Annotated in this window: 49 protein-coding genes (1 of these 49 running past the window's edge); 30 read left to right on the top strand and 19 right to left on the bottom strand. The window is 63.7% G+C overall.

What is annotated here, in order from left to right; all coding sequences use genetic code 11:
- The 3 genes in view from AWB68_RS11030 to AWB68_RS11020 are tightly spaced (at most 5 nt apart) and all read right to left on the bottom strand, a layout consistent with a single transcriptional unit that may run on beyond the window.
- Positions 1-555: the 5' portion of an ABC transporter permease gene (locus AWB68_RS11030; RefSeq protein WP_087644378.1), read on the bottom strand. 486 nt of this gene lie to the left of the window's left edge; 555 of the gene's 1041 nt are visible here — the first part of the coding sequence; its start codon is at positions 553-555; its stop codon lies beyond the left edge, outside the window.
- Positions 545-2053 (bottom strand): sugar ABC transporter ATP-binding protein, encoded by a 1509-nt coding sequence (locus AWB68_RS11025; protein WP_087644377.1) that lies wholly within the window; start codon positions 2051-2053, stop codon positions 545-547. Before AWB68_RS11025 ends, AWB68_RS11030 begins: the two co-directional genes overlap by 11 nt.
- 5 nt (positions 2054-2058) lie before the next feature.
- Positions 2059-3093: a sugar ABC transporter substrate-binding protein gene (locus AWB68_RS11020; RefSeq protein WP_087644376.1), complete on the bottom strand. Its 1035-nt coding sequence runs from the start codon at positions 3091-3093 to the stop codon at positions 2059-2061.
- 244 nt (positions 3094-3337) lie between these two features.
- On the opposite strand from AWB68_RS11020, the gene AWB68_RS11015 reads away from it, so the two are divergent.
- Both AWB68_RS11015 and AWB68_RS11010 read left to right on the top strand, forming a co-directional pair.
- Complete coding sequence (locus tag AWB68_RS11015) at positions 3338-4138, top strand: IclR family transcriptional regulator (protein ID WP_087644375.1); 801 nt, start codon at positions 3338-3340, stop codon at positions 4136-4138.
- A 102-nt stretch (positions 4139-4240) separates the two neighbouring features.
- Complete coding sequence (locus tag AWB68_RS11010) at positions 4241-4786, top strand: hypothetical protein (protein ID WP_087644374.1); 546 nt, start codon at positions 4241-4243, stop codon at positions 4784-4786.
- 16 nt (positions 4787-4802) lie between these two features.
- Here the strand turns inward: AWB68_RS11010 and AWB68_RS11005 are convergent, their stop codons facing one another.
- The 4 genes from AWB68_RS11005 to AWB68_RS10990 all read right to left on the bottom strand — a co-directional run bounded on the left by AWB68_RS11005 (position 4803) and on the right by AWB68_RS10990 (position 11854).
- Positions 4803-7226 carry a GNAT family N-acetyltransferase gene (locus AWB68_RS11005; protein WP_087644373.1) on the bottom strand — a complete coding sequence of 808 codons (2424 nt, stop codon included), beginning with the start codon at positions 7224-7226 and terminating at the stop codon, positions 4803-4805.
- Between the two features lie 406 nt (positions 7227-7632).
- Positions 7633-10296: a fimbria/pilus outer membrane usher protein gene (locus tag AWB68_RS11000; RefSeq protein ID WP_087644372.1), complete on the bottom strand. Its 2664-nt coding sequence runs from the start codon at positions 10294-10296 to the stop codon at positions 7633-7635.
- 164 nt (positions 10297-10460) lie between these two features.
- Positions 10461-11204 (bottom strand): fimbrial biogenesis chaperone, encoded by a 744-nt coding sequence (locus tag AWB68_RS10995; RefSeq protein WP_087644371.1) that lies wholly within the window; start codon positions 11202-11204, stop codon positions 10461-10463.
- An 80-nt stretch (positions 11205-11284) separates the two neighbouring features.
- On the bottom strand, positions 11285-11854 hold the full coding sequence (locus AWB68_RS10990) for a fimbrial protein (protein ID WP_087644370.1): 570 nt from the start codon (positions 11852-11854) through the stop codon (positions 11285-11287).
- An 895-nt stretch (positions 11855-12749) separates the two neighbouring features.
- Between AWB68_RS10990 and parA the strand changes: the two genes are divergently transcribed.
- Positions 12750-13412 (top strand): ParA family partition ATPase, encoded by a 663-nt coding sequence (parA, locus tag AWB68_RS10985; RefSeq protein ID WP_087644369.1) that lies wholly within the window; start codon positions 12750-12752, stop codon positions 13410-13412.
- 24 nt (positions 13413-13436) lie between these two features.
- Positions 13437-14501 (top strand): ParB/RepB/Spo0J family partition protein, encoded by a 1065-nt coding sequence (locus AWB68_RS10980; protein WP_087644368.1) that lies wholly within the window; start codon positions 13437-13439, stop codon positions 14499-14501.
- Between the two features lie 27 nt (positions 14502-14528).
- Here AWB68_RS10980 and AWB68_RS10975 read toward each other — a convergent pair whose 3' ends face one another.
- The gene (locus AWB68_RS10975; RefSeq protein ID WP_087644367.1) at positions 14529-15881 is read right to left on the bottom strand and encodes a replication initiation protein; all 1353 of its coding nucleotides are present in this window, start codon (positions 15879-15881) and stop codon (positions 14529-14531) included.
- A 1731-nt stretch (positions 15882-17612) separates the two neighbouring features.
- Between AWB68_RS10975 and AWB68_RS10970 the strand changes: the two genes are divergently transcribed.
- Positions 17613-18812: a DNA-binding protein gene (locus AWB68_RS10970; protein ID WP_087644366.1), complete on the top strand. Its 1200-nt coding sequence runs from the start codon at positions 17613-17615 to the stop codon at positions 18810-18812.
- 41 nt (positions 18813-18853) lie between these two features.
- Here the strand turns inward: AWB68_RS10970 and AWB68_RS10965 are convergent, their stop codons facing one another.
- Positions 18854-19855 carry a tyrosine-type recombinase/integrase gene (locus AWB68_RS10965; RefSeq protein WP_087644365.1) on the bottom strand — a complete coding sequence of 334 codons (1002 nt, stop codon included), beginning with the start codon at positions 19853-19855 and terminating at the stop codon, positions 18854-18856.
- Between the two features lie 178 nt (positions 19856-20033).
- Here AWB68_RS10965 and AWB68_RS10960 point away from each other — a divergent pair, with 178 nt between their 5' ends.
- Positions 20034-21464 (top strand): DUF2252 domain-containing protein, encoded by a 1431-nt coding sequence (locus AWB68_RS10960; RefSeq protein ID WP_087644364.1) that lies wholly within the window; start codon positions 20034-20036, stop codon positions 21462-21464.
- Between the two features lie 55 nt (positions 21465-21519).
- Here AWB68_RS10960 and AWB68_RS10955 read toward each other — a convergent pair whose 3' ends face one another.
- Positions 21520-21879 (bottom strand): DUF2471 family protein, encoded by a 360-nt coding sequence (locus AWB68_RS10955; RefSeq protein ID WP_087644363.1) that lies wholly within the window; start codon positions 21877-21879, stop codon positions 21520-21522.
- A 254-nt stretch (positions 21880-22133) separates the two neighbouring features.
- Here AWB68_RS10955 and AWB68_RS10950 point away from each other — a divergent pair, with 254 nt between their 5' ends.
- Positions 22134-22322, top strand: coding sequence for a CsbD family protein (locus AWB68_RS10950; protein WP_087644362.1), 189 nt, complete (start codon positions 22134-22136; stop codon positions 22320-22322).
- Positions 22323-22470: 148 nt separating this feature from the next.
- Here AWB68_RS10950 and AWB68_RS10945 read toward each other — a convergent pair whose 3' ends face one another.
- Positions 22471-23088, bottom strand: coding sequence for a helix-turn-helix domain-containing protein (locus AWB68_RS10945; RefSeq protein ID WP_087644361.1), 618 nt, complete (start codon positions 23086-23088; stop codon positions 22471-22473).
- A gap of 162 nt (positions 23089-23250) precedes the next feature.
- On the opposite strand from AWB68_RS10945, the gene AWB68_RS10940 reads away from it, so the two are divergent.
- The gene (locus AWB68_RS10940) at positions 23251-24450 is read left to right on the top strand and encodes a glycine C-acetyltransferase (RefSeq protein ID WP_087644360.1); all 1200 of its coding nucleotides are present in this window, start codon (positions 23251-23253) and stop codon (positions 24448-24450) included.
- A 191-nt stretch (positions 24451-24641) separates the two neighbouring features.
- Positions 24642-25673, top strand: a complete 1032-nt coding sequence (gene tdh / locus AWB68_RS10935) for an L-threonine 3-dehydrogenase (RefSeq protein WP_087644359.1) — start codon at positions 24642-24644, stop codon at positions 25671-25673.
- Positions 25674-25697: 24 nt separating this feature from the next.
- Here the strand turns inward: tdh and AWB68_RS10930 are convergent, their stop codons facing one another.
- On the bottom strand, positions 25698-26354 hold the full coding sequence (locus AWB68_RS10930) for a YceI family protein (protein ID WP_087644358.1): 657 nt from the start codon (positions 26352-26354) through the stop codon (positions 25698-25700).
- A gap of 140 nt (positions 26355-26494) precedes the next feature.
- On the opposite strand from AWB68_RS10930, the gene AWB68_RS10925 reads away from it, so the two are divergent.
- From AWB68_RS10925 to AWB68_RS10905, 5 genes are all read left to right on the top strand, one after another.
- Positions 26495-27016 carry a hypothetical protein gene (locus tag AWB68_RS10925; RefSeq protein ID WP_235028277.1) on the top strand — a complete coding sequence of 174 codons (522 nt, stop codon included), beginning with the start codon at positions 26495-26497 and terminating at the stop codon, positions 27014-27016.
- A gap of 147 nt (positions 27017-27163) precedes the next feature.
- On the top strand, positions 27164-27565 hold the full coding sequence (locus tag AWB68_RS10920) for a DUF302 domain-containing protein (RefSeq protein WP_087644357.1): 402 nt from the start codon (positions 27164-27166) through the stop codon (positions 27563-27565).
- A 147-nt stretch (positions 27566-27712) separates the two neighbouring features.
- Positions 27713-28786: a fatty acid desaturase family protein gene (locus AWB68_RS10915; RefSeq protein WP_235028278.1), complete on the top strand. Its 1074-nt coding sequence runs from the start codon at positions 27713-27715 to the stop codon at positions 28784-28786.
- A 37-nt stretch (positions 28787-28823) separates the two neighbouring features.
- Positions 28824-29132, top strand: coding sequence for a non-heme iron oxygenase ferredoxin subunit (locus AWB68_RS10910; protein WP_087644355.1), 309 nt, complete (start codon positions 28824-28826; stop codon positions 29130-29132).
- 121 nt (positions 29133-29253) lie between these two features.
- Positions 29254-30150: a LysR family transcriptional regulator gene (locus AWB68_RS10905; RefSeq protein ID WP_087644354.1), complete on the top strand. Its 897-nt coding sequence runs from the start codon at positions 29254-29256 to the stop codon at positions 30148-30150.
- Positions 30151-30254: 104 nt separating this feature from the next.
- Here the strand turns inward: AWB68_RS10905 and AWB68_RS10900 are convergent, their stop codons facing one another.
- Entirely contained in the window at positions 30255-31088 is an 834-nt protein-coding gene (locus tag AWB68_RS10900) for an NAD-dependent epimerase/dehydratase family protein (RefSeq protein WP_087644353.1), read from the bottom strand.
- Positions 31089-31269: 181 nt separating this feature from the next.
- Here AWB68_RS10900 and AWB68_RS10895 point away from each other — a divergent pair, with 181 nt between their 5' ends.
- The gene (locus AWB68_RS10895) at positions 31270-32262 is read left to right on the top strand and encodes a LacI family DNA-binding transcriptional regulator (protein ID WP_087644352.1); all 993 of its coding nucleotides are present in this window, start codon (positions 31270-31272) and stop codon (positions 32260-32262) included.
- Positions 32263-32308: 46 nt separating this feature from the next.
- Here AWB68_RS10895 and AWB68_RS10890 read toward each other — a convergent pair whose 3' ends face one another.
- The gene (locus AWB68_RS10890) at positions 32309-33598 is read right to left on the bottom strand and encodes an MFS transporter (protein ID WP_087644351.1); all 1290 of its coding nucleotides are present in this window, start codon (positions 33596-33598) and stop codon (positions 32309-32311) included.
- A gap of 660 nt (positions 33599-34258) precedes the next feature.
- Between AWB68_RS10890 and AWB68_RS10885 the strand changes: the two genes are divergently transcribed.
- Entirely contained in the window at positions 34259-35413 is a 1155-nt protein-coding gene (locus AWB68_RS10885; RefSeq protein WP_087644350.1) for a hypothetical protein, read from the top strand.
- A 44-nt stretch (positions 35414-35457) separates the two neighbouring features.
- Here AWB68_RS10885 and AWB68_RS10880 read toward each other — a convergent pair whose 3' ends face one another.
- Positions 35458-36165 carry a FadR/GntR family transcriptional regulator gene (locus AWB68_RS10880; protein ID WP_087644349.1) on the bottom strand — a complete coding sequence of 236 codons (708 nt, stop codon included), beginning with the start codon at positions 36163-36165 and terminating at the stop codon, positions 35458-35460.
- 251 nt (positions 36166-36416) lie between these two features.
- The gene (locus tag AWB68_RS10875) at positions 36417-38000 is read right to left on the bottom strand and encodes an aldehyde dehydrogenase (NADP(+)) (RefSeq protein ID WP_087644348.1); all 1584 of its coding nucleotides are present in this window, start codon (positions 37998-38000) and stop codon (positions 36417-36419) included.
- Between the two features lie 448 nt (positions 38001-38448).
- On the opposite strand from AWB68_RS10875, the gene AWB68_RS10870 reads away from it, so the two are divergent.
- Both AWB68_RS10870 and gudD read left to right on the top strand, forming a co-directional pair.
- A complete protein-coding gene (locus tag AWB68_RS10870; protein WP_087644347.1) occupies positions 38449-39552 on the top strand; it encodes a lactonase family protein in 1104 nt (367 codons plus the stop codon).
- Positions 39553-39620: 68 nt separating this feature from the next.
- Positions 39621-40970, top strand: a complete 1350-nt coding sequence (gudD, locus tag AWB68_RS10865) for a glucarate dehydratase (protein ID WP_087644346.1) — start codon at positions 39621-39623, stop codon at positions 40968-40970.
- Positions 40971-41016: 46 nt separating this feature from the next.
- Here gudD and AWB68_RS10860 read toward each other — a convergent pair whose 3' ends face one another.
- On the bottom strand, positions 41017-41706 hold the full coding sequence (locus AWB68_RS10860; RefSeq protein ID WP_087644345.1) for an HD domain-containing protein: 690 nt from the start codon (positions 41704-41706) through the stop codon (positions 41017-41019).
- Positions 41707-41923: 217 nt separating this feature from the next.
- On the opposite strand from AWB68_RS10860, the gene AWB68_RS10855 reads away from it, so the two are divergent.
- From AWB68_RS10855 to AWB68_RS10825, 7 genes are all read left to right on the top strand, one after another.
- Entirely contained in the window at positions 41924-42883 is a 960-nt protein-coding gene (locus AWB68_RS10855; protein ID WP_087644344.1) for a GlxA family transcriptional regulator, read from the top strand.
- 389 nt (positions 42884-43272) lie between these two features.
- The gene (locus tag AWB68_RS10850; protein ID WP_087644417.1) at positions 43273-44748 is read left to right on the top strand and encodes a carbohydrate porin; all 1476 of its coding nucleotides are present in this window, start codon (positions 43273-43275) and stop codon (positions 44746-44748) included.
- Positions 44749-44785: 37 nt separating this feature from the next.
- A complete protein-coding gene (locus AWB68_RS10845) occupies positions 44786-45922 on the top strand; it encodes an NHL repeat-containing protein (RefSeq protein WP_087644343.1) in 1137 nt (378 codons plus the stop codon).
- A gap of 20 nt (positions 45923-45942) precedes the next feature.
- The gene (gene efeB, locus AWB68_RS10840) at positions 45943-47205 is read left to right on the top strand and encodes an iron uptake transporter deferrochelatase/peroxidase subunit (RefSeq protein ID WP_087644416.1); all 1263 of its coding nucleotides are present in this window, start codon (positions 45943-45945) and stop codon (positions 47203-47205) included.
- 67 nt (positions 47206-47272) lie between these two features.
- Positions 47273-48292 carry an iron ABC transporter substrate-binding protein gene (locus tag AWB68_RS10835; protein WP_087644342.1) on the top strand — a complete coding sequence of 340 codons (1020 nt, stop codon included), beginning with the start codon at positions 47273-47275 and terminating at the stop codon, positions 48290-48292.
- Positions 48292-49902, top strand: a complete 1611-nt coding sequence (locus AWB68_RS10830) for an ABC transporter permease (protein ID WP_087644341.1) — start codon at positions 48292-48294, stop codon at positions 49900-49902. The genes AWB68_RS10835 and AWB68_RS10830 overlap by 1 nt, the downstream gene beginning before the upstream one ends.
- The gene (locus AWB68_RS10825) at positions 49899-50945 is read left to right on the top strand and encodes an ABC transporter ATP-binding protein (protein ID WP_087644340.1); all 1047 of its coding nucleotides are present in this window, start codon (positions 49899-49901) and stop codon (positions 50943-50945) included. Before AWB68_RS10830 ends, AWB68_RS10825 begins: the two co-directional genes overlap by 4 nt.
- Here AWB68_RS10825 and AWB68_RS10820 read toward each other — a convergent pair whose 3' ends face one another.
- Positions 50946-51866 (bottom strand): LysR substrate-binding domain-containing protein, encoded by a 921-nt coding sequence (locus tag AWB68_RS10820; RefSeq protein WP_087644339.1) that lies wholly within the window; start codon positions 51864-51866, stop codon positions 50946-50948.
- Positions 51867-52023: 157 nt separating this feature from the next.
- On the opposite strand from AWB68_RS10820, the gene gbd reads away from it, so the two are divergent.
- Both gbd and AWB68_RS10810 read left to right on the top strand, forming a co-directional pair.
- On the top strand, positions 52024-53163 hold the full coding sequence (gbd, locus tag AWB68_RS10815) for a 4-hydroxybutyrate dehydrogenase (protein WP_087644338.1): 1140 nt from the start codon (positions 52024-52026) through the stop codon (positions 53161-53163).
- Positions 53164-53310: 147 nt separating this feature from the next.
- Positions 53311-54756, top strand: a complete 1446-nt coding sequence (locus AWB68_RS10810) for an NAD-dependent succinate-semialdehyde dehydrogenase (RefSeq protein ID WP_087644337.1) — start codon at positions 53311-53313, stop codon at positions 54754-54756.
- A 74-nt stretch (positions 54757-54830) separates the two neighbouring features.
- On the opposite strand, the gene AWB68_RS10805 is transcribed toward AWB68_RS10810, so the two are convergent.
- Positions 54831-55052 carry an FmdB family zinc ribbon protein gene (locus AWB68_RS10805; protein WP_087644415.1) on the bottom strand — a complete coding sequence of 74 codons (222 nt, stop codon included), beginning with the start codon at positions 55050-55052 and terminating at the stop codon, positions 54831-54833.
- A 258-nt stretch (positions 55053-55310) separates the two neighbouring features.
- Here AWB68_RS10805 and AWB68_RS10800 point away from each other — a divergent pair, with 258 nt between their 5' ends.
- The 3 genes from AWB68_RS10800 to AWB68_RS10790 form a co-directional block, all read left to right on the top strand.
- Positions 55311-55805 (top strand): CBS domain-containing protein, encoded by a 495-nt coding sequence (locus AWB68_RS10800; RefSeq protein ID WP_087644336.1) that lies wholly within the window; start codon positions 55311-55313, stop codon positions 55803-55805.
- 263 nt (positions 55806-56068) lie between these two features.
- Positions 56069-56470: a phasin family protein gene (locus tag AWB68_RS10795; protein ID WP_087644335.1), complete on the top strand. Its 402-nt coding sequence runs from the start codon at positions 56069-56071 to the stop codon at positions 56468-56470.
- Positions 56471-56625: 155 nt separating this feature from the next.
- The coding region (locus AWB68_RS10790; protein WP_125482911.1) for an alpha/beta fold hydrolase at positions 56626-57671 on the top strand (1046 nt) is incomplete at its 3' end.

Raw genomic sequence — 57671 nt, 5'->3', positions numbered from 1 at the left:
CGCGAGCGTGAAGAACGACGGCGGCATGTCGAAGAGCGTGCCGCCCTTGGTCGCGCCGACGAGCATCCCGCGCAGCACGATCAGCATCGCGAGCGTCACGATGAACGCGTTGAGCCGCAACCGGACGACAAGAAAGCCGTTGACAAACCCGACCGCCGCGCCGACCACGACGATCGCGAGCAAGCCCGCCGCCGCAGGCCATTCGAAGCCGAATCCGGCCGACGCGGCCGGCATCACGAGCATCGCACCGACTGCGGGCGCGATGCCGACGGTCGATTCCAGCGACAAGTCGAACTTGCCCGTCAGCACGATCAGCGATTCGGCGAGCACGACGAGCGCGAGCGCCGCCGATGCGCCGAGAATGCTGATCAGGTTCGCCTTCGTGAGAAAGCTCGGGCTGACGAACGCGCCGATTGCGAGCAGCAACGCGAGCGCGGGCAACAGCGCGAGATCGCGAAACCGCGCGAGTTCGATGCGCGGACGTCTCCCGCGCACGCCGATGCTCGCGCCCGGCGCAGCGCCGGCCAGCGCCGGACTCGAAACGTTATTCTTCATGGAGACTCACTCCTTCGACCGATGCAATCAGTTCATGGTCCTGCCAGCCGGCAGGAAATTCGGCGACGATCGCGCCGCGAAACATCACGAGGACGCGGTCGCAAGTGCGCAGGTCGTCGAGTTCGCCCGATACCACCAGCACCGCCTTGCCCTCGTCGCGCACGCGGTCCACGACTGCCAGCAGCGCTTCCTTCGATTTCACGTCGACGCCGGCGGTCGGATCGATCAGCACCAGTACGTCGGGATCGGTTGCGAGTGCGCGCGCCATCACGACTTTCTGCTGGTTGCCGCCCGACAAGCCGGACACTGCGTGTTCCGGCCCCTGCGTCTTGATGCCGAGCGCGTCGATCATGCGGCGCCCGAAAGCGTTCTTCTTCGCCGGCGACGCGATGCCGAAGCGCCCGAGCGTGCGCGCGATCGTCATCGATGCGTTCTCGGCCACCGATTGCGACAGCACCAGCCCCTCGCGATGCCGGTCCTTCGGCACGCAGCCGACGCCATGCGCCAAGGCGGCGGGCACGTCGCCGGGCGGGAGCGCGCGGCCATCGACGCGGATCGCGCCCGCGCGCTGCGCCTTCAATCCGGCGATTGCCTCCGCGACGCTCGTGCGCCCGCTCGACGTCGCGCCGGTCAAACCGACGACTTCACCCCGGCGCACGCTGAGCGACACGCCTTCGTAGTCGTCGCCCGCCAGCGCTTCGACTTGCAAGGCGACCGGCGTATCGGCGGGCAACGCGGGCCGCGCGCTTGCATCGGCGACGGCGAGGCCGCCCTGCTCGCCCGTCATCGCCTCGATCAGCTTCTCGCGCGGCAACGCCGACACCGGCGCGCTGACGATATGCCGCGCGTCGCGCAGCACCGTCACCGCCTGGCAGATTTCGTACACCTCCTGCAAATGGTGCGAGATGAACAGAAACGTCACGCCTTCGCGCTGCAACTCCTCGATGCGCCGGAAAAGCCGCTTGATTTCGTCTCCGTCGAGTTGCGCGGTCGGCTCGTCGAGGATGATGAAGCGCGCGCCGTACGACAACGCCCGCGCGATTTCCACGAGTTGCCGCGCTTCCACTGTGAGATCGCCGGCGCGGGCGTCCTCGCGCACGTCGATCTTCCAGTGATCGAGAAGCGCGCGGGCGTCACGCCGCATCGTGCGCCAGTCGATCACGCCGCCCTTCTGCTGCTGGCGATTGATGAACAAGTTTTCGGCAACCGACAACTCGCGGATGATCGTCGAGTGCTGATAGACGCACGCGACGCGTTCGCGCCACGCGTCGCGATCGGCGATCGGCGGCGCGGGTTCGTCGTTGAAGCGCACGTCGCCGGTGTCGGGCTTGCGCAAGCCGGTCAGCATCGACACCAGCGTCGATTTCCCCGCGCCGTTGCGCCCGACGAGCGCATGCGACTCGCCGGGCATCACGCGGATGCTCACGTCGTTCAACGCAGCCGTCGAGCCGAAGCGCTTGGTCACGCCGCGCGCCTCTACCACTGGAACGTTCGACATGGCGTTCACTTGATCGTGTTGCCCCAGAGCGACTTGTCGTCGACGTTCGCTTTCGTCACGAGCGGCGCGGGAAGCTGGTCTTCGAGGATGCCGGGCGCGCGCTGGACGATCGTGCTGCCGTGATCGGTCGGGCCGGGCTTGAAGGTCTGTCCGGCGAGCGCGGCCTTGATGTAGAAGAGGCCGTATTTCGCGTACAGGTCGGCAGGCTGGGAAATCGTAGCGTCGATTTCACCGCGGCGGATCGCGTCGTATTCCTGCGAGATGCCGTCGTTGCTCACGATGACGACGTGCTTCGGATCGCCCGCCTTGAAGAGCAGTTGCTTGCGGCGCAGCGTCTGCAGCGTCGGCGAGAGATAGACGCCGCCCGCCTGCATGTAGATCGCCTTCACGTCAGGATTCGCGGTCAGCAGGCTGTCGAGCGCGGTCGCCGCGACGTCGCCTTTCCACGCCGCCGGGATTTCGAGCAGGGAGAGGCCCGGATATTTCTTCAGGCACGCGCGGAAAGCTTCCGAGCGGTCGCGCCCGTTCACCGACGCCAAGTCGCCCATGATCTGCACGACCTTGCCCGACTTCACGTGCTCGCCGATGTAGTCGCACGCCTTCGAGCCGTATGCGCGGTTGTCGGCGCGCACGACCATCGCGACCTTGCCCTGCGTCGGCGCGACGTCGACGGCGACGACCGGCACGCTCTTCGCCGACGACGCATCCAGCGCACGGCTGATCGCGGCCGAATCCAGCGGCCCGACGACGATCCCCTTCGCGCCGAGATTCAGCAGGTTGTTCATGTCGGTGATCTGCTGCGCGGGGTCGCCGTTCGAGTTGACGGGCGCGAGGATGTCGAGGCCCATCTGCTTCGCGTAGACCGGCAGGTAGTTGTTGTACGACTGCCAGAACGGCGAAGTGAGCAGCGGCAAGCCGAGGCCGACCTTGCCGGCATCGGCGGCCTGCGCCACGCCTGCGAGGCCGGCCCCCGCGATGCTTGCCGTCACGACGGCGGCGATGATGCGGCGGGCCGTGGGCAGCCCCTTGATGAACGTCATGTGCGTGTCTCCTGATGTGCTCGTTTGACTGCGTGGGTGTGTCGGCTCTTCGAGTTCGGCCTTCGCGCTTCGGGTTTGCCTTGATGCGTTAATTCATCTATGAACGTATTATTCATATACGAACAACGCTAAGTCAAGGAAAGTGCGCTGCAGCATCGGTCGGTAGTTTCCCTAGCGTGCGGCGCGTGCCGTCGGCGCGACGGACGGCTTACACTCGGCGCGGCCCAACATGAATCGACCGGGAATGGACGTGGAAGACAACAACGATGCCGACCGATACCGCGCGCCCGCGCTGGACAAGGGGCTCGACATCCTCGAATTGCTGGCGGAACAAAAGGACGGCCTGACCCGCGCGGAAATCACGAAGCTGCTCGGGCGCAACGCGAGCGAGATGTACCGGATGCTGGAGCGATTGGTCGCGCGGCAGTACGTCGTGCGCTCGCCCGGCGGCGACCGCTATTCGCTGAGCCTCAAGCTCTATGCGCTCGCGCATCGCCATCCGCCGATGAACCGGCTGATCGCGGAGGCACTTCCGGCGATGCAGCGGTTCGCCGATGCCGCCGAGCAATCCGTGCATCTCGCCGTGTACGACCGCGGCAACCTGCTTGTGATCGCGCAGGTCGACGGACCGGGGACGTGGGGGATTTCGGTGCGGCTCGGGTCCCGCGTGGGGCTGATCGACACGGGCTCCGGGCGCGTTCTGCTCGCGTTCCAGAGCGCCGAGCAGCGCGAGCACATGCTCGCCGAGCACACCAAGGTGAAGGGGGAGATCGCGCTCGATCGGGACGTGCTGGAGGCGGCTTACCAGGAGATCCGGCAGGACGGTTTTTCGCGCAAGGACAGTCAACAGACGGTCGGCGTGACCGACGTCACGTTCCCGTTGCTCGGCCCGTCGGGCGAGGCAATCGCCGCGCTGACGTGTCCCTACATGCGGCGCATCGACGAATACGTCGCGCCGTCGATCGACACCGTGACCGAGCTATTGAAGGAGTCGGCGGCAGGGTTGTCGATGTTTCGCGATGCGCCGGGACCGGATTCGGACTGACGGCGCGGCGACGCGTTAGAATGGCGGCCCTCTTAAAAAAGCGGGCGGCTGTTTCGGCTGCCGGCCGCGCTCTGCGACCTCTCTGCGACAAAAGCAATCTCCATGGCGAAACTCCTTTCCGATCCCGAATTCCAGCGTTTTTCCGAACTTCAGCAAAAGCAGTCGAGCTTCACGATCACGGCCGAGGAAGCGGACGAACTGCGCGACATCGTCGCCCGCGCGCAGAAAAAGCGCGATGATCGCGCCGCCGCGATGCAGTCGATCGAAACCTTCATCCAGCAATTCGACATCGGCCCGGACGAACTTTTCTCGCCCGAGCAGATCGGCGATGCGGCGCGCACCTATGGCCTGATTCCGGCCGCGAAGAAGGAACGCGCGCTGCCGCCGCAATTGACGCACAACGGCAAGCCGTATCAATGGACGACGCGCGCCCTGCCCGACGACATCCGCGTGCCGCTGTTCGAGGCGTTCACGTCGGGGGCGTCGGTGAAGGGCTTCATCGCGACGCCGAAGGATTCGACGCGCTGCGCCGCGACGATCGCGCGGCTGGAACGCGAGACGGGCAGCGCGTATGCGCAGGCGTGGCTCGATGAGTTGGCGGTGTCGCGTGCGCAGGTGGACGAGGCGCTGACGAAGCTGGCGGCTTGAGGCGCGCAGCGAATCTCTACGGCGCCGTGTCGCGGACCACGTCCGGCTTCGCGTCGCAAAGCCGCATGCGGAATCCGACGACACCCGGATCTTCCGTCGTCGCTACTTGAAATCCGGCGCGGCGCGCCAGTTCGATCATCGGCGTGTTTTCCCGCAGCGCCTCGCCGATCATCCAGCGCGTGCCGCGATTGCGCGAGTAGTCGATGATCCGCGACAGCAACAGCGACCCGAGCCCTTGGCCCTTCATGTCCGAGCGCGCCGCGACCGCGAATTCAGCCGTCTCGTTATCCGGATCGGCGATCGCGCGGACCACGCCAAGCGTCTCCGTCGCGCCGCTCGGGTCCGCCCTGCACACGATCAGCGCCATCTCGCGGTCGTAGTCGATCTGCGTCATGCGCGCGAGCTGCGAGTGGTCGAAGCTGCGCACGGCACCGAAAAACCGCAATCGCAAATCCTCAGCGGTGTTCGCCGCGACGAACGCCTTGTGCGCGGCCTCGTCCTCCGGGCGGATCGGCCGCACCGTCAGGCGCATGCCGCGCCAGTCGAACGTCTCTTCGAGGTAGCGCGGATACGGCACGATCGCGAGCGGCTTGCGATGCGCGCCGAGCGTCAGGTGCGGCTCGTGCACGGCCACCGAGTCGCGCGTCACGCGCATCGTGAGCCGCAGCGCGACGATCTGCTCGACGTCGCAGACCAGTTGTGAAAGCGCGGTGAGTGCGGCCAGCAACGTCTCGGTGGGCAATTCCCGCGCGCGCGGCGAGCGCATCACGAGGTCGCGCGAGAGCACCGGATTGAGCGGCGGCAGCGCAAATTCATGCAGCGCGTCGGGCAATCCGAGCGCACCTTCCGCGCGAAATTCGAACGCGGGTCCGAACACGCGATGGTTCAGCATCCGCACTTCGACCTCGACTGCCTCATGGCTTCGCGCGCCCGCCGGCCCCGGCTTCACGACGATGCTGTAGCGCGCAAGCAAGCGCGCCGCGCGCTCGCCTTCCAGTTCCGCGATCCCGCTCTTGAGCGCTTCGCGCGCTTCGCTTTGGGCGGCTTCGATTTCGTCGGGGATGATGGCGGGAAGCCCTTCCGGCGTCTGCATCAGCAGTTCGCGGCCGAGGCGATAGTCGACGAGACGCGCGAAGCCGCGTGCGAGCCGGTGCGGGGTGGTGTGGACCGGGATGCCGTTCGCATGGAGTTCGTCGCGCGTCGCTGCATCGACGCAGCCGAAGAAGCACGCGAGCAGCCCCCGGTACGCGTGCCGCCGCGCCGCGATCAGCGTGCGGGCCACCTCGGCGACGGGCGCGCTGTGGGTCGGCGCGTGGACGACAAACGCGGTGCCGGTTTCACGATGCGCGGCGAGCGCTTCGAGCGCGACGCCGAATTCGGCAGGCACTGCGTCGTTGCCGAGCAGCAGCGGATTGCCCGCCTGCGCGCGTGGCAAGGCTGCGCTGACCGCGTCACGCGCGGGGACCGGCCACTGCGCGAGACTCGCGCCGGCTGCGGTGAACGCGTCGACGGCGAGCGCCGCCACGCCGGGATCGCTCGTGATGACAGTCGCGTGATCGCCCGCGGCGACCCGGCCGACGCCGAGCGTCTCGATTTCGTCGAGAAGGTCGTCGAGCGAATCTACCCGCACGAGGCCCGCGCGCCGGAAGGCGGCGCCGTAGAGCGCATCGAACGGGTCGTCCTGGCCGGTGCGCAGGACGAGGACCGGCTTGTTGCGCGCCGCCGCCCGCGCCGCCGACATGAACTTGCGCGCCGCCCGGACCGATTCGATCGCGAGCAGGATAGCGCGCGTGGTGGGATCGCTCGCGAGGAAATCGAGGATGTCGCCGGCGTCGACGTCGGCTTCGTCGCCGAGCGCGACCACCCGCGAGAAACCCAGGCCGCGTGCGCCCGCCCAGCCGAGCACGCCATTCGTCAGCGCGTTCGAGGCCGACACCCAAGCGACGCCGCCCGCCTTGACGCTGCACGCGGGCGCGCCGAGACACGCGCCGATGGACGGCGTCAGCACACCGACGCTCCCTGGACCGACCACGCGCAACAGGAACGGACGCGCGGCGGCAAGCGTGCGGGCGACCCAGTCGTCGCGATCGTGGCGACTCCGGCTCGCTGGCGCCTCGGCCTGCCGCGCGCCAGCCGCGCCGACGATCACCACCGCCTTCGTACCGCCTTCGCCCAGCCGCTCGACGATTTTCGGCCACGTCGGCGGCGGGGTGCATAGCACCGCGACGCTCGGCGCCTCGGGCAGGTCGCGCACATCGTAGAAGGCGGGGTGCTCGCCCAGCCGCTCGTGCTTCGGATTCACCGGCCAGAGCGGCCCGGCGAAACCGCTTTGCGACAATTGCGACCACACCATCGCGCCGATGCTGCGAGGACGCAGCGACGCGCCGACCACGGCGATCGACTGCGGGCGAAACAGAACATCGAGATTGCGAACGGTCATGGTCGCTCCGGGCGTCGGATCAGACGCGGACTGGGTGACAGGTTCGCTTAGGATAGGCGATTACGCGCGGAGGCTCCATCGGCTGGATGGGATAGGCGAAACGCACGATGCGGCGTGCCGGGATCTTTCGATGAGGCGGCGAGTGCTGCGCCTCGAGAATCGACGGGATCGATCGAAGCCGCGTGGCCTGGATCGATCGGCATCGTATGGGACGGGTGTTTCGAGCGTGAGCGCCGTTGCGGCGCTGGAAGTGCTGGTTTCGCGGAGACTTGGCGCTGGCTCCTCTACGAAAAGGAGCGCGGAGATCGTTACTGGTAGCTCATCGTGTAGACGGCTGCGGCGCGCACCGTACCGGTCACGGCGCCGGTAGCAAGCCGATAGTACTGCGCGAAAAACGGAACAGTCGTCAATTAACTTCGGCGGTTGCCTGGCCTTCAACACGCGCCTTGAGCCCCGTTGCGGCCTCAAGCTGCGCCCCGATCACACACTGCGACTCCACCGACAAATAGCCCGTCGTCTTGTCAGTCGGCTGCGGCAGCGTGTAGCTGATCCGGCACATTTCGAGCGGGCCGTCGCCCCACTTCACGCTCAACGCACCGCGGTCTTCAAGCCCGCGCGCAAAGATCCGGCTGTCCTGCCCGACCACGCCGACCGATTTGCCCGCTGCATCTTCCACGCTCGCGCCGAACGGCAACGCACCGCCGCCCAGCTTCGGCGCGCGGATCAGCGCAGCGCGTCCGGTCACCGTCTCGTACTTCAGCAACACGACCGACCCCGCACGCGGCGCGACCTGCGCGGACGTCGACTTGAATTCGACATCCGTCGACGTGCCCTTCGGGTCGATGTCCACCACATTCATGCTGTACGGCGACAGATACGGAATCACCGCATAGCCATGCGAGTCGACCTTCGTGCCCGGCGAACTCGATACGTTCGCACCTTTCGCCGCCGGCGCCTGCACGATGCCAAAGGTGTCGCCGACGGTCTGCGAGAATGTCACGCCTCCCGGATGCGCGACGATCGAGCCTTGCACGCCTGCCGAGGCTTGATACATGCCGCTTCCGCCGCTCGCCGACGCATTGACCGTTGCATACGGCGCACGGTATGTGCCGCTCACACCGGTGGTGCCCGAGTTGTGCGAGCCGCCCGTGTTGTAGTTGCCGTAACCGTTATAGGAAAACTGATTGAATTCGCCGAGCGAGCCGCTGACGTTCGCCTGCGTATTCGTACCGCTGCCGGAGTTGTGCGTGACGTTGGTCGTCAGCGTCGGCGCGTGCGCGGCGCGGCCAAGCGGCAACGTCGTGCTAAGCATGAATTCGTTCGACAAACGTCCATCCATCGTGCGCGAGCGGCCGGCCGTCACGCTGTACGTGCCGTACTTGAAGCCGTTCGTGTAGCCCGCCTGATACAGCGTGTCGGTGCCATTGCGATTCCAGTAGTTCTGCGACGAACCGTTCAGGAACACCGAGCCGCTTTCGCCGAGACGCTGGTTGACTGTCACCTGCACACGGTTGCGCTGGCGATAGATCGCATTGATGTCGCCGCCGCGGCTCGCGATGTCGCGCACCGATGCCGCGTCGTTCAGGTTCAGGAAGCCCGAAGTCGAAAAGCGATACGCGGCCACTGCGACGTTCGTGTCGGTCGGCGTAAAGAACTTGCTGTAGCCGAGCCGGAGGCTCGCGCCGTGCATCGAATCCTGATCCGGCACGTTAGTCTGCGACCCGGTCACGTCGAAGGAGAACGCGCCGACCTTCGTGTTCAGCGCCGCGCCGAGATTCACCGCGCCGTAGCCGGTCGCCGCGATCGCGCCGCCGTATGCGGTGATCGCGTTGGTCAGGCCGCGCTGCATGGTGAACTGGCCGAAAACCGGTTTGTCGTTGAGCGAATCGTTGCGAAGCTGGCCCGCGGTCGCGCTGAATCGCGTGACGCCGGGGCGCAGCAATTGCGCAACCGATGCAAACGGCACCGTGAAGGTCTTCGTCCGGCCGTCGGCTTCCGTCACGGTGACGACCAGATCGCCGCCGTAACCGGTCGAATAGAGGTCGTTGATTTCGAACGGACCGGGCGATACGTTGGTTTCGAGCAGAACCTGCCCGTTCTGGCGCACCGTCACGCGGGCGTTCGACTCGGCGGTGCCGCGCACGACCGGCGCGTAGCCGCGCAGCGATTCGGGCAGCATGCGGTCGTCGGTTGCGATCTGGGCACCACGGAAGGAGACGCTGTCGAAGACTTCGCCCGTCGTGTAGGAATCGCCGAGCGTCACCTGCGCGCGCAGCTTTTCGACATCGCGCTGCACGTAGGTGGCGATGTTGTCGAATTGCGTCGACTGTCCGGTCGCGGCCGTGACCGACGACTGATGCCGCAAATGCCACGCGCCGATATTCACGCCCGCGTTCAGGCCAAGATAGCTTTGCGTCGAGTCGAGTCCCGAACCGCCGGTGCGAAACGTGTTCGCGTTGTAGCTGAGAAAGCCGGCGTTGACGCCCTGGTCCCACTGATCCGGCGACACGTAGCCGCGCGCCGAGTTACGCATGTACGCTTGCGGCACGCTCACTTCGAGACGTTGTTCCTCGAAGTCGAAATCGACAGTCGCGCCTGGAACAATGCTGCCGATGTCGCCGCACAGTTCGGCATCAGCCGCCGGCACTGCGTTTCCCCGTCCGGCCGCCGCATCGGCCTTTCCGAAATCGACTCCCGCGCGCTGCAGCAACGCGCGACTCAGGCACGGACGCGCGGCAATCTCGCCCTTGTTCGCCACGAAGCGAACGTCCTCACGCGCGATGCGCGAGCCGTTGACGACGATCTCGACGACATACTTACCCGGCGACACCGCATTCCCGCGCGTGAAACGGTTCACGTCGATCGCTTCGCCGTTTTGCGCGCGCAGGAAGGTATCGTCGAACTGAACCTGATCCAGCGTGCCCGACTTCGTCGTATCCTTCGCGGATCCTTCGGCCATGGCTTGCGGAACGGCGGCGCATGCCATCATCGCCAACGCAATCGCAGCGATGGGCTTCAGGCGCAGCGCGAACTCGTTTTGACTCGGAACACGGGGTGCGGGGATCTTCATGATTCAAACCTGGGTAATTCGATCGTGATTCAGGCGCGAGTTTTCCCGGCGGGCTGCCTGGGAGGCAGTCCGAGACTGGAGCGCGCAAGGGAAAATCGATGTGCGCCGCGACGCGGGTCGGGCGCGTACTGCGTCGCCGCCAGCGAGGCGACGACGGTGTCGGGCTATTCGCCGAGCGGTGCTTCGTTCGGCATGGCGCCGCCGAAATCGCTGATGGCGATGTATTTCACGCGAGCGCCCGAGGGAATCGCATTGAGGTTCTTGATCGGGAACACCGTCGTGCCTTTCGGCTCGACCATGCCGCCAATCTCGTTCTTATAGGTCTGATTGCCGCTCACTACGTCGATCTCACTGAACGAGACGTGGTAGGCCGAAGGGTTCGTCGCGCTTACGGCATACCCATTCTTGTCAGCGGACGGAACGATCTTCCATGTCAACTCTTCAGCCGCTTTCTCAGGCGTTCCCGGCAGACCCTTCGGACGCGCGAATACCTTGATGCGCGTGCGAAATGCGAATTGCAGCGTGTTGACGTCCTGAGCCGCCTTCGCTTTGGGCGGCACGTCGAGCACGTTGAGCCAGAAAACAGACTCGCGATCCTGAGGCAGCGCGTCGCCCGTGTACATCATGCGCAGCGTCTGCGACTTGTGGCCGTCCATGCGAAAGATCGGCGGCGTCAACACGAAAGGCGCGCTCGATTCGTCGGGCTTAGCGTCGGCATTGCCTTTGTCGATCCACACCTGAACGAGCGATGGATCGGGCCGGTCGTTATCAAGCTTGACCGTCACTTCACGATTCTCAAGGGGATACACCACGCGCGTTCCGCCCACAGTGACGCTCGCGGCTGCGCTGCCTGCGGCCAGCAGAGCGGCAAGGCCCAAAGCGCATGCAATTCGGGTAAGCGACTTCATCATGTATCTCCGTGAAAAGCTGTCTCTAAATTTGGTCGAAGAAACAGGCGTCTGCACACGCGGACGCCTGTTGGTACTGCTTACTGGTACTGCATCGTGTATTGAACCGACGTGCTGACCGGACCAGCCGTTGCTGCGCCCGTCGCGAAGTACTGGGCGAAATACTTCAGGTTTGCTGCGTTGGTGACGATTGCCGCGCCGTTGCCGGCCAAATCGTTGTTCGCGTTGGTCACGACGTTGATTGGCTGAAGCGACGCGTTCAACAGACGAACCTGGACATTGGTGGCCGCACCCGCATCCACCGACTGGTTCTTGAGGTTACCGGTGGTTTGGTCAATGGTCGGGCCATTCTCGAAATGCGCGACGGCCTTCGTTGCACCGGCGCTGCAACCCGTCAGGGCGAACGTCAGATCGGTTGCCGCCGAGGTACCGGCGGTGGCGCCATTCGCGCCGAGCGTGCGGGTCGAAACCGTCGGCAGGGTCACAGCCTTGTCGGCAGCGCCGGAGGCGACCGTGTTGATCGAGCACGTCGTGTCCGACACTGCACCCGTGAAAGTGATCGTGCCGTCGGCAGCTTGTGCGCCCGTCGAAGCAACTGCGATTGCGCCGAGTGCGGCGATGCTGGACAGGGTCGAAATGAAGGATTTCATGGTAATTCCAAAAAAATGAACAGCGAAGTGATAAGCACTGGGGTGCGGCGTCCTGCAACATCCTTCGGAGAAGCCGCGGCGCAGTCGTGTACTTTTTCCATCGTCTGAATCACCGAAAGAGCAAGCGGGTACTCGTCTGCGTTGATCTGAATATTACGTCTCAAAATACGGGAATACCCTAGGACGAGTCCGAATGTAAGCAAATGAAACAGGTGGCGGCGGATCGTTCGATGGTGGCTTGGCAAATCGCAAGCTCGGAATCAAGGTGAGCCTTTTCGGGATTGACCAGCGAAGCGGACTTTTCAGACGCGCTAGTCGTGCGATTCCCAGGCCCAAGGGTTGGTCGACGACGGTGAAACGGCAAAGACCGTGGGCGGGGTCGCAACACGAATGGTTTTCGGCAATTCGATGATCGATGGTGAACTGGCCGTGACAGTCGAAGACCTTTGCTGTTGCAGGCGCGATCTCAATGGCTTTGGTCTCGCGCAGTGAAATCGTTGACGTGAAATCGGCTTTACCGCCGTTGATGTCGCCATTCCGCGAGCGAGCCGATTAGGCCAAGTTTCATTTGACTGGCGTACGCGCGCGCCTCGAAAGATCAAACTTTATGCGCATAAAGCGCGTCGATTGAGATCGTCGCAAACATGCGCTCTGGACGCTTATCGCATTCCAAACGAGTTCGGACCGAATGTGCTCGGCCCGGACGATCACAGCAAAGTGACAAATCGACCGTCTGCTTCCTGCTGACTGCTTGGTTGTTGCCGGCGCACAACTACTTTATGCGCATAAACCTAGCCCAAATGGCCTAAGTCAATCGTATTTTTTATCTCACGACTAAAATTTGCTAATCGTCGATGTAAAATTCCGCAGCCTTAAAAATTAGGGAGTCGATCACGTGGCAGCAGAAATCATAGCGATCACGCAGCAGAAGGGCGGGGTCGGAAAAAGCACGATAGCGATGCACCTTGGCGCAGCCTTTCACGAGAAGAAGAAGCGAGTGCTCGTAGTGGATGCAGACGGTCAGAACACGCTGATTCATTGGACGAGTGCGAGTTCGGAAAGCACAGGAGGCATTCCGTTTCCTGTCGTCAATCTCTCCGAGGCAGGTGGGCAGATTCATCGGGAAATCAAGAAGTTTGTGGCCGACTACGACATCATCGTCGTGGACTGCCCGCCGTCGATCACCGAGAAGGTCTCGGGTGTCGTCCTCCTCGCTGCAACGATCGCCGTCATTCCGACTTCGTCGTCTCCGGCTGATTACTGGTCGAGTGTCGGTCTGGTCAAGCTGATCCAACAAGCGCAAACGATGAATGAGGATCTGCGCGCGGTTTTCCTGCTGAACAAGACCGAGGAAAAGCGCATGCTGACTCGAGAGTTGAAGGTTGCTCTCGAAGAGTTGGGATTTCCGCTTCTGAAAACACAGATTCCTACTCGAGAGTGCTACAAGCAAGCAATGGCGCTCGGACAGACTGTCCTGCAGATGAGCGACCGCGGCGCCCGGCTCGCGGCAATCGAGATTCGCGCGTGTGCAGACGAAATTCTGGCCATGCTCCCCTGACTTTATGCGCATAAAGGACCTTGAATGAAACCGTCTCAGTTCGCCAAAGGCTTTAAGGCCCGCCCCGATACCACGAGCAGCGAGAAAAGAACGGCGCTTGATCGGCTAAATGCAATCGACGGAATCGTCAGCAACGACCACGCCAAGCAGCCCGCTGCGAACGGCCGCTCAAGCGCATTCACTTCTGACGACCCGCAGGAGTCGCAATCCAGCACGGAATCCGACCTCTACAAAGCGTGGCGCCGGGCAAACCGTTATGTGGCAGGGCAAATCATCGAACTGCCGTTGAAGGCCATCAAGCCAAGCCCGTTCAACCCGCGCCATTTCTACCTGAAGGCATCAATTGCCGAGTTGGCCGTGAACCTGGCGAAGCAGGGCCAGCAGCAAGCAATCCACGTCATCCCCGACTACGAAAACGACGGGACGTTCTATGTGAGCGACGGTGGGCGGCGCGTGCGGGCGTTGAAGGAGGCGAACAAGGAGACGGTGAAGGCCGTGGTCGTCGACCTTCCGATTGGAATTCAAAGCTACAAGCTCGGCTACGACCTGAATGTGCAGCGTGACTCGCAGACTGTGTTCGACAATGCTGTCGTGTGGAAGCGCTTTCTCGACGAGAAACATTTCCAGAGCCAGCGCGAACTCGCCGATCATCTCGGCCTCGACGAATCGACCATCGCAGTGGCAATGTCGATCGCGAAGCTGCCCGAGAACGTCATGCATGAAATGGTCGCGCGGTCCGATCGCTTCGGCTCGAACATGGCTTACCAAGTGACGCGCTACCAAACCGCCCGCGGCACCGATGCCACGCTGCGACTCATCAACAAAATCGTATCGGACGATCTGAGCACGCGGCAGGTCGCGGACATCGTCAAGGGACGCGCCAATACGCAGGAATCGTCGAAGGTGGCCGGACGCCAACGATACGCGCAGCGACTCGAAATCAAACTCGAGGGCGTGGCCGTCGGCGATTTGAAAACCTATGGCGACGACCGACTCGAATTGCGTCTGCGTGGTCTGTCGAAGGAAAAGCGGGACGAATTACTTCGTCAGATCGAGGAAATGCTGGGACCCGGTGCAGCAAAAGGATGAACCGTTCCGAATCAGCGCGCCCGCCAATCAGGCGGCGCGTGTTTGATTCAGCGTGAAGGCGAGCAGATCGCCATCGGTAGGTTCACCCCACGTCTTGCGCGCTAACCAGTCGAAGAACGAAGTTTCGACCAGCTTGGACTCCAGCCCGCGCTTGCGCCAGTCGTCGCGCATATGTGTCCCGAGTTCCGGTAGCACGTCCTCTTCGAAAGTCTGACGCGCGAGCTCCCGTTCCTGCTCACCTTGCTCGTCATAGAGCGCGCGGGCTTCCTTTCGGCGGTGAGCCGAAAACTCACCGAGGAGCCGGGTTTTCGGGTCGTCAGCTGGCGCGCCATTGTTGCGCGAAGCGACTGGCGCCGCCGGCGGCAGCACTTCGACGGGCGGGGCGTAACCCTTTTTCAGGGCGTCCTTGAACAAAGCGGCCGCGCTGCGCACGGGCGGCAGCGATGTGCTTCGCATGCGCTGCTCGGTCATCTGGAGCGCAGCGCGGATTCGATTTTCCTCGCTGTCCGCATAAAGCGTTTGCGCATCTTTCAACGCGATGCCGATCTTCACCATGCGATCGACGAGCGTACTATCGAACACGTTCGGGTGTTCGTCGAGCGCGAGCATCGGTTGTTTTCGCTCCGTGACCCGGAACTGGATCTCCGCGACACGCCGCCCTTCACGATGCTCGATCAATTCGACAAAAATATTCGTTACCGCATTCACCTCGGCGATCGCCGGACGCAAATAATCGCGCTTGAAGTATTTGTATTCGCGCTTTGCCTCGTCGCCGGCCTCTGTATCAGGCGTACCCGAGAGGATCGGACGCCACCACTCCCAGGTTTCGCGCATCGTCAGGTGACTTGGATTCGTCAGATATCGAACACAGATCTCGTAGAGCGCAAGTCCAGCGCTGCTGCGCAATTGGCTCTGGAATTGCAGACTCAGACGCGCATATTGCACCGGGTCGAGGAGCTTTTTCTTGATCTTCGGCGCAAACGAAAACTCGACCCAGACGCGTCGCGTCGCGGGGTCTTCCAGAATTTCCGCATCGGCGATCAGCGTTGAAATGCCCCACTTGCGGCCCGGCTTCTGACTTGAAGTGCCCGTGCTCCATTCGACCTGCACCGACACCATGCGCCGCAGATGCTCCTTGACGAGCGCGGTGTCGTTCGAATCGAAGGCCGAGTTCGCGACGATGTCCGACAATAGCGCACGATACGTGTCTCCCGACTCATCGGCCTGTTGGGCAACCGCCAGCAACACGTTGAACAACTTGCGTGTCAGCAACGTGATCTTGCCGCTTTTCGGCTGAATCGCGATGGCCTCCACGGCCTTGCGCAACTCCGCCGAACTTGGGCTCACTACATCGGTTTTCTTAGCGCGCTTGGTTGCCATGCGTCCGGCCGGAAGGATTTTGCAAAGAGGATACTGACTGCGGTGAAGCCCGTCTAGAGGGTCGACCTCACCATGCTGCGGTGAAGCTCAGCTTAGGCGTCTGACTCACTGTGGTGCGCTCCCGAAAAGACTCACCACTCACCTTTGCGGTGTTTGTCATATGCTCAAGCGCCACGCGGGTAAACGGACTGCGACCGATTGAGGGATTCCCCGCTGGGTCTCGCAGGTATCCCGAAAATGCTCACCTGAAAATTTTTTTGGTGTTTTTGCGCGGTCGTGGCGAATCGTTCGCATAGCGCGTCGAGGCCGGAACCGTCATTTCGTACGGTCCGTTACCGCCTAAATGCACCTTAGATCGGCGTCTTCCTCGCCTCAGCCGATTTCCGGTCCCGAAAAACCTCACCTTTACGCGCGCAGCCTTCCGGGGGACCCCACAGAGATGATCGCGTTGAGCGGGACGACATTCCCGAAAAAGCTCACCTAATGGCAGCGCCGACATCGGACGCGGCTCCGGGGGCGGTCTATCAGGGCTCCCGAAAAGACTCACCGTTTCAAACGGCTATTCAAAATATCTCTATGTTTCCGATGGTTAGGTCCTGATCTTCTTGCGAAATCTCCCGATGCTGCCTCCCGAATATTCTCACTTAAAGGATTGAATTGGTGATCGCGGGAGGCAACTGTTCGATGCGGCGGCTCCCGAATGTTCTCACCGTTCGATCAGCGACCGATCTTGTTCTCGTCCTAGATGCTTGATTAATATACATTAATTGATTAAGCGACCACTCTGCTCACTCTATGCCATGCAGACCCTAGAGAATCGGCGTCTGGGATATCCCGAAAACGCTCACCTTTGAAGATCGAGCGAAATGCTGTGTCGGGCTCCCGAATTGACTCACCTTAGGGAGGAAAATGATGTTCACCGATACATTTTGCGGCCACCTGTACAAGAAACGGCGGCGCCATCGGCTTCCAGAACCCGGGGAGCTCCCGAATCTCCTCACCTTTACCAACCGCAGCCTCGATAAATCGCGGCAAACTGCGGTCGACTCCCCGAATATCCTCACCTTGATAGGTGCTGGACACCCGTAAAGCCTCACCAATCGGTAATAAATACCTATCAAACTCTTATTCTAGGACCATTTTTGTCTTCCCGAGGATCCTCACCGGTCCTGTACAGCGGTTTTCTTCCAACCGCTGTACACGCACCGCGCACGCGCCGACGGCGTCCCGTGAAACCTCACCTATTTAATTGGCGCGTCTCCCGAACCCGCTCACGATGTGTCCCGCATATCCTCACATGTATCCCTGAACACCGTCACCGGATCATCCCGCATGGTCTCACCATGCCTCCCGAAAAGATTCACCTTGCTGGCCGCAAAGGCCCAGCCAGTAAGCCTTTGCGTTGGCGTTAACGTTTTTAACTAGGTTCAAGGGTGTTTACTTCTAATACTCTCAACCTGCTGTATAGAGTCGCCGAAAAAGAGTTCACTAAGCCAACGCGTGAAACATCGGTCAGTTTCTGCCGGTCAGTCGAAAGTTAAATATAATCATCGGGTTAGGAGTTAAACTTGATTGTGTTTCACGAAACGTCCGCGTAGACTGCGCTGCACGAGCCCCGAGCATCGACAAACAACGATTAGCAATCCCTTGCACAAGCGCGAAGTCGAAATCGTCGTGTTCACTACGTAAATCGTCATGATCGCTCCATTTAACGCCCCGACAGCATCCCAAATGAACGACAACGCCCGCGAAGAACTGCGCCGCGAAATCGAAAACATGCGTGCAAACGGCGCACGGCGCCAGGAACTCTCGCAGCACGCGTGCAAGCGACTGTTTTTTGATTTCGGCATCAGACCGTCGATCGCCGCCGTCCGTGAATTCACCCAGACCGGAAGCGCGAGCGACATCCCGAAGGATATCGAAGCGTTCTGGACACGCATTCGAGCGACATCACGAGTTCGAATCGCCGAAGGCGCCATCCCGGACGCGCTGCAGGAACGCGCGGGCGAGTTACTCGGACAGCTCTTTGCCGAGGCGCAGCTTGGCGCCCGCGTTTCGCTCGACGCCGAGAGAGCGGAGATGCAGGCCGCGATCGACGCATCCGAGAGCCGGTTGCGTGACGCGGCTGTGCGGCACACCGCGATCGAAGAGGCTTTTCAGCGCAGCGAGGCGCGCGCCGACGCCGCGTCGGCCCGTGCGGCGGCGCTCGAGGCTGAATTGTCGGCGCTGCGTGGACGGGAATCGGACGCGCATGGCGGGTTGCAGGCCTTGATCAACCGTCTCGAGCGTGAAAACGACGCATTGTCGAAGCGTCTCGAACACGAGCAGACGACGAACGCCGATCTGCGGGACCGGCTCGACGAGTTGCAAGGTGAATTGCGCCAGAACACCGAGCACTATGCTGGTCAGATCAAGGATGCGGTCCGCGAGGCCGAGCGTCGCGTCAAGCCGATGCTGGTCGAACTCGATTCCCTGCGCACGATGTCGGCGACATATCAGGCGAGTGTGCGCGATGCCGGGCAGAAGGAATTCGAGTTCATTCAGCAACTTAGCGCGTCGAAAACGCGCGCCGATCGGCTGGAAGTGCAAGTGCGCAGGCAATCCGACGAAATCGATGCGCTGGCGCGAGAGCGCGATTCGCTGCAATCGCGGGGCGCCATGAGCGACGAGGTCGGCCGCGTGTTTTGTGCGCTTGCCACGCAAGGCCGCCTGTCAGCCGACGAACTCGCTGCGCTCGCAACACAGGTCGACGCGCACGTCCACGTTCCGATGCGTTGCCCCGTTTGCGAATCGGGCGAGCCCGAACTGTCGCAACGCGAGGATGAGTATGACCTGTCGTGCCCTGAGTGCGCGCACACGTCCGGCACGGCGTCGTCGAAGCTTGCCGCACTTGCCGGCTTCAGCGTGAAGGAACGCGCCGAGGCGACCTGAACTCCCGAAAAACGCCAAAGGTGAGGTTTTTCGGGAGGCGGTTAAACGCCAGCGTCGTCACCTCGTTCGCGCGCCCGCGCGATATCGCGCTCCTGTATTTCCTCACCCATCCAGTGCTGCCAGGCCCGGTGCAGCCTATGCGACGAGATCGCTTGCTGGAAACCAAGCCATTGGCCGACTCTTTCGGGCTCGGTCCCGCTTTCGAACAAGTCGGCCGCGAAGGTGTTGCGCAGCGTCTGCGGGCTCGCTCGCGCAGCCCGCGACGCCGCGATGCCCGAGGCCTCGATGACCGCATCGATCGCGCGCAGCATGGTGGCCTTGTGCATCGGGCGGCCCGAAGGCGCGGCGGGAAAGAGCAAGTCGCCGGCGAGCCCGAGCGTCTTTCGCTCACTGATCCAGTTGTCGAAGAGCGCGATGGCGAACGGCGCTAGCCGCGTCTGCCGGACAAGCGAGGGATTGGCCGCGTCGACGGTAAGCCACGGCTGCCCCCAAACGTAGCAACTAACGGTCAATGCAGCCGCTTCGCCCGTTTTCACACCACCACCCAGAAACGCACCGACGAGCGCCCGGTCACGACGTTCGCGCCAACGCTGCCCGGTCGACAAGTCCCCGATCGGCGCAAACAGATGCGCGACCAGCAAAGCGCGTTCGCCGTGCGCGAGGAAGCCGGTCGGCTCGTTTTCGCGCGCGTCGCGCCAGGCCGCTTCGCCATCTTGCGCGATGAAGCGAGCCGGGTTCGTCGACGCCATTTCGATCTCGCGAACATGATCGAGAACCCGCTCGATCAGGCGCAGATAGCGCACCCGCTGCGGACGCCGAATCTCAAGTTGCGCGACGAACTGTTCGATAGCTGGCCGCTCGACTGTCCGCAGATTCGTGCGCTTCGCTTTAAGCCATTCGAGAAAGAGCCCCCATTGCGCGCGGTAGACCCCCGCCGACGACGCGCGGAATTCCTGCTTCGCGAGCCACGCATCGATGGCGACCTGCGGGTCCGTGTGCCAGTCATCGCGTTGCTGATCGAAGATATCGGAGTGGGTCGGCATGGTTTCAATACTCGCTTTGGTTACCGTTAGTTGCTTGACGAAGGTTCGGGCCTCGGCCGCTTCGCGTCAAGCGCCGGTGACGAACGGATGACACTTTTTTCTTGTGCGTGGCGCCGCTCATCGCATACTGTCCCTGGAACGGTTGCCTTCCGATACATAAAAAACAAAGGAGCGAGCCATGACCGACATGCCCATCGGCGAGGAACGCAGAGCGCGCGGACGGGCCGCCCGCCAGCGAGCGCCCCGCGGTTCGCACGACAGGATCGGCGACGTCGATCGCGATCCGGTGGAACTGTTGAAAAAAAGCAGCGCGGGACGGGTCGAGGCGCTCGTGCCGCTGCGTTATGGCCGCATGCTGGCGTCGCCGTTCACGTTCTATCGCGGCAGCGCGATCATTCAGGCGCACGACCTCGCCGCCACGCCGGATAGCGGCATTCACCTGCAAATCTGCGGCGACTGCCATCTGTCGAATTTCGGCGGTTTCGCGACACCCGAGCGCGCGCTGATCTTCGATCTCAACGACTTCGACGAAACCGCCCCCGGGCCCTGGGAATGGGACCTGAAGCGGCTCATCGCGAGCTTTACGGTCGGCGGACGCCATCTCGGCCACGGCGACGCCGCTGCCGACGAGTTCGCGTTCTGCGCCGCCGAGAGCTATCGGTTGCGGATGCGCGAATACGCGGAGATGGGCGTGCTCGATCTCTGGTACGAGCGCATCACGTTCGAGCGCATGTACGACTCGGTCCAGACCGACGACGCGCGGCGGCGCATCAAGCGCGGGATCGAGCGGGCGTCGCGCCGCACGCACGAAACCGTGCTGCCGAAGCTCGCCGAACAGACGGCGAACGTATGGCGCATTCGCGATGCGCCGCCCGCGATCTTTCACATTCACGGCGAGAACACGTTATTCCAGCCGACCGACGACGTCATGACGCTCACCGAGCATCGCGATGAGATCCTCACGCCGGTGCTGAAGGAATATTTCGCCTCGATGACCTCGGAGCGCGCGGCGTTGCTCAAGCAATTTTCGATACAGGATCTGGTTTTCAAGGTCGTTGGCGTCGGCAGCGTGGGCACGCGCTGCACGGTGCTGCTGCTCATCGATCCACATGGCAAGCCGCTCTTCCTGCAACTGAAGGAAGCGTCGAAATCGGTCGTCTCCATGTTCTTCAAGGGCGCAAAGCACGAAGCCAGGGCGCCCTCGCACGAGGGACAACGCGTCGTCCACGGCCAGCGGCTGATGCAGGCCGCGACCGACCCCTTTCTCGGCTGGTCGACGGGCCCGTTCGGCCGCGCGCTTTACGTGCGCCAGTTGCGCGACATGAAGATATCGGCGGAACCCGAAACCTTCGGCGCGGACACGTTTCGCGAATATGCCGGGCTTTGCGGCTGGGTGCTCGCACGCGCGCACGCGAAGGCTGGCGGCTGCGCGCTGGAAATCGCCGGGTACATGGGTACCGGCCAGCGGCTGGCGGAAGCGCTCGTGCGCTATGGCCGCGCCTATGCGGACCAGGTCGAAAAAGACTACGACGCTTTCCGCGCGGCGTGTCGCGACGGGCGGCTGGAAGCCCGCTCGGATGAAGACATGGCCGCGGACTTCGCGCCCTAGAGCGCCCCGCGCGGCTTGATGCGCGCGGGGTCGATTGGTGCGCGGGCCCGAAGAATCAATGCCCGACCGCCAGTGCCAGCTGCGGCTTTCCGTGTTGCGCGGCGCGCTCGTAAGCATCGACGGCGAAAGCGAACACCGCCGGCAGCGCATCGGATGAGCTGAAATCGACGACGTCGTCGGTCTCCGGATATCTGAAATCGTCCGGGCGCGCGAACAGCTCGCGCAATGCGGCTTCATGCCGTCCGGCAAAGCCGAGGTCGGCCACCGCCTCCCCTTCGATCGCGTGCAGCAAACGCCACGTGAGCGGCACGCCCTGTTCGATATAACGCGCTGCGATCTGGCGCGTGATGCGTTCGAGATCGCGTACCGCGCGGGCAAACTGCTTTTTGTTCAGGTTTTCGCCATTCGAGTCCATCTTCTTCCCCTTACACCGGTCTTTATATACTGTATAAACATACAGTATTTGTACCAATGAGAATAGCGTCGCGCTACTCGCCCGGCGTGTATGTGCGATTCCGCCTACGCACTTATCAGACATGCGCGGCTATGCGTGGCAGGCAACGAAGCGCATCGTGGAGGCATGCTTAGGGACGTCCCTGGCGAGGCGCGAGAGTCTTCAGGCGCACGGCGCTGCGCGCCGAAACCCGATGCACTTCAAGGAGATCGACGATGAACAAGGATCAAACGGATGGTGTGATGAAGCAGGTCAAGGGCAAGGTCAACGAAGTCGTCGGCAAGGCGACCGATGATCCGGTGCAGGAAGCCAAGGGCGACATGCAACAGGCGGCCGGGAAGGTGCAGAAAGGCGTCGGCGATGCGCGCGAAGAGCTGAAGGACAGCGTGAAGAAGAACCCATGAGGATCTGAAGATCCAGACGACGCTGTGGCATGAAATCGCGGGACACGTTTAACTCACGTGTCCCGTTTTTTTACGCACGTCATCCAGCGACACCGGGCGGCCAAAACTTTATGCGCATCAAGTTTTCCGCGCCTCGACGGTTCGGCACTCAAACGTGGATCACGACCAAAAGCGCTTTCGCGTCCGCTCTTCCCACGTTCCTGATCGCGTGGGGCTCGTCGGCGGCGTAGCGCGCGGTTTCGGCGGCCTTCACCCGCTTCGTCGATCCGGAAGCCTCAACTTCGATCGTCCCGCTGAGCACCGTCAAATGTTCGTGCGTTCCCGGTTCGTGCGCATTCGACACGAGCGCCCCGCCCGCCTGAAGCGTCAGTTCGTACCATTCGAACTTGCCGGCCAGCTCGATTGGCCCCCACACGCGCAACTGATATCCGCCGTCGTCGCCGCTGAGCGTTGGAATTTCGTGCGGCCCGGCGACCCGAATCGCTTCCGCCTGCTTTTGCGGCGCGAACAACTGATCCAGGCTGATACCGAGCGCATTCGTCAGGCGCCATGCAACAGCGATCGTCGGATTGGCTTTGTCGCGCTCGATTTCTGACAACATCGATTTCGATACACCCGCCGCACGCGACAAATCGTCGAGCGTCAACTTGCGCTCGTTGCGCAATCGCTGAATCTGTTCACCGACACGCGGCGGCGCCACCGCCGGCGCCGGTGCCAGCGCGCCCGCCTTCTCCCTCATGCCCGAACTTGCCATCGAGGCTTCCATCCTTTACAGTGTTTCGGTATATTGGAAAACAGTTCGATTTATCGAATTTGTCCATTCGAACGGATCGACTATAACAGGGCTTGCAGGCGCGCGTAATCGCACGCACCGCGAACAACCGCGAACCCCTGCAAACAACCGCAACGAACAGAAGAAGAGTCCACGATGAAAGAGCGCTACCTGTCCCACGTGCGGGCGACGATCGACGAGATCCGCGCCGCTGGCTTCTACAAGTCCGAGCGGGTGATCGCGAGTCCGCAATCGTCGGACATTCGGCTCGCTGACGGCAACGAAGTCCTGAACTTCTGCGCAAACAACTATCTCGGACTCGCCGACGACCGGCGTCTGATCGACGCGGCGAAGGCCGGACTCGACGAGGACGGTTTCGGCATGGCGTCGGTGCGCTTCATCTGCGGCACGCAGAGCGTGCACAAGACGCTCGAAAAGTCACTCGCGGACTTCCTGCAAACCGACGACGCCACCCTCTATTCGAGCTGTTTCGATGCGAATGGCGGACTTTTCGAAACGCTGTTGGGCGAGGAAGACGCGATCATCAGCGACGAACTGAACCACGCGAGCATCATCGACGGCGTGCGGCTCTCCAAGGCCAAGCGCTTGCGCTACCGGAACAACGATCTCGCCGATCTGGAAACGAAACTGCAGGAGGCCGACGCGGCCGGCGCGCGCTTCAAGCTGATCGCCACCGACGGCGTCTTTTCGATGGACGGGATCATCGCCGACCTCGCTGGCATCTGCGATCTCGCCGACCGCTACGGCGCGCTCGTCATGGTCGACGACTCGCACGCGGTCGGGTTTATCGGCCCGAACGGGCGCGGCACGCCGGAACATTGCGGCGTGCTCGATCGCGTGGACATCATCACCGGCACGCTCGGCAAGGCGCTCGGCGGCGCATCGGGCGGCTATGTCGCCGCGCACAAGGAGATCATCGAGTTGCTGCGGCAACGCAGCCGGCCGTATCTCTTTTCGAACTCGCTGGCGCCGAGCATCGCGACGGCTTCGCTGAAAGTGCTCGAATTGCTCGCAAGCGAAGAGGGCGCGGCGCTCAGGACGCGCGTCCGTGAGAACGGCGCCCATTTTCGCTCCGCGATGAGCGCGCTCGGCTTCTCGCTCGTGCCGGGCGATCATCCGATCATCCCTGTCATGCTCGGCGACGCGCAACTCGCATCGAAGATGGCGGACGCATTGCTCGACGAAGGCGTCTACGTGATCGGCTTTTCCTACCCGGTCGTGCCGAAAGGACGCGCGCGCATTCGCACGCAGATGAGTGCCGCGCACACGCCTGAGCAGATCGATCGCGCAGTCGATGCGTTTGCGCGCGTCGGCCGCTCGCTCGGTGTGATCTGACGCATCGACCCGACGCATCGACCCAACGCATCGATCCAACGCATCGATCCAACGCATCGATCCAACGCATCGATCCGGCCACGCGAAAACTTGATGCGCATAAAGTTCCGCCGGGCGGCTCGCCCAGCCGCTCGCCAATTACACGCAAACGCCCACATAGCGCGCCCGCTGCGCTCCGAGGATGATTAGAAATGAAAGCACTGGCAAAACTCGAACGCGCACCCGGCCTCACGATGACGCGCGTCAAGCGGCCGGAAGTCGGCCATAACGACGTCCTCATCCGCATCAGGAAGACGGCGATTTGCGGCACGGACATCCACATCTGGAAATGGGACGAGTGGGCGCAGAAGACGATTCCCGTGCCGATGCACGTCGGCCATGAATACGTCGGGGAAATCGTGGAGATGGGGCAGGAAGTGCGCGGCTTTGCGATCGGCGACCGCGTCTCGGGCGAAGGACACATCACGTGCGGCTTCTGCCGCAACTGTCGCGCCGGACGCCGCCATCTGTGCCGCAATACGGTCGGCGTCGGCGTGAATCGCGAGGGTGCGTTCGCCGAATATCTCGTGATTCCCGCGTTCAACGCGTTCAAGATTCCGTCCGACATCTCCGACGATCTCGCCGCCATCTTCGATCCTTTCGGCAACGCGACGCATACGGCGCTGTCGTTCAATCTCGTCGGCGAGGACGTGCTGATCACCGGCGCTGGGCCGATCGGCGTGATGGCCGTGGCGATCGCCAAACATGTCGGGGCGCGCAATGTCGTCGTCACCGATGTCAACGATTACCGGCTCGACCTCGCGCGCAAGATGGGCGCGACGCGCGCCGTGAACGTCGCGAACGAGAACCTGCGCGACGTGATGAGCGAGCTCGGCATGACCGAGGGTTTCGATGTCGGCATGGAGATGTCGGGTGTGCCAAGCGCGTTCACCGCGCTGCTCGAATCGATGAATCACGGCGGCAAGGTCGCGCTGCTCGGCATTCCGCCGGCGCAGACCGCGATCGACTGGAACCAGGTGATTTTCAAGGGACTGGAGATCAAGGGCATCTATGGCCGCGAGATGTTCGAGACCTGGTACAAGATGGTCGCGATGCTGCAGAGCGGCCTCGACCTGTCGCCGATCCTCACGCACACGTTTCCCGTCGACGACTACGAGCGCGCGTTCGCCACGATGCTATCGGGCAATAGTGGCAAGGTCGTGCTCGACTGGACCGCGGCCTGATCGGGTCCTCTGTGCGTTAGCGCGTCAAGGCGAACCATCCGCCGTCGGTGTCGCGAATTCCGCCTGGATGGCGACGTGAACATCGTCGCCGACGGCCGGATACCACGTCGATAGCCCGAACTGCGCGCGGCTGAAGTGACCGTCGCCGGAAAAGCCGAGCGTTTCCTGCTTGGTCAGCGGGTTGCGCGCGTGGCCGTTGAACGTCACGTTCAATGTAACCGGCCGCGTCGTGCCGTGAATCGTGAGGTCGCCGGTGAGCGTGCCGCGGTCGTCGCCGGTGCGAACGAAGCGCGTACTCACGAAGCGAATCGTGGGATAGTGCTCGACGTCGAACATGTCCGGGCCTTTCACCATGCGGTCAAGCAACGGCACGTTCGTGTTGACGCTGGCAGCATCGATGGTCACGGAGGCCGTGCTTTGCTCGAGACCGCCGCTGTTCCAGTCGAGTTCGCCCGTGACCTTGTCGAAGCGAATGACAAAGCGCGAATAGTGAAAGTGATCGACGTCGAAGCTCACGTTCCAATGATGCGGGTCCAGCACATAGTGCCCGGCCGGCACGCTCGCCTCGCTCGTCGAGACGTGGTGCGTCACGACCTGCAAGGGCGTGCATGCCATCAGGGCAAGAAGCGCGGCGCTTGCCATCCAGGCGCGCACGCGATACAACGCGTTTTTACCAATCATGGTTTTTTCCTCGATTAAATTTTGCAGGAACGCGACGTCGCGTTACGTCCAACTCACGTCTTGCACGATACACGCGTGCCCCGGTCGAAAACCTGTCTTGAAAATGGCGTCGTTGTCAGTGTGCGGCGGCGGAAAAATACATGCGTTCACGGTTGGCCCGATTTTGCGCGCTGCGCGCGAGGTGGATCTTGCTGGCGGCTTTTGCCACGACGACGGTTCCGTCGACCGCCCGCGCCGGCGACTGGTGCGGCAACGGCCTATGGGTCGATGCGATGATCGGCTCGCATCACATTCACCCGGACAAGGATTTCGAGGAGTTCAATCCGGGCATCGGCGTGGAGTGCTGGATCGCGCCGCAATGGGCGCTGACGGCGGGCTACTTTCGCAATTCGCTATCGAAGCCGTCGCTGTACGGCGGCGGAGTGTGGGCGCCGGAATTCGCGCATTGGGGCATCGTGCGGCTCGCGGCGATGGGCGGGCTCATCTCCGGCTATAACTATGGCGGCTGGGGCTTCGGGCACGATCACACGATCGGTCCCGTCATTGCGCCGCTGATCATGTTCGACTATCGACGGGTCGGCGCCAACATCATTTTGATTCCGCCCATTCCTTCGAGTGACCTGCCATTTACGATCGCGCTTCAGGTCAAGGTGAAATTTTGAGATAGCCTCTGGGTTGCCGTCGTCGGAAGGGAAATCGAAGATATCGCTGTTCCGCGCGTCCTTCGGTCAGGCGCTACACTCGGAAAGCAAGCTGGCAAGCGCATTGCCTTCGTATGGCCTTCGTCGTCGCGATCTTCGGAGAAATCCATGTCCCCTCATTCCGCTGAAAACGGCATTGTCACCGTTCCCACGCATCACACGGTCGAGCGAGCCACCGACAAGCTCGCAAAGCTGATCGAAGCAAAGCAAATCGTCCTGTTCGCACGCATCGATTTTGCGGCGGATGCAGAGCGCGCGGGGCTTGCGATGCAACCGGCGCAATTGCTCGTGTTCGGGAATCCCCGAGCCGGGACGCCGCTGATGCAAGCCGCGCCGACGGTGGCATTGGACCTTCCGCTCAAGGTGCTCGTTTGGCAGGATGCGGACGGCCGCGTCTGGCTCTCGTACAACGCGACGAGTTATCTGCAAGCGCGGCACGGCGCGCCTGAAGCGCTGATGAAAGCGATCGATGGCGTCGGCGCGCTCGTGCAGGCGGCCACGGCCGACTGAGCCAGTCCCGCCACGAGCGAGAAAGATTGCCGAAAAATCGTCAATCTTCTCGTTGAGTCGGGTTCGAACAGCGCTTATGTTTCATCCATGGCTCCGCGCAACTCAACGAGAGCCTGCTATCAGATCAAGGAGACGCAGGTGTCGGATATGAAGGATCACTCGTCTGAGCGCTCCGCATCGGCGCGGCATCGGGACTATCGGCTTGTCGGCGGGGCAGGGGAACGGGCGCAGGCTGCGGGTCTCGTCAACGCCGAATGGTACAAGTGCCCGGTGCCGCGCCCCGTGATGAAGCAGTTGATGCAGCGAAACGACGCGCGCGCGATCCGCGATACGGCGATCTGGTACGCCGCGATCATCGCCAGCGGCGTGCTGGCCGGCTTCGCCTGGCACGCCCATTCGCTCTGGGCGGTTCCCGCGTTCTTTCTCTACGGCACGCTCTACTGCAGCCCGGCGGATTCGCGCTGGCACGAAGCCGGCCACGGCACCGCTTTCAAGACGCGCTGGATGAACGACGTGCTCTATCAGGCCGCTTCGTTTCAGGTGTTCCGTCGTGCGACGGTCTGGCGCTGGAGTCACGCGCGTCATCATACGGATACCCTGGTCGTCGGACGCGATCCGGAAATCGCCGCGCCGCGCCCAACCGACTGGTTCGCGCTCGCGCTGAACATCTTCGCGCTGAAGCACGTATCGAGCGAACTGCCGAAGATGGTCGCTGCCGCATGCGGGCGGATCGGTGCGGAAGCCCAAACGTTCGTGCCGGCTTCCGAATGGCCGAAGGTATTCCGCGAGGCACGGATAAGTCTTGCGATCCATGCGATCGCGATCGGCGCGAGCCTCTACTTCCGCACGATCCTGCCGCTTCTCTACATCGGGCTTCCGAGCCTGTACGGGGCGTGGCTCTATCTGTACTTCGGCCTCACGCAGCATGCGGGCATGCCCGAGAACGTGCTCGACCATCGCAAGAACTGCCGCACCGTGAAGATGAATCCGATATTCCGCTTCCTCTACTGGAACATGAACTACCACGTCGAGCACCACATGTTCCCGATGGTTCCATTCCACGCGCTGCCGCAGTTGCACGAGACAGTGAAGGCCGATATGCCGCCGCCGTATAGCAGCAGCGTTGCCGCTTACGTCGAGATCATTCCGGCACTCGTGCGCCAGACGCATGATCCATCTTTCCACGTCGTGCGCCCGGTTCCGGCCGCAAGCCAGGTCTGAACGACCGACCCAAAAACATAAAACGGAGACACCCGCCATGCCACAATGGATCGACACCGCCGCGCTCGACGACATCGAAGACGAAGACGTCATGCGCTTCGATCACGCCGGCCACATCTACGCGATTTACCGCGTCGACGATCAGGTCTATGCCAGCGACGGACTGTGCACGCACGAACAGGCTCCCTTGAGCGACGGATTCGTGATGGGCCACGTGATCGAATGCCCGAAGCACAACGGCCGTTTTGATATCCGCGATGGCCGCGCGCTCTGCGCTCCCGTGTGCGAAAAGCTTGGGACGTACCCCGCGAAAGTCGAAGCCGGCCGCATCCTGATCGAGGTGTGACGCAATCCTTGAATTCGCACGACGCTCGTGCTCTCATGAACCGGATCGGCGTTCGGCCGACGCTTACAGTGCGTCTAAAAGCCCAAAGCCCCCCGGTTCGTGACCTCTGCATTCAGGAACAATGCGCATCCCACCACTCAAAGCCATCGTCGCGTTCGAGAGTGTCGCCCGCACGAAAAGCGTCAATCGGGCGGCCGATGAACTGGGGTTGACGCCGTCCGCGGTCAGTCATCAGATTGCCAACCTCGAAACCATGGTCGGAAGGCCGTTATTCACGCGGCTGGGACGCGGCCTGGTGCTGACGCCCACGGGTCAGCAGTATCTGGCCGATGTCACTGGATCGCTCGCCGACCTGAGCCGCGCGACGGAACGCGCGTCGAGCCAGACGGGCGTCGAGATTCTTCGCATTCACTCGAGTCCGAGCTTTGGGCTGATGTGGCTCCTGCCCCGGTTGGCTTCGTTTCACGAAGCCAACGACGACATCCAGTTGAACCTGGCCTGTTCATACGAGGATGTTTCGTTCACCTCCGGCTATTACGACCTCGATATACGCCATGGCTATGCGCATTGGGTCGATGGCACCGTCAAGACATTGCGCCACGAATTCATCGCGCCGCTCGCGTCGGAGGACTATCTCAGGCGATTTCCCGTGGGCAAGCCGGAAGACCTGCTCGACCGGCGCCTGATCTTCTCGGAAACGCCGCTCGTGCAATGGCGGCAATGGTTCGGCAAGTTCGGCGTCGCACTTTCGCGCAAGGCGTTCGATTTTTCTTTTGATCGCTCGTACATGTCGCTGGAGGCGGCGGCGTTGGGACACGGCATCGCGCTCGAAAGCACGATGCTCGCATCAGTCCATCTTGGACGAGGTTCGCTCGTGCCGGTGTTCGATCGCACGTTCGCGATTGAAGTGGGAGCGCACCACATGGTGTATCCGTCGCAGAACGCCGATCTGACGCGCGTCGCAAAATTTCTGACGTGGGTGGATCGCGAGATCAGCCGCGACGCGACTGAGCGGTAGCGGCCACGTCAACCTTGCGACCGACGTGGCATCAAGAACCGGCTAAGCCGAACGAGGCACGCGCCCGATGGACGCACGCCGCGCCGGCTCCGGCACCGCACAACTCATCGATTGCGTTCCATCGGTTCGCCGAGCACGAAGGGGCCGCCCTGGAAGCGTTGCGCGGGATCGTCGCGCGTGGCGCTCGGTGCGGCCACCGGGAAGCGTTCCGTGAACTGCACCGAGCTGTCGCGCGGATTGAAGCCGATGAAGCCGGCTTTCGTGTTGTCCCACCACTTGACCGGGTTGTCCGACGCACCGTAGACGATCGCGTGGCCGACGACGTTCGTGAAAAGCGAACAGCGCACCAGTTCGATGAAGTCGCGGAAGCTCAGAAACGTGACGAGCATGCGCGGATTCTTCGGCTCCTCGAACGACGAACCGATCCGCAAGCACACCGTCTCGATGCCGAAGCGGTCGAAGTAATAGCGCGAGAGCGACTCGCCGAAGCACTTCGTCACGCCGTACAGGCTGTCCGGGCGCAGCGGCGCGTCCGCGTCGAGCACTTCGGTGACCGGATGAAAGCCGATCGCGTGATTCGAACTCGCGAACACGACGCGCTTCACGCCATGCCTGCGGGCCGCTTCGTACAGGTTGTAGGTGCCGAGGATATTCGCGTCGAGCAGGTCGTCGAACGGCGCGTCGACCGAAATGCCGCCGAGATGCACGATCGCATCGACGCCTTCGACGAGGTGCATCACCGCTTGCCGGTCCGCCAGATCGACGGCGTTCGTTTCCTCGTGCGGCGCCGCATCGTCGAGCACCGCGATATCGCTGACGCGCACGAAGTCGGCCCAATCGGCGAGCGCGGGGCGCAACTGGCGACCCAGGTTGCCGGCGGCGCCCGTCAGCAGCAGGCGGCGGAACGGTTTGCGCGACGCCGCAGATGGCTGGCTCATAAAATCTCCTCAGAAAGATGAAAATCAGGAAAACGTTTTCCACACTATAACGGGACGCGTGTCGCAGGGTCAATTGTCAGACTGGGTATGGACCGCGGGTGGCCCCATCCGAAACCGCCCATCCAGCGACTGGCGTTTTCTGAGACAATCCGTTAACGGACAGAAAAACGTTACCTTCCAAATGAAAAAAAATTCCCCGACGATTCGCGACGTTGCCGCCGCAGCCGGTGTATCGGTCGCCACGGTGTCCAAGTACATGAACGGCGCGCAGCGTTTCTCGGCGCCGGTCGAAGCGAAGCTGAAAGCGGCGATCGAAGAACTCGGCTATCGCTCGAACCCGCTTGCGCGGTCGATGATCACCGGCCGCACGCGCACCATCGGGCTGACCGTGCTCGACATCAGCAATCCGCACTTCACGAACGTCGTGAAGGGCGCCAACCGTGTCGCGCTGCGGCACGACTACACGCTGCTGCTCGTCGACACCGATGAAAACCAGGCCCGCGAGCGCCCGCTGATCGAAGCGCTCGCGCAACGCGTCGACGGCCTGATCGTCAGTTCACGGATGTCCGACGACGAGTCGCACTGGATGCTCGATCTCGGCAAGCCGCTCGTGCTGATGCGACGCAGCGAGCACTTGCCGATCCCCAGCGTCGGCATCGACAACCGGCTCGCGACCTACATGCTCGCGCGCCACCTGCTGAACCTCGGACATCGTCAGATCGCCTATCTCGGTTTTGGGCAGGCGCGCATCAACGACGAGCGGATTCGCGGCGCACGCGAGTGCCTGGAGGAAGCCGGGCTCACGCTCGACGTGTACGACGCGCATGCGCCGACCGCTCATGCCGGCGAGCACGCGTGCTCGCGCGTGATGCTCGGCCCGCGCCGGCCGCAAGCGGTGATGTGCTACAACGACCTGATCGCGCTCGGCTTCATGAAGGAGGCGGCGTCGCTCGGCCTCAAGCTGCCGCAGGACGTGTCGGTGACCGGCGTCGACAATGTCCCGTTCGGCGAGTACGCGTCGCCCGCGCTGACCACGGTTGACATCCAGAGCGAGAAGATGGGCGAGCTTGCGATGCAAAAGCTCATCGACGCGCTCGCGGGTCATGCGGATATCGGGCATACGATGTTCGACCCGCGCCTCATGGTCCGTGAATCGACCGCCGCCTGCCGTTGAAGCGGGCGCTGCGCTCGCCGTCGGGCTCGCGCAACGCCGCGCCTTGTTACGCGTCCAGCTTCGCGGGCGTCATGCGCGGCGTCAGCACGTGCATGATCGCGAATGCGAGCAGGTAGGCGAGGGCGCCGATGGCGAACAGCACCCAGTAGTGCCCGGTACGTTGCAGCACCTGGCCGATTACTTCGGAGAACAGGACGCCGCCGATCGAGCCGGCCATCCCGCCGATGCCGACCACCGCACCCAGCGCGCGCTTCGGAAACAGGTCGGACGCGGTGGTGAAGAGATTCGCGGACCAGCCCTGGTGCGCTGCGGCCGCAAGCCCGACGATCGCCACCGCGACCCACAGGTTGTCGGCGTACGAAACGAACGCAATCGGCAACACCAGGCATGCGCAGATGAACATCGCGGTCTTGCGCGCGGCGTTCACGCTCCAGCCGGCTCGCAGCAGCGCTGACGAGAGCCAGCCGCCGCCGATGCTGCCGACCGTCGTCATCGCATAGATGCAGACGAGCGGCAGGCCGATGTGCTGCATGTCCATGCCGCGCGACTCGTTGAGCCACTTCGGCAGCCAGAACAGATAGAACCACCAGACCGGATCGGTCAGGAACTTGCCGATCAGGAACGCCCACGTCTGGCGCTTTCTGATCAGCACACCCCAACCCGGCGCGCGTGCATTCACGTTGGCGGCGTCGAGCGCTTCGACTTCGTCCTGTGCTTCGCCGAGGTCGTCGTCGAGGGAACGCGGATCGCGGGAGCGGTAGATCGCGAACCACACGGCCAGCCAGACAATCCCGATCGCGCCGATGATCACGAATGCCGCGCGCCAGCCGAACGCCAGCGCGATCGGCGGAATGATCGCAGGCGCGAACACCGCGCCGATGTTGGCGCCGGAGTTGAAGATGCCGGTCGCGAGCGCACGCTCGCGGCGCGGGAACCATTCGGCGGTGGTCTTGATCGCGGCGGGGAAGTTGCCGCCTTCGCCGATGCCGAGCAGCGCGCGGACGACCGCGAAGCCGGCCACCGAGCCGACCATCGCGTGCAGCATTGCGGCGACGCTCCAGATCAGCATCGCGAGCGCGTACGACACGCGCGTGCCGAGCCAGTCGACGATGCGGCCGAAGCCCAGGAGACCGATGGCGTAGAACGCCGAGAATGCAATCACGATGCGGCCGTACTGCACCTGCGACCAGCCGATGTCGTGCTGGAGCACGGGCGCGAGCAGACCGAGGATCTGCCGGTCCATGTAGTTGATCACGGTCGCGAAGAAAAGCAGCGCGCAGACCGTCCAGCGGTAGCGGCTGGCGGCGCGCACGACGCCGACGACTGCAGATTGCATGAATGTTCTCCGATGTGCGGCGTCGCTCGTCGCGCCGCGCTTTCTGGTCGTGGATGGCGACGAGCGCCGGGGGCTGTGACACGGTCGCGTGGCAAAGGCTTGCTGTACGATGCGTCGGCCTGAAGGGAAAACGTTTTTCTATGGAGGGGAGTTTGCCGCAAGTTCGCTAGCGCGGGGAATTAGGGAAATCCACGGTGGGCATGGTGTGTGGGGTGGATGACACGGACTTGACTTCGCCGAGTTAATCGTTTTCCTTCGAAGTGCGGGCGGGAAGTTTTTCCGCGATCTGCGCCAGTGAAGGCGGGCGCTGGAGAGCATTCGGCCTGATGTCGGGCATCGGCGTGCCGACTCGCCATGCCGTGGCTTTCTGTTTTGATGCCTTCGTTGTTCTGTCTTTATTTGCCGGATGCCTGTCTTGCGGAAGGGAAACGCAACGCCTAGATTGGATTCACGCATCGATCGGGGCAGTTCGATAGACGGGCCATGTCTTCACGCCGTTTCGTCGCATGACAGCGGCGTTCGTCGAAAGGCACATCGCCCGCGCCCGGTCTGCACTTGCGCCTGGCCGTCAATACCGTCGCGCCGTTCTTGCCGGGGAACGACGGCGACGATCATGGCGTGCGGTAGCCGTCGAGAAGCCGGTTCTGTTCGGAGGACGTGATGCTCGGTTCCGCCACATTCGATCTCGTGCTCGGGATGGTGTTTCTGTTTCTCTTGCTCAGCCTCGTCGTCTCGGCGATTCGCGAGGCGATCGAGGCGCGCCTGAAGACGCGCTCGGCGTTCCTCGCGCACGCGATCCAGGAGATGCTGACCGACACCCACGCAAAGAGCCTTTACGAGCATCCGCTCATCAAGGCGCTTTACGACGGCGGGAAGTACGAAGCGGACGCGGCGGGTTTTACGGGGAACAACGGGTTCAAGTGGATTTGGAACGTCGTTAAAAGTCTTCGCGTCCACACGAACCTGCCTTCCTATATTCCGGCGCGCACTTTCGCGTTGGCACTACTCGACCTCGCCGCAGCGGGGAAATTGCCCGGAGCGCAAGCACCGGGTCCGAATCCGGCGCTGCAGAATCCGCCGTCGGCTACGCTTGTCGCGCGCGTTCGCCAGGCGCTCAGCGGACGCACCGACGACCTGGCCACCGGCATCCTGGCGGCGTTGAGCGCTGCCGCGGACAACGATGAAAAGGCCATCGACGCCATCCAGAAGTGGTACGACGCCGCAATGGATCGCGTGTCGGGCTGGTACAAGCGCGAGACCCAGCACATCCTCTTCTGGTTGGGACTGGCGCTCGCGGTGGGAATGAACGTCGATACGATCTATCTGGCGAAGTTTCTGGCCGCCGACACCGGGGCGCGCCAGCATCTCGCGCAGACGGTGGAGGAGGCTTATAACGCAGGCAAAATCCCGCAACCCGTGTTGACCCGCCAGCCCGGTACGGCCGCATCCGACGCCGCGCCCGCGCAAGCTTCGGACAGCGCGGCAGCCGCCAGCGGTGCAACAGCGGCGTCGGGCCTGAACGACACGGAAGCCGCCATAAGAGCCACCGACTTGCGCGTGTCCGAAGCCATCCACCGCGTGATCGACCTGAACTTGCCGATCGGCTGGACACCGCTCAGAAGAGACGAGTTCTTCGACAGACACAATATCCCGAACTCGCTCAGCACGATTCTCGGTTGGCTGGTGACCGCATTCGGGCTGTCGTTTGGCGCGCCGTTCTGGTTCGACCTGCTCAACAAGATCATGGTGATCCGCTCGACGGTGAAGCCGCACGAGAAGAGTCCCGAAGAAGCTTCGCAGGACCACCAGAAGTGAGGGTGCCGTTCAACGCATAGGCCTCTGACCGGGTCAGGTCGGGCCTAGCTTGCCGTCGACTCGTGCGCCCGCCGAAGCCGCTCGCGACTGTTGCTCAGATGCATGCGCATGGCGGCGCGCGCGTCGTCGGCGTCCTGGCGCACGATGGCCTGATAGATCATCTGATGCTCGCTGAGCACGTTGCGCAGGCGTTCGATCTGGTCGAGCTCGGCAAGTTCGGCCTTGCCGAGCCGCGTGCGTGGACTCACGCCGCGGCCCATCTGGCTGAGCACGTCGAAGAAGTAACGGTTGCCGCTTGCACGCGCAATCTGCAAGTGAAATTCGACATCGTGCGCCACGACATTGGTGCTTCCATGGGCGAGCTCGGCTTCGAAACGAGCGAGCGCCGCCGCAATCTGCTTCAGGTGTTGGTCGGTGCGCCGGACTGCGGCGAGTGCCGCCGCCGCTGCTTCGAGGTCGATGCGAAACTCGATGATCGCCATGACGTCGATCATGCTGGAAAGGTCCGCGTCCGGCAGGCGCACGGCGTCTTCCTTGTCCTGCTGCGGCAGGATGAAGGTGCCGATGCCGTGGCGCGTTTCGACGACATGGGCCGCCTGCAAGCGCGAGATCGCCTCGCGCACGACGGAACGGCTCACCGACAGTTGCTTCATCAAGGCGACTTCCGTCGGGATCCGGTCGCCCGGCCGGAGCATTCCGCGTTCGATGTCCTCGGAAAGCGTGGCGACCACTTTGTCGGTAAGGCTGCTCATTTTTGCTTGGGTGTTTTCGGCGTTGGGTCGTGTCGTTTCGTAGGCGGCGTCGAGCCTGCGGGACGCCGGCTCACTGACCTTGTTCGGTTGTCCGACAACTACGATGGTAACTGCTCCATCCGTCGAGTCAAGCAGCGTCTGACGACTGCGTGACGTGGCTTCTCGCGCATCGCGGGAAACGTCGCGGCCTCAAACGAGAAAGCGGCCTTGCGGCCGCTTTCTCTTCCCTGCTTCAAACCTTCAACTTACGCTCAGGCCTTCACGATCTGCCCATCGCGACGACGCCACAGTTCGAGCGGGTTGGCATCGGACAATGCTTCCGGCAACAACTCGGCGGGGAAATCCTGATAACAGACCGGGCGCAGGAAACGCTCGATCGACGTCGTTCCGACCGACGTGACGCGGCTGTCGGACGTCGCGGGGAACGGCCCGCCATGCACCATCGCATGTGATACCTCGACGCCGGTCGGGAAGCCATTGACCAGAATCCGGCCAGCCTTGCGCTCGAGAATCGGCACGAGCTTCTTCGCGGTCGGGACGTCGTCGCGATCCATCTGGATCGTCGCCGTGAGTTGCCCGACGAAGTGCTCGGCGACCGCCGCCAGTTCCTTTTCATCCTTGCAACGCACGATGGTCGATGCCGGGCCGAAAACCTCGTCTTCGAGTTCCGTCTGCGTCAGGAAGGTCTGCGCGTCGGTGACGAAGAGCGCGGCGCAGGCCTGCGTCGGGCCGCTGGCGGCCTGACCGTGCGCAATCTCGCTGACGCCTTCGGTGCTCGCCAGTCGCGCCTCGCCCTGCTGATACGCCGCGTGGATGCCCGACGTGAGCATCGTCTGCGCAGGCTTTGCGCTCAACGCTGCCGACGCCGCATCGATGAACTTCGTCAACTCTGGCCCGTCGACGCCGATCGCGAGACCGGGATTGGTGCAGAACTGGCCGGCGCCGAGCACGAGCGAATCGACGAAACCCTGGGCGATGGCGGCACCGCGCGCAGCCACTGCCGACGGCAACAGGAAGACCGGGTTGATGCTGCTCATTTCGGCGTAGACGGGGATCGGCTCGGGGCGGCGAGCTGCGACCTGCATCAGCGACGTGCCGCCGGCCCGCGAACCGGTGAAGCCGACTGCCTTGATGGCCGGGTGCGCGACGAGCGCCTCGCCGACGGTCCGGCCCGCGCCGACGATCATCGAGAACACGCCTTCGGGCAGGTTCAGGTCTTTCGCGGCCTGCTGGATCACGCGGCCGACCATCTCGGAGGTCCCGAGGTGCGCGCTGTGCGCTTTCACGACCACGGGGCAACCCGCCGCGAACGCCGCCGCGGTATCGCCGCCCGCCACGGAAAACGCGAGCGGGAAATTGCTGGCGCCGAACACCGCCACCGGCCCGATGGCGATTTTCTGCATCCGCAGGTCCGAGCGCGGCAGGGGCTTGCGTTCCGGCAGCGGCGAATCGAGCGTCGCCGCGAGCCACTGGCCCGCGCGGACGACTTCGGCGAAGAGCTTGAGCTGGCCGGTCGTGCGGCCGCGTTCGCCTTCGAGGCGCGCCTTGGGCAGTCCGGACTCTTCCTGCGCGCGTTGAATCAGCGCGTCGCCCAAGTTGGTGATGCCGGCGGCGATGCGTTCCAGGAATTCGGCGCGGACAGTCAGCGGCAGGTTGCGGAATTCGTCGAATGCGTGGCGTGCCAGTTCGCAGGCCGCCGCGACGTTTTCAGCCGTGCCGCTGCCGAATACCGGAGCAGCAATGTCTTCGCCGAGGGAGGGATTGAACGCCCGCAGGGGTTTTTCGCTGCCGCGCACGGCCGAGCGGCCGATGAGCATTTCGCCGGTAATTTGCATCTCGTCTCCAGAATGGGTCATCCATAACAATATCAGTCATCGTATAACATGGGTTGACGGTTGCACAAGAGGTAATGACCCGATGCGGGTTTTTTGCATGGATTGAGGTAAAAACCGGCAGAATTTTTGATCAGACATCATATAACTACTAACCTGTATCTCGTAGACACGGGCGACCGTTCCCGAATGCCCGACCGTCTAGTCATCTGATGTCCTGATCTGAGTGGTCGAATCCGCCCAAGAGACGTCACAATTCCGTCTTAGGCCGATCAGACAAGGCTTTGCTAAAGGGAAGGGTAAACACCTTATTGGATTCTGACGCACACAAAAGTAGACTGTCGTCAGACAACATAACACATGCGCAGCAGGAGAAACGCTGCGCCGGGCGCGACCTCGATGGCGCAAACTACCCACCGCAAAGCTCACCGACCACCACGGAGCATTCATCATGATTCAAGCGCTGCCCGATTCCTGCGCCGTATTCGTATCGAACGCGCTCGACGGCGACATCTCCGTCTTTCATCTGGACACCGAGAGCGGACGGATCGAAGCGACTTCGCGGCACGCTGCCGCCGAGGCTGTCATGCCGCTGGCGTTGTCGGCGGACAAGCGGTCTCTTTACGCCGCAACCCGGGGCGCCCAGCCGGGCATCGTCGCGTATTCGGTGGATGCGGAAGCCGGCAGCCTTTCGCGCCGCGGCGCCGCACCGATTGCATCGAGTCTCGCGTACTTGTCGGCGGACCCGTCCGGCCGTTATTTGCTCGGCGCGTCATACGGCGAACATCGCCTGAGCCTCTATGACGCCGAACGCATCGCGAACGCCGATGGCACGCCGCTTCAAGTCGTCGATGGCATCGAGAACGCCCACGCTGTGATCGTTTCCAGCGATGGGCGGTTTGCGTACGTTTCGTCGCTCGGATCGGACCGCGTCTTCGCCTACGAATTGCGATCCGGCGCAACGGCCACAGCGGACGCAACCGGCGAGCTTGCCGCGATTAACGAGATCGAACTCGAACGCGGATTCGGGCCACGACACCTGCGCTTCTCGCCGGACGAAAAAACGCTCTATGTCGTGAGCGAGTTCCGGGCGACGATCGCCGCGATTGCAAGGGATAGCGCAACGGGCCGGCTCGGCGCACCGAAAATCTCGGCGCGCTGCCCGGCGCTCGCCCACCTCGACGACGGCCGGATTCGCGGCGCCGCTCCAGTCGACCCGAAGACGCTCGCCTCGCTCGTCTGGGCCGCCGACATCCAGATCACGCCGGATGGCCGCTTCGTCTACGTATCCGAGCGCACGTCGAGCCGCCTGATTGCCTATCGGGTTCAGGCCGACGGCTCGCTCGATTACGCGAGCTTCGTCGAAACTGAAACACAGCCTCGCGGATTCAAGATCGACCCGGCCGGCCGCTTGCTGGTCGCGTGCGGGGAAAAGTCGTCGCATGTCGCCGTGTATGCCATCGACGCCGACTCTGGCGCGCTTTCGCTGCTTTCACGTTGCGAAGGAGGGCGGGGCGCGAACTGGGTTGAAATCGTCGCCCGGTCGCGGCCGTAAGCGCCACGCACTGCATAAGCCACGCACACAGACACGAATTCCCATCCAACTTACCGGGTACCGCTCTCATGTCCACGAACTCGATTCAATCGAACGCCACGCCGACCGTCACTGAACTGCGCGTCGTTCCGGTCGCCGGCCGCGACAGCATGCTGATGAACCTGAGCGGCGCGCACGGCCCGTTCTTCACGCGCAACATCGTGATCCTGAAGGACAGCGCCGGCCACACGGGCGTCGGCGAAGTGCCGGGCGGCGAAGCGATCCGCAAGACGATCGACGATGCGCGGCCGCTCGTGGTCGGCCAGTCGATCGGCAACTTGCAGGCGATGCTCAACAAGGCGCGCACGCAATTCGCCGACCGCGACGCAGGTGGCCGCGGCTTGCAGACCTTCGACCTGCGCACGACCATCCACGCCGTCACCGCGCTGGAAGCCGCGCTGCTGGACTTGCTCGGCCAGCATCTCGGCGTGCCAGTCGCGGCGCTTCTTGGCGAAGGGCAGCAACGCGACGAAGTCGAGATGCTCGGCTACCTGTTCTACATCGGCGACCGCAACAAGACCGACCTGCCGTATGCGAGCGGCGCGGAAGGCCGCGACGACTGGGAGCGCGTGCGCACCGAGGAAGCGATGACGCCCGAGGCGGTCGTGCGCCTGGCTGAAGCGGCGCAGGCGCGCTATGGCTTCAACGACTTCAAGCTGAAGGGCGGCGTGCTTCCCGGCGACGCTGAAATCGAAGCGGTGACGGCACTCGCCGAGCGCTTCCCGAACGCGCGCGTGACGCTCGATCCGAACGGCGCGTGGTCGCTTGCGGAAGCGGTGCGTCTTTGCCGTGACAAACACGACGTGCTCGCTTACGCCGAAGATCCGTGCGGTGCCGAGAACGGTTACTCGGGTCGCGAAGTGATGGCCGAATTCCGCCGCGCGACCGGCCTGCCGACCGCGACCAACATGATCGCCACCGACTGGCGCCAGATGGGTCACGCGATCCAGTTGCAATCGGTCGACATCCCCCTCGCCGACCCGCACTTCTGGACGATGCAGGGCTCGGTGCGCGTCGCGCAGATGTGCAACGACTGGGGCCTGACGTGGGGCTCGCATTCGAACAATCACTTCGACATCTCGCTCGCGATGTTCACGCATGTTGCGGCGGCCGCACCCGGCAAGATCACCGCAATCGACACGCACTGGATCTGGCAGGACGGCCAGCGTCTCACGCGCGATCCGCTGCAAATCGTGGGCGGCAAGGTGAAAGTACCGGCGAAGTCAGGGCTCGGCATCGAACTCGACATGGACGAACTCGAGAAGGCGCATGCGCTGTATCAGCAACACGGACTCGGCGCACGCGACGATGGCGTCGCGATGCAGTACCTGATTCCGAACTGGAAGTTCGACAACAAGCGCCCGTGTCTCGTGCGTTGACCCGCGCGTTCGAACGCGGCGGCCGTTACGGGGCCGCCGCCTCCATTCAACCATGCGCATGCGCCGGATTGCGGCACGTCGCGAAGTCATGGTTGGTATCGTTCCATGCCGAACCAAGGATGATGCTGCAGAAGTTGAGCCGCTTGTAGTCCGGATCTTTCAACGCGAGCACGTCAGCCTTGACGTTGCCGAACGTGGTCTCCGGCTTCTTGATCGTGCCTTTCGTGAACGCATCGATGATGCCTTCCTTGAAGCGCTCGCCACGCGGATGCGCGGCCACCACGAGCTTGCGCTGGTCGTCCGTGAACTCGTCGTAGGCGAGGCCGAGCACGTCCATCTCGACGCCTGCCGTCACGAGCGCCACCACCGGCTTCTTGTATTGCGGGATACCCGGCGTCGTATGCAGGGCGATCGCATCCCACACCTGTTCGATCTCGCTTTCCCCGATCCCGTATTGCACGAGGAAATTGCGCGCCGCGTTCGCACCGTCCACTTCGAAGCGATCGTTCGCGCTGCTATAGGCGTCCGTGAGGCCCATGTCATGGAACATCGCGCCGATGTAGAGCAACTCGGCGTCGTACTTCAATTGCTTGCGTTCGCCGGCCAGCGCGCCGAACAGGAACACGCGGCGCGAGTGGTGATAAAGCAGGTGGGTTTCGGTGTCGCGCACGAGTTGCGTTGCGTCGCGCGCCATCTTGCTGTCGGGAATGCGGATGCCCGCAATGGTTTCGCTCATGATGTATCTCCGCGTGGTGCATGGAAGGGTGTCGGCGAGCCTGCAATGCATGCCCTTGCTACAATCGCCGGGCGTTTCGAGCCGATGCAGGCAGTGTGAATGCGCGTGCTGCGTCGAACAATGCCGGCGATGCGTCGATCTCTGCCAAGCGCACGGCGTCTTCTGCCAACAGGCCGCGAGCCATGCGCGACCTTCCTTCCACCTTCGAACCTCACCGATGCGAACCGTCGCCATTGCGATCTTTCCCGGCGTGCAGGCGCTCGATGTCGCGGGTCCCGTCGACGTATTCGCCGAGGCCAACGCCTTCATCGCCACGAAGGATGCATACGCGATCACGCTCGTGGCGCCAGACGCCGGCGCGGTGCGCACGTCGAACGGCACGCGGCTCTTCGCCGACCTCAGTTGCGACGACGCGCGCGAGCACTTCGACACGGCGCTCGTCGCGGGCGGCCCTCGCTTGCCGCTGGAAGCGCCCGACCCGCGCCTCATGCGCTGGCTCGCGGACGTGGCCGCTCATTGCGATCGTTACGGCTCGATTTGCACGGGCGCTTTTGCGCTGGGCCATGCGGGCCTCATCGACGAACGGCACGTCACGACGCATTGGCAGAACGCGTCGCAACTCGCGCAGCAGTTTCCGCGCGCGAAGGTGGAACTCGACCGCATCCATATCCGCGACGGACGACTCGTGACGTCGGCGGGCGTGACGGCGGGTATCGACGTGGCGCTCGCGCTCGTCGCGGAAGATCACGGCGCGCGGGTGTCGCTCGCGGTGGCGAAGCGGCTCGTCGTGTTTGCGCAGCGGCGCGGCGGGCAGTCGCAATTCAGCCCCTACCTCAGCGCCCCGGCCGACGAAACGTCGCCGGTCGCAAAAGTGCAGGCCTACGTGATGGAGCACATCGGCGAGACGCTGACCGTCGACAAGCTCGCCCAGGTGGCCGGCATGAGCGCGCGCAACTTCGCGCGCTCGTTCGTCCAGCTCGCGGACATGACGCCGCATGAGTTCGTCGAACGCGCGCGCGTCGACGCGGCGCGCAATGCGCTTGAAAGCAGCGACGCGCCGATGAAAACCGTCGCCTACGACTGCGGCTTCGGGACGGCAGATCGCATGCGGATCGTCTTCATGCGAAGGCTCGGCGTGTCGCCGAACGATTACCGCACGAGTTTCCGCAACCGCTAGCTGCGGTCCGGCTCGCCCCATACGGACGGCAAGCTAACCCGACCGCCAACGCGCGATAAGAGGCGTTTCGCTTCATCCTCCAGACGAAATCATTCACGCCACGCGACTCTTTCATCAGCCTTTCCGGCCGGATGTAAATCCCGGTTCAAATTTCCAGTTCGTTCAGGATTCCGTAATCACGTCGATACCCTCGAGTAATTCTAATGAGAATCGTTCGCATTTAGATTGACGCACGATTTCATGCCCGCTACGATCATCGCCAATGTTCTTCTGACTCATTTCTCACTGAGCCCAACGCGAAGTTCGTCCAGGACCGTGGATTTCGTTCGGCGATGTCGGTGCAAAACAAAAGGATTCCAATGAAGCCCGTTCATTTCTCTTTTCGCGGAATGCAAAGGAGTTCGAAGACGCGCGAGCCACTGACACGCAAATCACGCCGGCGCGCGCGGGTCAATGCAAGCCTTGCCTGCCTGGCGCTGGCTTCCTCGACGGCATTTGCCGCGGCAGCGAACCCGGACGCGACGCCTTCCGATGCTCCCGAGGCCGATCTGAACATCCAGGCGCAGCAGGCGGGCCAATGGACGGGCGTCTGGACGCGCTCGACGCTGCTCGGCGACATGGGCGGCTTGCGCCCGTGGCTCGGCAAATACGGTGTGACGCTGCAGGCGACCGAGACGTCCGAGTATCTGGCCAACTTGCGCGGCGGTTTGAAAACGGGCGGCACCTACGACGGCCTCACGACGATCACACTCGGTGTCGATACGCAAAAGGCGTTCAGCCTGCCCGGCGGCTCGTTCAACGTGAGCATGCTGCAGATCCACGGACGCAACCTGAGCGAACACAATCTCGGCACGCTGAACACGGCGAGCGGCATCGAGGCGGACGCTTCCACGCGTCTCTGGGAACTCTGGTATCAACAGTCGTTCCTCGACAAGCGCGTCGACGTGAAGGTCGGGCAACAGAGCATCGACCAGGAGTTCATGGTCAGCCAGTACTCCGCGACCTTCATCAACACGATGTTCGGCTGGCCGGGATTGCCGTCGTACGACATGCCGTCGGGCGGTCCCGCGTATCCGTTGTCCGCGCTCGGCGTGCGCGTGCGCGGGCAGATCACGCCGTCACTGACCGCGCTCGCGGGTGTGTTCGACGGCGATCCGCTCGGCAACAACCCCGACAACAAGAGCGGCACCAACTTCAACCTGCACAACGGCGCGCTGTGGATCGGCGAGTTGCAGTACGCGATCAACCAGCCCGCCGAGGGTGAACTCGTGGGCGCGCCATCGAACGGGCTGCCGGGCACGTACAAGCTGGGCGTCTGGTACAACAGCGGCAGCTTCGACGACCTGCACTTCGACAACACCGGCATGTCGCTCGCGAGCCCGACTTCGACCGGCATCCCGCAGTCGCATCATGGCGACTACAGCTTCTACGCGGTCGCCGACCAGATGGTCTGGCGACCCGATCCCGACGAGCCGCGCAGCATCGGCGTGTTCGCGCGCGTGATGGGCGCGCCGGGCGACCGCAACCTTGTGAGCGTGAGCGCGAACCTGGGCGTCGTCATGAAGGCGCCGTTCCCGGGGCGCGACAACGACAGCGTCGGCCTCGCGCTCGCGTACATCAAGGTGGGCAGCCACGCGCACGACCTCGACCTCGACAACCGCGCGATCACCGGTGGCACGTACGGCGTGCGCACGAGCGAAACGGCGCTCGAAGCCACCTACCAGTATCAGGTGACGCCATGGTGGGTCATCCAGGGCGACATGCAGTACACCTTCAACGCCGGCGCCGGGCAGAACCCGACCGATCCGACACAACCGCTGCGCAACACGTTCGTCATCGGCGTGCGCACCAACATCACCTTCTGAGCCGCGACCCTTTGTGCGCACGCACCGAGACACTTTCATGAAACAGATCAAAGCCAGAGCCGCACTCGTCGCCGGGTCGCTGGCCGCCGTTGCCGCGTTGTCCCTTGCCGGCATCGCGCATGCCGAGCCCCAGGGCTTCCTCGAAACGATCAAACGCCACGCGACGCTCGTCAACACCGTGCCCGACAACGGCGACCAGAACCCCTACGCGGTGATCGTCGCGCCCGTCTCGGCGGGCACCGTGAAGAAGAACGACGTGCTCGTCGGCAACTTCAATAACTCGGCGAACCTGCAGGGCACCGGCAGCACGATCGTCAACTATCACCCGGACACGAAGGAGTTGACAGTCTTCGCGACCGTGCCGCGCGACCTGAAGGACTGTCCGGGCGGCATCGGCCTCTCGACCGCGATGACGATGCTCAAGTCCGGCTGGGTGATCATCGGCAGCACGCCGAGCAACGACGGCACGACCGGCACCAAGGGCGCCGGCTGCCTGATCGTGCTCGATTCGCAAGGCAAGGTGGCATCGACGATCGTCAGTCCGAACATCAACGATCCGTGGGGCAACATGGCGGTCGTCGACAACGGCGATCACGCGACGCTCTTCATCAGCATGGCGGGCTTCGGCGTGGGCGGCGCGGACGGCAATCCGCCCGTCTTCAAGCAGGCCACCGTGCTGCGCCTCGAACTCGACATCCCGCAGGGCAAGGCGCCCGTCGTCAAGCAGGAAACGGTGATCGGCAGCGGCTTCGGCGCGCAGGCCGACAAGGGCGTGTTCCTCGTCGGGCCGACCGGGCTCGCGCTGTCGGCGGACAACAAGCGGCTGTTCGTTTCGGATGCGATCGGCAACCGCGTCAATGTCATCGACGATCCGCTGACGCGCGACACCAGCGCGGGCGTCGGCCGGCAACTCACGGCCGAGGGCTTGCTGCACCGGCCGCTCGCGATGATCGTCGCGCCCAACGGCCACCTGCTCGTGACGAATGCGCTCAACGGCCAGATCGTCGAGATCGATCCCGAGACGGGCAAGCAGATCTACGCGCGCTGGATCGATACCGACAAGGCGCAGACGCCGCCCGGCAACGGCGACCTGTTCGGCCTCGCGATGACACCCGAAGGCGACGGCTTCTACTACGTAGAGGATGACGTCAACGCACTGGTATTGGCGAAGTAAGTTTGGCGAAGCAGAAAGTCATGACATACGATCAGGATCCACCGCGGCGCCGCTTCTTGAAAGCGGGTGTGGCCGCGGGCGCCGCGCTCGGCGCAAGCAATGTCGCGCAGGCCGCACTCGCCCGCGCGCCGGCCGATCCGCAACGGGCGGTCGAGCCGTTCTTCGGCGAGCATCAGGCGGGCATCGTCACGCCGCAGCAGAGCCACACGTACGTGGCCGCGCTCGATCTCGTCACCGACAAACGCGATGACGTCATCGCCCTGTTGCGCGAATGGACCGACGCGGCGGCGCGCATGACGCGTGGCGAGACGGCGAAGCCGCTCCCCGCCGACGACAAGGTCGCGCCCGATTCCGCCGATGTGCTCGGCCTCGGCACCTCCGGCCTCACCATCACGTTCGGCTTCGGCCCGGGCCTGTTCACGCGCGACGGCAAGGACCGCTACGGCCTCGGGCAACGGCGCCCGGCCGCGCTCGTCGACTTGCCGCGCTTCAACGGCGATCAACTGATCCCGCAAAAGACCGGCGGCGACCTGATGATCCAGGCCTGCGCGAACGATGCGCAAGTTGCCTTCCATGCCGTGCGGCAGCTTGCGCGCATGGGCTACGGCGCCGTGCAGATGCGCTGGGGCCAGGCGGGCTTCCTCGCCGGCGCGCGCGATGAAACGCCGCGCAACCTGATGGGCTTCAAGGACGGCACGAACAACCCGCCGACAGCAGACGCTTCGAAGATGAAGGAGTTCGTCTGGGCGAGCGTCGCCGATGCACCATGGATGCAGGGCGGCACGTACACGGTGGTGCGGAAGGTCCGCATTACGCTCGAACACTGGGACCAGATGGAGCTTGGCTTCCAGGAACAGGTGTTCGGCCGCGAGAAATACAGCGGCGCGCCGCTTGGCAAGAAGAGGGAATTCGATCCGGTCGATCTCGATTCGCTCGATCACGACGGCAATCCGCTGATTCCCGAGAACTCGCATGTGCGGCTGTCGAACCAGGCGTCGAACAAGGGCGCGCAAATCCTGCGCCGCTCGTATTCGTACAACGACGGCACCGACTTCTACATCGAGCGGTGGCCGCCGTGGCGGCAGGAGACGGAATACAACGCGGGGCTCATCTTCATCGCGCATCAGAGCGACCCGCGCAGCGGCTTCATTCCGATCAACGAAAAGCTCGCGAAGTTCGACCTGATGAACCAGTTCACGACGCATGTGGGCAGCGCGGTGTTTGCGTGCCCGCCGGGCGTGCGGCAGGGGTCGTTCATCGGGGCGGGGTTGTTCGGAACCTAGCACGCAAGACAACAACTTCAACCCGCTTCGACCCGCGGCTTCAACGAGACCCAAGAGACGAACCACCATGAAAACCAAGTCCACCCTCGGCGCAAAGCTGTGCAGCGTTGCGCTGCTTGCGGCTGCCGCCGCGCTCCCGTTCGACTCGAACGCCGCGTCACTCACGCTGTACAACGCGCAGCACGAGCAGGTCGTCGACATGCTGGCGAAGGACTTCGAGAAGCAAAGCGGCATCTCGGTGAAGGTGCGCAATGGCGAAGGCCCGGCGCTCGCGGCGCAGCTCGTCGCGGAAGGAACGGCCACGCCCGCCGATGTCTACTTCACCGAGAACTCGCCCGAGCTGATGCTGCTCGATGAAAAGGGCCTGCTCGCGAAGACCGACGCCGCGACGCTCGCCGCGATCCCCGCGCGCTACAACGCGCCGCAGGGCACCTGGGTGGGTGTCGTCGCGCGCGAGAACGTGCTCGTGTACAACACGAAGAAGATCGACGCCGCGCAATTGCCCGCATCGCTGATGGATCTTGCGAAGCCCGAGTGGAAAGGCAAGGTCGGCATCGCGCCGAGCGACGGCGACTTCCTGCCGGTGGTCAGCGCCGTGATCGCGATGAAAGGCGAAGACGGCGCGCTGCAATGGCTCAAGGGCCTCAAGACCAACGCGCAGATCTTCGACGACGACGAAGGCGTGGTCGCGGCCGTGAATCGCGGCGGCGTGGCGACGGGCGTCGTGAACAACTACTACTGGGCGCGCCTGCACGTGCAGCTCGGCGACAGCGCGACCCGCAGCGCGATCTATCACTTCGGCCACGGCGATGTCGGCGCGCTGGTGAACGTGTCGGGTGCGGCGGTGCTCAAGTCGAGCCAGAACCAGGAAGCCGGCCAGCGCTTTCTCGCGTATCTCGTGAGCGCGCGCGCGCAGGACCTGATGGCGAAGAGCCACATCGGCTTCGAGTATCCGCTGCGTGCGGGCGTCGCGCCCGATCCGCTGCTCAGGCCGTTCGACCAGTTGAGCCCGCCCGCGCTCACCATCGAACAACTCGGCGACGACAGCAAGGCCGCGAAGCTGATGCGCCAGGCCGGCCTGCTGTAATGAGTGAAGTCGTGAAGGCCGCCGTGCCGCTTCCTGCCCCGCGCGCGGCGCGCGGCCGGAAGCGCGCGCCACGTGGCCTGTTCGCGGCGGCGGCGGTCTGTGCGTTGCTGGTGCTGATGCCGCTCGCCTTCACGCTGTATCGTGCCGCGACCTTCGGCTGGGACGATACGTTCGAGCTGATCTTCAGGCCGCTCGTCGGCGAACTGCTCGTCAATACGCTGATGATCACCGTCGGCGCGACGCTGGCTTCGGCCGTGATCGGCACCGCGACCGCGTGGTTCGTCGAGCGCACGCGCCTGCCGGGACGCGGCCTGTGGTCGGCGCTGACGGTCGCGCCGCTTGCGATGCCGGCCTTCATCACGAGCTACGCGTGGGTGTCGCTGAGTCTCGACTTGCAGGACTTCGCGGGCGCGCTCCTCGTCATCACGACCGCCTACTTTCCGCTCGTCTATCTGCCGGTCGCGGCCGCCTTGCGCGGCATGGACCCGGCGCTCGAAGAATGCGCCCGTTCGCTCGGCTGCGGACGCATCGAAGTGTTCTTGCGCGTCGTGCTGCCGCAATTGCGGCCGTCGCTGTTCGGCGGGATGCTGCTCGTCGCGCTTGGCGTGCTGTCGGAATTCGGCGCGTTCACGCTGCTGCGCTTTCGCACCTTCACCACGCAGATCTACGCGGAATACCGCACGAGTTTCGACGGCAGCGGCGCGTCCGTGCTCGCATGCATCCTGATCGCGATGTGCCTCGTCTGCCTCGCCTTCGAAATGCGCGTGCGCGGCGCGACGCGCTATGAACGCCTCGATCGCGGCACGCGTCGCGCCGCGCTGCGTTACGACCTTGGCGCGTGGCGCTGGCTCGTCGTGGCGGGCTTTGCCGCGCTCGCCATCGTGACGCTCGGCGTGCCGCTCGGCATGATCGGCTACTGGCTCACGCAAAGCCGTGCGGCTGCCGTGACGCCCGCCGAGGTCTCGCCGGCGTTGCTGGCGAGTTCGACCCTCGCCTCGCTCGGCTACGGGCTTGCCGCCGCCCTGGTGACGACGCTGCTGTGCGTGCCGCTCGCGTTCCTGCTCGTGCGCTTTCCGAGCCGCGCGGCGACCGTCTTCGAGCGCATCGTGTTTCTCGCGCAAGGGTTGCCGAGTCTCGTCGTCGCGCTCGCGATCGTCTCGCTGGCGGTGCATGCGCTGCGCCCGCTGTATCAGAGCGCGGCGCTGCTCGTCGTTGCGTATGCGATTCTGTTCATGCCGCTCGCGCTCGTCAGCGTGCGCGCGGCGCTCACGCAGGCGCAGCCGCGACTCGAGGAAACCGCCCGCTCGCTCGGTCTCGGCTGGGGCGAGACCGCGCGGCGCGTGGTGTTGCCGCTCGCGGGCCCCGGCTTCGGCGCGGCCGCGACGATGGTCTTCATCTCGGTGGTCACCGAACTCAACTCGACCTTGCTGCTCTCGCCGATCGGCACGCGCACGCTCGCGACGCAAGTCTGGAGCGACACGTCGACGCTCGCCTTCGCCGCCGCCGCGCCTTATGCGGCGCTGCTGGTCGGCGTATCGCTGGGTGCGTCGGGGCTGCTGTTCGCGCTGCTCGGCAAGTCCGCCGTGCTGGGACGGAGCGCATCGGCATGAGCGAGCTTCGCATCAGCGGTCTCACGAAATCGTTCGACGGTCATGCGGTGCTGCATGGCATCGACCTGTCGGTGGAACGCGGCACGCTGCTCGCGCTGCTCGGTCCGTCGGGCAGTGGCAAGACGACGCTCCTGCGCGTGCTGTGCGGCTTCGAGCGCGCGGATGGCGGCACGGTCGATATCGACGGACGGCGCGTCGCGGGCGATGGTCTGCATGTGCCTTCGGAAGCGCGGCGCATCGGGTATGTGCCGCAGGAGGGCGCGGTGTTTCCGCATCTCTCGGTGGCCCAGAACATCGTGTTCGGGCTGCCGCGCGGCCAGCGTCGCGCGCGGTATCGCGTGGATGAGCTGCTTGAACTGGTCGGCTTGCCTTCCTCTTATGGCGATCGCGCGCCACAGGCACTCTCGGGCGGCCAGCAGCAGCGCGTGGCGCTGGCGCGTGCGCTCGCGCCCGCGCCGTCGCTCGTGATGCTCGACGAGCCGTTTTCGTCGCTGGATGCCGCCTTGCGCATCGAGACCCGCGAAGCCGTGACGAACGCGCTTGCGGCCACGGGCGCGACGGCTGTGCTCGTGACGCATGACCAGTCGGAAGCGTTGTCGCTCGGGCGGGAGGTGGCGGTGTTGTCGAATGGCCGGCTGGTGCAGACGGACACGCCGGAAGCGCTTTACCGCAGGCCGGCGACGCCCGAACTCGCGACGTTCATCGGCGACGCAGTGCTATTGCCGGGCATCGTGTGCGATGACGCGGTGGAATGCGACATGGGCCGTTTGACGCTCGGCCGGCCGATGAACGCCGGTCCCGTCGATGTCATGATCCGGCCCGAGCAGATCCGCATCTCGCAGGTGGGGACGAATGTCGAGGGCGGGTTCGAGGCGATCGTCGAGAGCGTGACGTTCTATGGGCACGATGCCAGCGTCAGGCTGCGGCTGACGAAGAGCAACGGCGTCGTGCTGACGCGCGTGGCGGGGTATCTGAGTCCGCGGGTGGGGGAAAGGGTGAGCGCTTCTGTAGAGGGGGACGTTACGGCTTATCCGAGGCGTTGACTATCCACCCACAATCGCATTCATCAACATACGCGCCCCCACCGACAATGGCGCATCCCGCCGCGTAACCAGTTCATAAGGCTCACTTCGCGAAGCCAACTGCAACGGCAACATGCACGCCATTCCGTGCTCGGTACAAAACCGTGCAACATCGATCGATACGAGCGCGACGAGCGAAGCATTCTTCTGCAGCAACGACACAGTAGCAAACGCCGATGTCGTCTCCAGCAAGTGTGCAGGAAACCGCAAACCGGCGTCGTGGAACTCGCGTTCGAGCAAAACCCGCATCGGCATGTTCGCGCGATAGACCACCCATCGGTAATCAGCAAGCCCCGCCAGCGACAACCGGCGTCGCGCAGCAAGCGGATGCGCCGGATTGGCGATGACCGCAAGTGTTTCATCCTGCACGAACACACTGTCGTAGAGATACGGCGTCTGGCTCACGCTCGTGCGGCAAACCGCGAGATCGAGCCGCCCCGCATCGATCAAACCGAGCAGCGTAGCGCTCGTATCCTCGACGATCTCAACCGACATCTCCGGCTGCTCCTCCATCACCGCCGTGATCGCATCCGTGAGCAGCGGCACCGCGCCCATGATGACGCCGACGGAAACGCGTCCACCATGGCCCCGCATGATGCCCGCGATCTCCTCACGCAGATGCGCGAGGTCGGTATGAATCAGCCGCGCGTAGCGGATCACGCAATGGCCCGCCGCGTTGGGTTCGAGTCCGCGATTCGTGCGCACGAAAAGCGGCGTGCCGAACGTCGTTTCGATCTCGTGCAGGGCCTTGCTCGCGCCAGGCTGCGTCAACGCAAGCTGCTTCGCGGCGCCGAGCAGCGAGCCATGCTCGCCGAGCGCGATCAGAAGACGCAGTTGCTTGACGTGCAGGCGGGAGATGATCGAGTTGAGCGTGGGCGTCATCGGGTTCCGGGTTGAGGAAAAGTTATAGCGCTATCAAATGTTGTCAATATCGCGTCGCCGTCGCGGACAATATACTGTGAAATTGCGTCGGTCCAGTCGACCGGCCATTCATCCGCCGGATCGCAGCGCGGAGTCCTATAACTTTTCGTCAACCATCATGTCCCTCATCAACTACATCACGCAGATCCAGTTCGACCATGGCGCCGTTCGGCTTCTCGCCGGCGAATGCGAACGGATCGGCATTCGCCGGCCGCTGATCGTGACCGATGCGGGCATCCGCGCGGCAGGCATCCTCGACACCGTGCTCGCGACGCTCGCGAGCACGGCGCCCGTTCCAGTCTTCGACCGCACGCCACCGAACCCGAACGAGCACGCCGTGCGCGACGCCGTCGCGATGTACCGCTTGCACGAATGCGACGGCGTGATCGCGCTCGGCGGCGGTTCGTCGATCGATCTCGCGAAGGGCGTCGCCGTGTGCGCCACGCACGAAGGCCCGCTGCAAAGCTTCGCGCTGATCGAAGGCGGCGCAGCGCGCATCACATCGGCGACGGCGCCCGTCATCGCGATCCCGACGACCGCCGGCACCGGCAGCGAAGTCGGCCGGGGCGCGATCCTGATTCTCGACGACGGCCGCAAGGTCGGCGTGATCTCGCCTTACGTCGTGCCGAAGGTCGCCATCTGCGACCCCGAACTGACGCTCGGCCTGCCGCCGCTGATGACGGCCGCGACCGGCATGGACGCCATCGCGCATTGTCTCGAAACCTTCATGGCGCCGGCGTTCAATCCGCCCGCCGACGGCATTGCGCTCGACGGTCTCTGGCGCGCGTGGCGGCACATCGAGCGCGCCACCCGCGACGGCGCCGACCGCACCGCGCGCCTGAACATGATGAGCGCGTCGATGCAAGGCGCGCTCGCGTTCCAGAAGGGCCTCGGCTGCGTGCACAGCCTGAGCCATTCGCTCGGCGGCATCGATCCGCGTCTGCATCACGGCACGCTCAACGCGATCTTCCTGCCCGCCGTGATCGCGTTCAACCGCGCGGCGCCGTCGATGCTGGAGGAGGGCAAGCTCGAGCGGATCGCGCAGGCGCTGGGCCTCGCGTCGGCTGACGAAGTCGGTCCAGCGATCCGCGCGATGACCGCGAGGCTCGGCCTTCCGCGCGGGCTTGCCGAACTCGGCGTGACGCGCGAGATGTTCCCGCGCATCGTCGCGGGTGCGCTCAAGGACCACAGCCACAAGACCAACCCGCGCGAAGCATCCGGCGACGACTATCTGGCGATGCTCGAAGCCTCGCTGTGACACGGCGGATCGAGCGGCGCATGCGCGTTTGCGTCCCTGGCCGGGCCGGGAAGGTTTGCGCACGATCGGATAAGATCGTCGTTTGCCCTGTATTTCCTGGCCGCAGGCGGACGCGGCCAATTGCACAACCACTGTAAGGAACACAGCATGGCTACATCAGACTACACAGACACGCGTCTTCTGATCAACGGCGAATGGTGCGACGCCCAGAGCGGCAAGACGCTCGACGTCGTGAATCCGGCGACCGGAAAGCCCATCGGCAAGGTCGCGCACGCCGGCATTCCCGATCTGGACCGCGCGCTCGCCGCAGCGCAAAAGGGCTTTGAAGCGTGGCGCAAGATTCCGGCCAACGAACGCGCCACGACGATGCGCAAGGCCGCCTCCCTCGTGCGCGAACGCGCCCCCGCCATCGCCCGGTTGATGACGCAGGAGCAAGGCAAGCCGCTCGCGGAAGCGCGCGTCGAAGTGCTTTCCGCAGCCGACATCATCGAATGGTTCGCAGACGAAGGGCGCCGCGTGTACGGCCGGATCGTGCCGTCGCGCAACCTGTCGGCGCAACAACTGGTCATCAAGGAGCCGGTCGGCCCGGTGGCGGCCTTCACGCCGTGGAATTTCCCGATCAACCAGGTCGTGCGCAAGCTGAGCGCGGCGCTGGCATCCGGCTGCTCGTTCCTCGTGAAGGCGCCGGAAGAGACCCCGGCGTCGCCTGCGGCGCTGTTGCAGGCCTTCGTCGATGCCGGCGTGCCGGCGGGAACCGTCGGTCTCGTGTTCGGCGATCCCGCCGAGATTTCCGGCTACCTGATCCCCCATCCGGTCATCCGCAAGGTGACGTTCACCGGCTCGACGCCGGTCGGCAAGCAACTGGCCGCGCTCGCGGGCGCGCACATGAAGCGCGCGACGATGGAACTCGGCGGCCATGCGCCGGTGATCGTGGCCGAGGACGCCGACGTCGCGCTGGCCGTGAAGGCGGCCGGCGTCGCGAAATTCCGCAACGCGGGGCAGGTCTGCATCTCGCCGACGCGGTTCCTCGTGCACAACAGCATCCGCGATGAATTCGCGCAGGCGCTGGTGAAGCATGCGGAAAGCCTGAAGCTCGGCGACGGGCTCGCCGAGGGCACGACGCTCGGGCCGCTTGCCAACGCGCGCCGTCTCTCCGCGATGGACAAGGTGCTCGAAAACGCTCGTGCCACGGGCGCGACGGTCGCGACGGGCGGTGAGCGGGTCGGGTCGGAGGGCAACTTCTTCGCCCCGACGGTGCTGACCAACGTATCGCTCGAAGCCGACGTGTTCAACAACGAGCCGTTCGGCCCGATCGCGGCTGTTCGTGGCTTCGACACGCTGGAAGAAGCGATCGCGGAATCCAATCGCCTGCCTTACGGGCTTGCGGGTTATGCGTTCACCAAGTCGTTCCGCAATGTGCATCTGCTGTCGCAGCAGATGGAAGTCGGCATGCTGTGGATCAACCAGCCAGCGACCCCGACGGCGGAGATGCCCTTCGGCGGCGTGAAGGATTCGGGCTATGGCTCGGAGGGCGGTCCGGAAGCGATGGACGCCTATCTCGTCACCAAGGCGGTTACGGTGATGGCGGTGTAAGTTGCCGTCGCGGGGTCCGCATCATGCCGGGCCCCGCAGCGCGCGCCGAAACCTGGCGCGCTTTCTCCAATCGCTCAACCGCAGCACGTGCACGATCCGCGGTGACGCATGCCGTACGATCCGGCGGACTCGTCCGAGCCGCCTGACGCATTCCCGCCAAGCGCCGGCGCTCCGATCACGATGCGAGCCGCCGTGCTTCCGCACTCTGGACAAACGGCGGGATCATCGCGTTCGGCGATACGGCGTACTGCTTCGAAGGCACCGCATTCGGCGCACTCGTAGTCATAGACTGGCATGGCATTCGGCTGAAAAATTCGACGGCGGACATCGCGCGGCATTCGGCATGCCGTGCTTTGCCGGCAAGCCTGCTCGTCATATTGGCATGAAGATGCCTGCGACGCTCGACGTGTGCACTGCAACACGCGTTCTCACGATTGAAATGCTGACGGGATGGTCTAATGTCCAGTAAGGGCGGCGCGGCTCGCCATCCATTCGACGAATCCATTCGACGAATCCGCACCGCAGCCCGCGTCGCAGTGTCCGAGGAGTCGATCATGAAGCAGAGGTTCAATAGCCCGGAGCTAACGCTGCGCTACAAGACACTCCGCGAAATCCTCGCGGGCAAGGCGCCGGGTGCCTATTCCGTGGCGCCGGATGCGTCGGTGCTGTCCGCGTTGCAAGTGATGGCGGAGAAGGACGTTGGCGCACTCGTCGTCCTCGACGGGCGAAGACTCGTCGGCGTGTTTTCCGAACGCGACTACGCGCGAAAAATCGTGTTGAGCGGCAAGGCGTCGAAGGACACGGCGGTGCGCGAAGTCATGTCGGACGAAGTGCAGTCCGTGACGCCGGACCAGACCGTTCCCCAATGCATCGAGCTGATGACGGACAAGCGCATACGGCATCTGCCAGTGGTGGAGGGCGGCGAGGTGATCGGTATGCTGTCGATCGGCGATCTTCTCAAGGAGATGCTCGGGCACCACGAGCAGTTGCTCCGGCAAATGGCGATCGAGCGGACTGTCATGCTTACGCCGGACCCGAGCAGCTATTAGAGGGGCGGCACCTGACTCCAGGCACCACCCCGCTCAAGGGGCCGCATCACTCGCCATACGAGAGCCCACCCCAAAGGCAAGCGCAGCGGCCCCCACGCTGCTGCCCGGGCAAAAACCCGCGTCGTTGTGACCACGGCTTGCACCGTCAGGGTAAAGTGATGCCCGACGGCGATGCGTTCACAATGCCGGCTTCGCGCCCCGTCCGTGCGGCATGAGCGTTGCTCGAATGTCGCGATCGACGTACATAACCCCTGGAGACAGTCATGGCTGATCAAACGAATCCCTTTGGCGATCTGACGAAAATGCTCGAACAGTTCAAGGTGCCGGGCGTCGACATGTCCGCGCTGATCGAGTCGCGCCGGAAAGACATCGAGGCGATCGTCGAGGCGAACAAGACCGCCTACGACTCGATGCAGGCGGTCGCCCGCAAGCAGACCGAGATGCTGAGCCGCGCGATGCAGGACATCCAGGCCGCCGCGACGACGGGCATCACCGATCCCGGCAAGCAGACCGAAGTCGCGCGCAACGCGTGCCTGAAGGCGCTCGAAGATATGAAGGATCTCGCCGAGATCGCGCGCAAGTCGCAGGCCGACGCAATGGCGAGCATCACGCAGCGCGCGAACGAGCACGTAGAAGAAATCAAGAAAATGCTGCAGCGCAATTAAGTTGCGCCCGCCCCCTACCCGCGCCTGACGCCGAGTTCAGACTTTCGCGCGGCAGGCGTGACGCGGGGCGATCGCGCGTCGCAAAGCGATGAGACAAGACGCAATGCGACGCGACGCGAAAGCGGACTCTTAGACCAGAACTCCCAGGAGACAGCATGGCCGCGCCGTTCAACATGCCGGACGAATTCGTCCGGGGCTTTTTCAAATCGGGGCAGACGCTGCTGCAAGCCTACACCGGCGCTGCCGGAACCACCGGCGAAGCGCCGTCGTCCCCCGTCAAACTGCCGGCGCTTGCGCTCGCGCAGGCTCAAGCGCACTACTGGCAGCAGCAAATGGCGCTCTACATGGGCATGATGGCGAGCGCCACGGGCCAGGCCGCGGAGCCCGCCGTCCAGCCCGAGCGCGGCGACCGGCGCTTCAACGCGGAAGCCTGGCGCGACAATCCGTGGTACAGCCTGCTCAAGCAGACCTATCTGCTCAACTCGCGACTGCTCAACGACATGGTCGAGGCGTCCGGCGTCGGCGAGAAGGAGAAGCACAAGCTGCGTTTCTACGCACGCCAGTTCATCGACTCGATGAGCCCCGCCAATTTTCCCGCCACCAACCCCGAGGCGATGAAGACGGCCGTCGAAACCCAGGGCGAGAGCATGCGCGCGGGCTTCGCAAACCTGCTCGAAGACCTGAAGCGCGGACGCATTTCGATCACCGATGAAAGCGCCTTTGAAGTCGGCCGCAACGTGGCGGTGTCGAAAGGCTCGGTGGTCTTCGAGAACGAACTGTTCCAGTTGATCCAGTACGCGCCGCTCACCGAGAAGGTCGCCGAGCGGCCGCTCGTGATCGTGCCGCCGTGCATCAACAAGTTCTACATCCTCGATTTGCAGCCGGAAAACTCGTTCGTGCGCTTCGCGTCCGAGCAGGGTCAAACGGTGTTCCTCGTGTCGTGGCGCAACCCCGATGCGGAACTCGGCCACATCACGTGGGACGATTACGTCGAGAACGGCGCGATCAAGGCGCTCGAAGTCGGCCGCGCGATCTCCGGCGCCGACAAGGTCAACTCGGTCGGCTGGTGTGTCGGCGGGACGATTCTCTCGTCGGCGCTGGCGGTGCTGCGCGCGCGCGGCGACGACTCGGTCGCGAGCCTCACGCTCCTCACGACGATGCTCGATTTCAGCGACCCGGGCGATCTTGGCGTCTTCATCGA

Origin of the sequence: Caballeronia choica (assembly GCF_001544535.1) — a bacterium.
In the GTDB taxonomy this organism is placed as follows: Bacteria; Pseudomonadota; Gammaproteobacteria; order Burkholderiales; family Burkholderiaceae; genus Caballeronia; species Caballeronia choica.
The sequence above is the reverse complement of the archived record's forward strand: the minus strand, read 5'-3'. Positions and strand labels throughout refer to the sequence as shown.

Bases quoted from the DNA above. Each gene is read 5' to 3' on its own strand.
- AWB68_RS10830 (WP_087644341.1), top strand. From the start codon at position 48,292: ATGAGTGAAGTCGTGAAGGCCGCCGTGCCGCTTCCTGCCCCGCGCGCG.
- AWB68_RS10795 (WP_087644335.1), top strand. From the start codon at position 56,069: ATGGCTGATCAAACGAATCCCTTTGGCGATCTGACGAAAATGCTCGAA.
- AWB68_RS10955 (WP_087644363.1), bottom strand. From the start codon at position 21,879: ATGGACTCGAATGGCGAAAACCTGAACAAAAAGCAGTTTGCCCGCGCG.
- AWB68_RS10800 (WP_087644336.1), top strand. From the start codon at position 55,311: ATGAAGCAGAGGTTCAATAGCCCGGAGCTAACGCTGCGCTACAAGACA.
- AWB68_RS10910 (WP_087644355.1), top strand. From the start codon at position 28,824: ATGCCACAATGGATCGACACCGCCGCGCTCGACGACATCGAAGACGAA.
- AWB68_RS10835 (WP_087644342.1), top strand. From the start codon at position 47,273: ATGAAAACCAAGTCCACCCTCGGCGCAAAGCTGTGCAGCGTTGCGCTG.
- efeB (WP_087644416.1), top strand. From the start codon at position 45,943: ATGACATACGATCAGGATCCACCGCGGCGCCGCTTCTTGAAAGCGGGT.
- AWB68_RS10805 (WP_087644415.1), bottom strand. From the start codon at position 55,052: ATGCCAGTCTATGACTACGAGTGCGCCGAATGCGGTGCCTTCGAAGCA.
- AWB68_RS10810 (WP_087644337.1), top strand. From the start codon at position 53,311: ATGGCTACATCAGACTACACAGACACGCGTCTTCTGATCAACGGCGAA.
- AWB68_RS10980 (WP_087644368.1), top strand. From the start codon at position 13,437: ATGAAACCGTCTCAGTTCGCCAAAGGCTTTAAGGCCCGCCCCGATACC.
- AWB68_RS10970 (WP_087644366.1), top strand. From the start codon at position 17,613: ATGAACGACAACGCCCGCGAAGAACTGCGCCGCGAAATCGAAAACATG.
- AWB68_RS10875 (WP_087644348.1), bottom strand. From the start codon at position 38,000: ATGCAAATTACCGGCGAAATGCTCATCGGCCGCTCGGCCGTGCGCGGC.
- gbd (WP_087644338.1), top strand. From the start codon at position 52,024: ATGTCCCTCATCAACTACATCACGCAGATCCAGTTCGACCATGGCGCC.
- AWB68_RS10820 (WP_087644339.1), bottom strand. From the start codon at position 51,866: ATGACGCCCACGCTCAACTCGATCATCTCCCGCCTGCACGTCAAGCAA.
- AWB68_RS10870 (WP_087644347.1), top strand. From the start codon at position 38,449: ATGATTCAAGCGCTGCCCGATTCCTGCGCCGTATTCGTATCGAACGCG.
- AWB68_RS10915 (WP_235028278.1), top strand. From the start codon at position 27,713: ATGAAGGATCACTCGTCTGAGCGCTCCGCATCGGCGCGGCATCGGGAC.
- AWB68_RS10945 (WP_087644361.1), bottom strand. From the start codon at position 23,088: ATGGAAGCCTCGATGGCAAGTTCGGGCATGAGGGAGAAGGCGGGCGCG.
- AWB68_RS11005 (WP_087644373.1), bottom strand. From the start codon at position 7,226: ATGACCGTTCGCAATCTCGATGTTCTGTTTCGCCCGCAGTCGATCGCC.
- AWB68_RS10965 (WP_087644365.1), bottom strand. From the start codon at position 19,855: ATGCCGACCCACTCCGATATCTTCGATCAGCAACGCGATGACTGGCAC.
- AWB68_RS10880 (WP_087644349.1), bottom strand. From the start codon at position 36,165: ATGAGCAGCCTTACCGACAAAGTGGTCGCCACGCTTTCCGAGGACATC.
- AWB68_RS10920 (WP_087644357.1), top strand. From the start codon at position 27,164: ATGTCCCCTCATTCCGCTGAAAACGGCATTGTCACCGTTCCCACGCAT.
- AWB68_RS10845 (WP_087644343.1), top strand. From the start codon at position 44,786: ATGAAACAGATCAAAGCCAGAGCCGCACTCGTCGCCGGGTCGCTGGCC.
- AWB68_RS10940 (WP_087644360.1), top strand. From the start codon at position 23,251: ATGAAAGAGCGCTACCTGTCCCACGTGCGGGCGACGATCGACGAGATC.
- AWB68_RS10895 (WP_087644352.1), top strand. From the start codon at position 31,270: ATGAAAAAAAATTCCCCGACGATTCGCGACGTTGCCGCCGCAGCCGGT.
- gudD (WP_087644346.1), top strand. From the start codon at position 39,621: ATGTCCACGAACTCGATTCAATCGAACGCCACGCCGACCGTCACTGAA.
- AWB68_RS10900 (WP_087644353.1), bottom strand. From the start codon at position 31,088: ATGAGCCAGCCATCTGCGGCGTCGCGCAAACCGTTCCGCCGCCTGCTG.
- AWB68_RS10850 (WP_087644417.1), top strand. From the start codon at position 43,273: ATGCAAAGGAGTTCGAAGACGCGCGAGCCACTGACACGCAAATCACGC.
- AWB68_RS10885 (WP_087644350.1), top strand. From the start codon at position 34,259: ATGCTCGGTTCCGCCACATTCGATCTCGTGCTCGGGATGGTGTTTCTG.
- AWB68_RS11020 (WP_087644376.1), bottom strand. From the start codon at position 3,093: ATGACGTTCATCAAGGGGCTGCCCACGGCCCGCCGCATCATCGCCGCC.
- AWB68_RS11000 (WP_087644372.1), bottom strand. From the start codon at position 10,296: ATGAAGATCCCCGCACCCCGTGTTCCGAGTCAAAACGAGTTCGCGCTG.
- AWB68_RS10925 (WP_235028277.1), top strand. From the start codon at position 26,495: ATGCGTTCACGGTTGGCCCGATTTTGCGCGCTGCGCGCGAGGTGGATC.
- AWB68_RS10930 (WP_087644358.1), bottom strand. From the start codon at position 26,354: ATGATTGGTAAAAACGCGTTGTATCGCGTGCGCGCCTGGATGGCAAGC.
- AWB68_RS10950 (WP_087644362.1), top strand. From the start codon at position 22,134: ATGAACAAGGATCAAACGGATGGTGTGATGAAGCAGGTCAAGGGCAAG.
- AWB68_RS10855 (WP_087644344.1), top strand. From the start codon at position 41,924: ATGCGAACCGTCGCCATTGCGATCTTTCCCGGCGTGCAGGCGCTCGAT.
- AWB68_RS10825 (WP_087644340.1), top strand. From the start codon at position 49,899: ATGAGCGAGCTTCGCATCAGCGGTCTCACGAAATCGTTCGACGGTCAT.
- AWB68_RS10890 (WP_087644351.1), bottom strand. From the start codon at position 33,598: ATGCAATCTGCAGTCGTCGGCGTCGTGCGCGCCGCCAGCCGCTACCGC.
- AWB68_RS11015 (WP_087644375.1), top strand. From the start codon at position 3,338: ATGGACGTGGAAGACAACAACGATGCCGACCGATACCGCGCGCCCGCG.
- AWB68_RS10905 (WP_087644354.1), top strand. From the start codon at position 29,254: ATGCGCATCCCACCACTCAAAGCCATCGTCGCGTTCGAGAGTGTCGCC.
- AWB68_RS10860 (WP_087644345.1), bottom strand. From the start codon at position 41,706: ATGAGCGAAACCATTGCGGGCATCCGCATTCCCGACAGCAAGATGGCG.
- AWB68_RS11025 (WP_087644377.1), bottom strand. From the start codon at position 2,053: ATGTCGAACGTTCCAGTGGTAGAGGCGCGCGGCGTGACCAAGCGCTTC.
- AWB68_RS10960 (WP_087644364.1), top strand. From the start codon at position 20,034: ATGACCGACATGCCCATCGGCGAGGAACGCAGAGCGCGCGGACGGGCC.
- AWB68_RS10975 (WP_087644367.1), bottom strand. From the start codon at position 15,881: ATGGCAACCAAGCGCGCTAAGAAAACCGATGTAGTGAGCCCAAGTTCG.
- tdh (WP_087644359.1), top strand. From the start codon at position 24,642: ATGAAAGCACTGGCAAAACTCGAACGCGCACCCGGCCTCACGATGACG.
- AWB68_RS11010 (WP_087644374.1), top strand. From the start codon at position 4,241: ATGGCGAAACTCCTTTCCGATCCCGAATTCCAGCGTTTTTCCGAACTT.
- AWB68_RS10990 (WP_087644370.1), bottom strand. From the start codon at position 11,854: ATGAAATCCTTCATTTCGACCCTGTCCAGCATCGCCGCACTCGGCGCA.
- AWB68_RS10995 (WP_087644371.1), bottom strand. From the start codon at position 11,204: ATGAAGTCGCTTACCCGAATTGCATGCGCTTTGGGCCTTGCCGCTCTG.